The 57,671-nt window shown below is 64.4% G+C and carries 48 protein-coding genes, 1 pseudogene and 1 riboswitch (1 of these 50 running past the window's edge); of the genes and pseudogenes, 16 read left to right on the top strand and 33 right to left on the bottom strand.

The features are described from left to right. The 3 genes from SR3_RS07015 to SR3_RS07005 form a co-directional block, all read right to left on the bottom strand. A protein-coding gene (locus SR3_RS07015) for a hypothetical protein (protein ID WP_068082826.1) crosses the window boundary here: on the bottom strand, positions 1-812 show its 5' portion. The gene continues 625 nt to the left of window position 1, outside the view; 812 of the gene's 1,437 nt are visible here — the first part of the coding sequence; the start codon lies at positions 810-812; its stop codon lies beyond the left edge, outside the window. 11 nt (positions 813-823) lie between these two features. Further along, the gene (locus SR3_RS07010) at positions 824-3,004 is read right to left on the bottom strand and encodes a TonB-dependent receptor (protein ID WP_084455109.1); all 2,181 of its coding nucleotides are present in this window, start codon (positions 3,002-3,004) and stop codon (positions 824-826) included. Between the two features lie 362 nt (positions 3,005-3,366). Next, a riboswitch (cobalamin riboswitch) is annotated at positions 3,367-3,602 on the bottom strand. 94 nt (positions 3,603-3,696) lie between these two features. Beyond that, on the bottom strand, positions 3,697-5,727 hold the full coding sequence (locus SR3_RS07005; RefSeq protein ID WP_068082825.1) for a putative bifunctional diguanylate cyclase/phosphodiesterase: 2,031 nt from the start codon (positions 5,725-5,727) through the stop codon (positions 3,697-3,699). 193 nt (positions 5,728-5,920) lie between these two features. On the opposite strand from SR3_RS07005, the gene SR3_RS31155 reads away from it, so the two are divergent. Next, positions 5,921-6,094 (top strand): hypothetical protein, encoded by a 174-nt coding sequence (locus SR3_RS31155; RefSeq protein WP_157098685.1) that lies wholly within the window; start codon positions 5,921-5,923, stop codon positions 6,092-6,094. A gap of 53 nt (positions 6,095-6,147) precedes the next feature. Here SR3_RS31155 and SR3_RS07000 read toward each other — a convergent pair whose 3' ends face one another. Both SR3_RS07000 and SR3_RS06995 read right to left on the bottom strand, forming a co-directional pair. Then, complete coding sequence (locus SR3_RS07000) at positions 6,148-7,497, bottom strand: hypothetical protein (protein ID WP_068082824.1); 1,350 nt, start codon at positions 7,495-7,497, stop codon at positions 6,148-6,150. Continuing rightward, on the bottom strand, positions 7,494-8,111 hold the full coding sequence (locus SR3_RS06995) for a hypothetical protein (protein WP_068082821.1): 618 nt from the start codon (positions 8,109-8,111) through the stop codon (positions 7,494-7,496). Before SR3_RS06995 ends, SR3_RS07000 begins: the two co-directional genes overlap by 4 nt. A 91-nt stretch (positions 8,112-8,202) precedes the next feature. Between SR3_RS06995 and SR3_RS30465 the strand changes: the two genes are divergently transcribed. Continuing rightward, positions 8,203-8,379 (top strand): DUF1289 domain-containing protein, encoded by a 177-nt coding sequence (locus tag SR3_RS30465; protein WP_084455105.1) that lies wholly within the window; start codon positions 8,203-8,205, stop codon positions 8,377-8,379. Here SR3_RS30465 and SR3_RS06990 read toward each other — a convergent pair. Genes SR3_RS06990 through SR3_RS06975 form a run of 4 tightly spaced genes read right to left on the bottom strand, consistent with a single transcriptional unit; the run spans position 8,327 to position 10,780 of the window. After that, positions 8,327-8,842, bottom strand: coding sequence for a CYTH domain-containing protein (locus SR3_RS06990; RefSeq protein ID WP_068082818.1), 516 nt, complete (start codon positions 8,840-8,842; stop codon positions 8,327-8,329). The genes SR3_RS30465 and SR3_RS06990 overlap by 53 nt on opposite strands. Positions 8,843-8,866: 24 nt before the next feature. After that, the gene (locus tag SR3_RS06985) at positions 8,867-9,418 is read right to left on the bottom strand and encodes an SOS response-associated peptidase family protein (RefSeq protein WP_068082814.1); all 552 of its coding nucleotides are present in this window, start codon (positions 9,416-9,418) and stop codon (positions 8,867-8,869) included. Further along, positions 9,418-9,663 (bottom strand): hypothetical protein, encoded by a 246-nt coding sequence (locus tag SR3_RS31150; RefSeq protein WP_068082809.1) that lies wholly within the window; start codon positions 9,661-9,663, stop codon positions 9,418-9,420. Before SR3_RS31150 ends, SR3_RS06985 begins: the two co-directional genes overlap by 1 nt. A gap of 19 nt (positions 9,664-9,682) precedes the next feature. Then, positions 9,683-10,780 (bottom strand): LacI family DNA-binding transcriptional regulator, encoded by a 1,098-nt coding sequence (locus tag SR3_RS06975; RefSeq protein ID WP_245653808.1) that lies wholly within the window; start codon positions 10,778-10,780, stop codon positions 9,683-9,685. Positions 10,781-10,928: 148 nt separating this feature from the next. On the opposite strand from SR3_RS06975, the gene hisD reads away from it, so the two are divergent. Then, positions 10,929-12,260: a histidinol dehydrogenase gene (gene hisD / locus SR3_RS06970; protein ID WP_068082889.1), complete on the top strand. Its 1,332-nt coding sequence runs from the start codon at positions 10,929-10,931 to the stop codon at positions 12,258-12,260. Beyond that, positions 12,260-13,027, top strand: a complete 768-nt coding sequence (locus tag SR3_RS06965; protein ID WP_068082806.1) for an SDR family NAD(P)-dependent oxidoreductase — start codon at positions 12,260-12,262, stop codon at positions 13,025-13,027. The genes hisD and SR3_RS06965 overlap by 1 nt, the downstream gene beginning before the upstream one ends. A gap of 114 nt (positions 13,028-13,141) precedes the next feature. On the opposite strand, the gene SR3_RS06960 is transcribed toward SR3_RS06965, so the two are convergent. Together SR3_RS06960 and SR3_RS06955 are read right to left on the bottom strand one after the other, a co-directional pair. Continuing rightward, on the bottom strand, positions 13,142-13,672 hold the full coding sequence (locus SR3_RS06960) for a hypothetical protein (protein ID WP_174549134.1): 531 nt from the start codon (positions 13,670-13,672) through the stop codon (positions 13,142-13,144). Positions 13,673-13,883: 211 nt separating this feature from the next. Then, on the bottom strand, positions 13,884-14,096 hold the full coding sequence (locus tag SR3_RS06955; protein WP_068082799.1) for a tautomerase family protein: 213 nt from the start codon (positions 14,094-14,096) through the stop codon (positions 13,884-13,886). 55 nt (positions 14,097-14,151) lie between these two features. Between SR3_RS06955 and SR3_RS32170 the strand changes: the two genes are divergently transcribed. Both SR3_RS32170 and SR3_RS06945 read left to right on the top strand, forming a co-directional pair. Then, positions 14,152-14,436: a hypothetical protein gene (locus SR3_RS32170; RefSeq protein WP_068082796.1), complete on the top strand. Its 285-nt coding sequence runs from the start codon at positions 14,152-14,154 to the stop codon at positions 14,434-14,436. 67 nt (positions 14,437-14,503) lie between these two features. After that, entirely contained in the window at positions 14,504-15,166 is a 663-nt protein-coding gene (locus tag SR3_RS06945) for an HAD family hydrolase (RefSeq protein WP_245653807.1), read from the top strand. Positions 15,167-15,177: 11 nt separating this feature from the next. On the opposite strand, the gene SR3_RS06940 is transcribed toward SR3_RS06945, so the two are convergent. The 4 genes from SR3_RS06940 to SR3_RS32610 all read right to left on the bottom strand — a co-directional run bounded on the left by SR3_RS06940 (position 15,178) and on the right by SR3_RS32610 (position 20,415). Further along, the gene (locus tag SR3_RS06940; protein WP_068082790.1) at positions 15,178-15,936 is read right to left on the bottom strand and encodes a GntR family transcriptional regulator; all 759 of its coding nucleotides are present in this window, start codon (positions 15,934-15,936) and stop codon (positions 15,178-15,180) included. 79 nt (positions 15,937-16,015) lie between these two features. Then, positions 16,016-17,728: an N-acetylglucosamine-specific PTS transporter subunit IIBC gene (gene nagE / locus SR3_RS06935; protein WP_084455100.1), complete on the bottom strand. Its 1,713-nt coding sequence runs from the start codon at positions 17,726-17,728 to the stop codon at positions 16,016-16,018. Further along, complete coding sequence (ptsP, locus tag SR3_RS06930; protein WP_068082788.1) at positions 17,725-20,253, bottom strand: phosphoenolpyruvate--protein phosphotransferase; 2,529 nt, start codon at positions 20,251-20,253, stop codon at positions 17,725-17,727. Before ptsP ends, nagE begins: the two co-directional genes overlap by 4 nt. A gap of 27 nt (positions 20,254-20,280) precedes the next feature. Then, the gene (locus SR3_RS32610; RefSeq protein ID WP_281198710.1) at positions 20,281-20,415 is read right to left on the bottom strand and encodes a hypothetical protein; all 135 of its coding nucleotides are present in this window, start codon (positions 20,413-20,415) and stop codon (positions 20,281-20,283) included. 426 nt (positions 20,416-20,841) lie between these two features. Between SR3_RS32610 and SR3_RS06925 the strand changes: the two genes are divergently transcribed. Together SR3_RS06925 and SR3_RS06920 are read left to right on the top strand one after the other, a co-directional pair. Then, a complete protein-coding gene (locus SR3_RS06925; protein ID WP_068082785.1) occupies positions 20,842-21,531 on the top strand; it encodes an energy transducer TonB in 690 nt (229 codons plus the stop codon). Then, entirely contained in the window at positions 21,528-22,031 is a 504-nt protein-coding gene (locus SR3_RS06920; protein ID WP_068082784.1) for an RNA polymerase sigma factor, read from the top strand. The genes SR3_RS06925 and SR3_RS06920 overlap by 4 nt, the downstream gene beginning before the upstream one ends. Before the next feature lie 36 nt (positions 22,032-22,067). Here the strand turns inward: SR3_RS06920 and SR3_RS06915 are convergent, their stop codons facing one another. From SR3_RS06915 to SR3_RS06875, 9 genes are all read right to left on the bottom strand, one after another. Then, positions 22,068-23,390 (bottom strand): MFS transporter, encoded by a 1,323-nt coding sequence (locus SR3_RS06915; RefSeq protein ID WP_068082783.1) that lies wholly within the window; start codon positions 23,388-23,390, stop codon positions 22,068-22,070. Between the two features lie 107 nt (positions 23,391-23,497). Continuing rightward, on the bottom strand, positions 23,498-24,763 hold the full coding sequence (locus tag SR3_RS06910) for an MFS transporter (RefSeq protein WP_068082782.1): 1,266 nt from the start codon (positions 24,761-24,763) through the stop codon (positions 23,498-23,500). Positions 24,764-24,822: 59 nt separating this feature from the next. Further along, positions 24,823-25,719 (bottom strand): sugar phosphate isomerase/epimerase family protein, encoded by an 897-nt coding sequence (locus SR3_RS06905; RefSeq protein WP_084455098.1) that lies wholly within the window; start codon positions 25,717-25,719, stop codon positions 24,823-24,825. A 602-nt stretch (positions 25,720-26,321) separates the two neighbouring features. Next, entirely contained in the window at positions 26,322-27,296 is a 975-nt protein-coding gene (locus tag SR3_RS06900) for a sugar phosphate isomerase/epimerase family protein (protein WP_068082777.1), read from the bottom strand. 33 nt (positions 27,297-27,329) lie between these two features. Beyond that, positions 27,330-28,286: a D-ribose ABC transporter substrate-binding protein gene (locus tag SR3_RS06895; protein ID WP_068082774.1), complete on the bottom strand. Its 957-nt coding sequence runs from the start codon at positions 28,284-28,286 to the stop codon at positions 27,330-27,332. After that, complete coding sequence (locus SR3_RS06890) at positions 28,283-29,098, bottom strand: DeoR/GlpR family DNA-binding transcription regulator (RefSeq protein ID WP_068082773.1); 816 nt, start codon at positions 29,096-29,098, stop codon at positions 28,283-28,285. Before SR3_RS06890 ends, SR3_RS06895 begins: the two co-directional genes overlap by 4 nt. Then, positions 29,099-30,172: an ABC transporter permease gene (locus SR3_RS06885; RefSeq protein WP_084455096.1), complete on the bottom strand. Its 1,074-nt coding sequence runs from the start codon at positions 30,170-30,172 to the stop codon at positions 29,099-29,101. It lies immediately after the preceding gene. Continuing rightward, positions 30,169-31,677, bottom strand: coding sequence for a sugar ABC transporter ATP-binding protein (locus SR3_RS06880; RefSeq protein ID WP_157098684.1), 1,509 nt, complete (start codon positions 31,675-31,677; stop codon positions 30,169-30,171). Before SR3_RS06880 ends, SR3_RS06885 begins: the two co-directional genes overlap by 4 nt. Continuing rightward, a complete protein-coding gene (locus SR3_RS06875) occupies positions 31,674-32,324 on the bottom strand; it encodes a DUF2291 family protein (protein ID WP_068082769.1) in 651 nt (216 codons plus the stop codon). The genes SR3_RS06880 and SR3_RS06875 overlap by 4 nt, the downstream gene beginning before the upstream one ends. A gap of 182 nt (positions 32,325-32,506) precedes the next feature. Here SR3_RS06875 and SR3_RS06870 point away from each other — a divergent pair, with 182 nt between their 5' ends. From SR3_RS06870 to tpiA, 4 genes are read left to right on the top strand one after another with little or no spacing between them, the layout of a single operon-like run. Further along, positions 32,507-33,370 carry a transketolase gene (locus tag SR3_RS06870; protein ID WP_068082879.1) on the top strand — a complete coding sequence of 288 codons (864 nt, stop codon included), beginning with the start codon at positions 32,507-32,509 and terminating at the stop codon, positions 33,368-33,370. Continuing rightward, positions 33,367-34,317, top strand: a complete 951-nt coding sequence (locus tag SR3_RS06865) for a transketolase family protein (RefSeq protein WP_068082766.1) — start codon at positions 33,367-33,369, stop codon at positions 34,315-34,317. The genes SR3_RS06870 and SR3_RS06865 overlap by 4 nt, the downstream gene beginning before the upstream one ends. A gap of 8 nt (positions 34,318-34,325) precedes the next feature. Beyond that, on the top strand, positions 34,326-35,810 hold the full coding sequence (locus tag SR3_RS06860; protein WP_068082763.1) for an FGGY family carbohydrate kinase: 1,485 nt from the start codon (positions 34,326-34,328) through the stop codon (positions 35,808-35,810). A gap of 23 nt (positions 35,811-35,833) precedes the next feature. Continuing rightward, positions 35,834-36,607 (top strand): triose-phosphate isomerase, encoded by a 774-nt coding sequence (gene tpiA, locus SR3_RS06855; RefSeq protein WP_068082876.1) that lies wholly within the window; start codon positions 35,834-35,836, stop codon positions 36,605-36,607. Positions 36,608-36,742: 135 nt separating this feature from the next. Here tpiA and SR3_RS06850 read toward each other — a convergent pair whose 3' ends face one another. Next, positions 36,743-39,427 carry a TonB-dependent receptor plug domain-containing protein gene (locus tag SR3_RS06850; RefSeq protein WP_068082760.1) on the bottom strand — a complete coding sequence of 895 codons (2,685 nt, stop codon included), beginning with the start codon at positions 39,425-39,427 and terminating at the stop codon, positions 36,743-36,745. Positions 39,428-39,773: 346 nt separating this feature from the next. Here SR3_RS06850 and SR3_RS06845 point away from each other — a divergent pair, with 346 nt between their 5' ends. Both SR3_RS06845 and SR3_RS06840 read left to right on the top strand, forming a co-directional pair. Then, positions 39,774-41,354 carry a carboxylesterase/lipase family protein gene (locus tag SR3_RS06845; protein WP_084455092.1) on the top strand — a complete coding sequence of 527 codons (1,581 nt, stop codon included), beginning with the start codon at positions 39,774-39,776 and terminating at the stop codon, positions 41,352-41,354. A 47-nt stretch (positions 41,355-41,401) separates the two neighbouring features. Next, positions 41,402-43,039: a nucleoside hydrolase-like domain-containing protein gene (locus tag SR3_RS06840; RefSeq protein WP_218018770.1), complete on the top strand. Its 1,638-nt coding sequence runs from the start codon at positions 41,402-41,404 to the stop codon at positions 43,037-43,039. 204 nt (positions 43,040-43,243) lie between these two features. Here SR3_RS06840 and SR3_RS32885 read toward each other — a convergent pair. From SR3_RS32885 to SR3_RS06825, 3 genes and pseudogenes are all read right to left on the bottom strand, one after another. Further along, positions 43,244-43,531: pseudogene (locus SR3_RS32885) on the bottom strand (transposase); the annotation flags it as partial. Beyond that, complete coding sequence (locus tag SR3_RS06830) at positions 43,506-45,623, bottom strand: outer membrane protein assembly factor BamB family protein (protein WP_068082754.1); 2,118 nt, start codon at positions 45,621-45,623, stop codon at positions 43,506-43,508. The pseudogene SR3_RS32885 and the gene SR3_RS06830, both read right to left, overlap by 26 nt. A gap of 108 nt (positions 45,624-45,731) precedes the next feature. Beyond that, entirely contained in the window at positions 45,732-48,014 is a 2,283-nt protein-coding gene (locus SR3_RS06825) for a TonB-dependent receptor (protein WP_068082751.1), read from the bottom strand. A 618-nt stretch (positions 48,015-48,632) separates the two neighbouring features. Here SR3_RS06825 and SR3_RS06820 point away from each other — a divergent pair. After that, positions 48,633-49,649, top strand: coding sequence for a LacI family DNA-binding transcriptional regulator (locus SR3_RS06820; RefSeq protein WP_068082869.1), 1,017 nt, complete (start codon positions 48,633-48,635; stop codon positions 49,647-49,649). Positions 49,650-49,826: 177 nt separating this feature from the next. After that, complete coding sequence (locus tag SR3_RS06815; protein ID WP_068082748.1) at positions 49,827-50,246, top strand: hypothetical protein; 420 nt, start codon at positions 49,827-49,829, stop codon at positions 50,244-50,246. Between the two features lie 31 nt (positions 50,247-50,277). On the opposite strand, the gene SR3_RS31135 is transcribed toward SR3_RS06815, so the two are convergent. From SR3_RS31135 to SR3_RS06790, 5 genes are all read right to left on the bottom strand, one after another. After that, positions 50,278-51,447 (bottom strand): ROK family transcriptional regulator, encoded by a 1,170-nt coding sequence (locus SR3_RS31135; protein ID WP_169805571.1) that lies wholly within the window; start codon positions 51,445-51,447, stop codon positions 50,278-50,280. 11 nt (positions 51,448-51,458) lie between these two features. After that, positions 51,459-52,703 carry an MFS transporter gene (locus SR3_RS06805; protein ID WP_157098682.1) on the bottom strand — a complete coding sequence of 415 codons (1,245 nt, stop codon included), beginning with the start codon at positions 52,701-52,703 and terminating at the stop codon, positions 51,459-51,461. 88 nt (positions 52,704-52,791) lie between these two features. Continuing rightward, positions 52,792-53,583, bottom strand: coding sequence for a DUF1868 domain-containing protein (locus tag SR3_RS06800; RefSeq protein ID WP_157098681.1), 792 nt, complete (start codon positions 53,581-53,583; stop codon positions 52,792-52,794). Further along, positions 53,580-56,195 carry a TonB-dependent receptor gene (locus SR3_RS06795; protein ID WP_084455085.1) on the bottom strand — a complete coding sequence of 872 codons (2,616 nt, stop codon included), beginning with the start codon at positions 56,193-56,195 and terminating at the stop codon, positions 53,580-53,582. The genes SR3_RS06800 and SR3_RS06795 overlap by 4 nt, the downstream gene beginning before the upstream one ends. 156 nt (positions 56,196-56,351) lie before the next feature. Beyond that, positions 56,352-57,560, bottom strand: coding sequence for an MFS transporter (locus SR3_RS06790; protein ID WP_068082738.1), 1,209 nt, complete (start codon positions 57,558-57,560; stop codon positions 56,352-56,354). Positions 57,561-57,671: the final 111 nt, after the last annotated feature.

The raw sequence follows: 57,671 nt of genomic DNA, 5'->3' as shown, positions 1-57,671 counted from the left end.
AAAATCCACGCCAGCAGGAACAGACCGCCACCAAGGCCTGCGACATGATGCCACAGCATCCAGCCGTGATAGGGCGTCATGCGCCCGCCCTTGAAGCGTCGCTTGCCCATGCGGGTGCGCAACAGGCCGACCCAGATGCCCGCCAGCGCTCCGGCGATACAGGGGCCGGAAACCCACAGCACCACCTGTCGCCAGGCCGCATTGTCCTGCCTCAGCACGGTGGGATAGAGCCAGTGCGGCACCGATCCCAGCCAGTTCCAGAAACGGATCCGCTGCGTGGTGGCCTGCACCACCCCGCCGGTGCTGGAGGACACATAAAGCTGCGTGCCCGGAGCATCGGCCAGACTGACCTTCCACAAAGGCCGATGGCAATCGAAGCCTCCCGCCACTGTCCACTGATCGCGGGTCATGTGCTCCACATCGCTCACCGGCGCATGGCCGAAACCCTGCGCGGCCCGCGCCGCGAAAGCCGCATCCACCGGGCGCAAAACGGCTCCACGATGGGCGGACAGAGTGATGGCGGGCGCGTCCCATGGCTCGACCCGCCACACCGGAGCGCCGTCGCGCATCTCCAGCGTCAGGCCTCGCGTGTCGGCGGAAACGGGCGGCGGCACGTCCACCGCACGCCAGTCGATGGCCTGCGCTCCCGCCAGCTTTTGAGCCGGCGAGAGCGAGGGATAGGGCACATAGATCATCACCAGCCCCGAGGCGAACCACATGGCAAACAGCAGGCAGGTGACGATCCCCACCCAGCGATGGGTCAGGTAAAGCCAGCGTTTGGCCTGATGCTGCCCGGTTGCTTTGCGTGCCATGGTTCGGGCCCTCAGAACCTGGTGCGCAGCGAGACGTCCACCGAGCGCGGGCGGCCCAAAATCCACTGCTCATCATTGTAGGTGGTCTGGGCGTAGGCCTTGTCCAGCAGGTTGTAGATGTGGACATCCACCGCCGCATGCCTGTTCACCGCATAGGACAGCCCTGCATCCACCACGGCGTAAGCTGGCACGCGGAACGTGTTGGCCGTATCCGAGTAAGTGTGCCCGACATAACGCAGCCCGGCCTGAGCGCGGATCTGCTTCGTGGCATCCCAGCGCAGCCAAAGATTGGCGGCCTGCTGCGGCACATTGGGCGGCGCCTTGCCGTTGAAGCTGACCCCGCTGGAGAAGAAATCGTCGTAACGCGCCTTCAGCACCGTGCCATTGGCGTCGATCCCGAAGCCTGCGGGCAGGTTGAACGAGAGCGAAGCCTCGATCCCCTTCGACGATTGCTGCCCCACCTGCTGGATCGGGCTGCTGAGCGTCTGCTGATAGAGCAGCCCCTTCTTGACGATCCGATAGGCCGCCAGCGTGGCGGTGCCGCGCCCGCCCCAGAAGCCGCCCTTGGCGCCCACTTCCACCTGATTGCCGGTAGCATTGCTGAACTGGGTCTGGGCGGTGGAATAGGTCGTCAGCGTGCCCAGCGGATCGGTGCCCGTGCTGTATTGCGCATAGAGCGACACGGTGGGGATCGGCTGATAGACGCCGCCCACGCGCCAGGTGGTGTTGTTCAGCCTTTTATCGAAGACGAAGGCATCGACGCCGCCATTGCCGGTGGGGTAGGTGCGGGTCCAGCGCTTGATCTCGTCATTTTCATGGCGGATGCCGGTGATCAGTGAGAGCTTGTCCCCGAACTTCAGGCGATCTTCCGCGAAAAAGGCATATTCGGTGGTCTGGGTGCGATAGCGCGGAGCGATGCCCTGCGTGTCATAGAACAGGCCGGGGTTGAAGCCGGTGGGGGTGACGCTGTCTTCCTGCGTGTCCGATCCGAAATCGTTGGAATAGGTCAGCTGGATGGAGTTGACATCGAAGCCCGCCACCAGATCGGTGCTGATGTTGCCCGACAGTGGAATCTTGAACGTCACGCTGCCCTGATCGCCCCACTGGGTCTGATCATGGCCGATGCCGTAATTGTCTGTGCGATAGATGTTGCCGGGCGTGGCGGGGCTGTAGTTGTAGCCATTGTGGCAATTGCCGCTGGCTCCCACCCAGCAGTAGCTTTCCAGATCGCGCCACTGGCGTTTGCTGGTCAGCACATAGCCCAGATTGGTGAGGCTGATGCTGTCGGACGGCGTCCAGTCGGTTTGCAGCGTGGTGCGGTTGTCGCGGTAGCGGATATGCGCGTCGCCCACATTGTAGTTCTGATGGCGCAGGCCCAGATCCAGCCTGCCGTTCACCAGCGGCGTACCGGTGTATTTCATGGGGTGCTGGTCGCCGTAATCCTCGCGGAGGGTGAAGGTCAGCGTGTCGGTGGTGGCCCAGCGCAGCGTGCCGGACAAAGCCAGACTGTCCGAATGGCCGCGATCGACATAGCCGTCCGAGCGGCGATAGCTGGCATCCACCCGGTAGGACAGGCGATCCCCGATCGGCCCGCCAAGCCCCGCCGCCGCATGGAAGGTGTTCTGCGAACCATAACCGATCTCGCTCTCAAACTCGGTCCGCCCGGTGTTGGGCTTGCGCATGATCACATTGACCGCACCGCCCAGCGAACCCTGCCCATAGAGCACCGAGGCCGGGCCGCTGAGGATATCGATCCGCTCGGCCATCCATGGGTCGGTGGGGAAGGTGATGGTGCCTGCTGCCGGGAAGAGGCGCACGCCGTCGATCAGCTGCAGGATCGAGCCTTGCCCGCTGAACCCACGCGCCGCCAGAGCGGTGCCGCCATTGCCGGGGTTGCCGATGTTGAAGAAGCCGGGCGCGCGGGCTTCGGCCTCGGCGATGGACATGTCGCCGCGCGCGCGGATCGCCTCGCCATCGATGCTGGCGATCGAGGCCGGGGTCTGCAGCGGTGTGAGGTTCAGACGGCTGCCGGTGGCGTCAGGCCGGGTCAGCACCTGCGTCTGCTGGCCGATCACCAGAATGTTATCGGCGTCGTGAACGGTCTGGGCATGAGCGGCCGCGGCGATGGCCAGCGGCGTCAGGCAGGTTGCGCCAAGGCCGAAACGGATGGCCGGGTGAAGCGTGTGGATCACAGAAATGGTCCCCCTGATGGTTTTTGAATGTCGTCCTGGTCGTGGCGCGCGGGGTTGCGAGATGCCGCCGCCGCAGGCCAGTTCTTTACGGTTGGCGAACCGTTACAGCCCGTTGCAGGCGGCGTTACCTGGGCTCGCCCGCCTTGGCCGATCTGTCTGTTTGCTCATCATAATCCCTCCCGCGCCGGATGACGGGCAGGGGGCCTGTATCCGGCGCGCGCCTGTCAGGCGCACGTCGGTCACGCGCTGCAGCGGGCGGGCAGGCGCTGTCCCCCGCACGCTGCGGCGTCCATGGCCCCCGGCCATGCTGTTCGTCGCTCAGACGGAAGTGCAACCGTGCCTTGGCCATCCCCTGGGCCGGGCAAGAGCGACACGCATCGGCAGGTCTCCTGGCTCGCGGGTCGTCATGCGGTACAAACCTTCCCGGGCCTCGCATGATTTTGCGTCCGGCCCAGTGGCTGCATCCCGGCGCTTTGGCAGGATGCCCTTGTATCGCACTCGCCGCTCACAGTTGCAGGGACAGCCCGGTTTCGGATCAGATGATCCTCACCATGTTCCCTATTAAGCCCTTGCGGGCACCGTTACGAGTGGAAGGCAGATGCCTTCGGCGCGTCTATGAACAGAAGTGGAGGGGAGGCGCAAGTTGAAAATGCGTTGCCCGCTGGTGGCGGGAGAAAGCGTGGCATGAAGCTTCAGGCCGCGTTGGAGACCTTGCCCCCGCCGGGCTTTCCTCCGGCATTCCCCGAAGCGCCGGACCGGCTTCCGGCGTCAAACCGGCTGTCCAGCCATTCGACCATGCCCTCTGGCCGGGCGCAGCGCTCAAGCAGTTCGGCCAGCGTAAGGGGCTTGCTGAAAAGATAGCCCTGCGCATGCTCGCAGCCCGCCGCTTGAAGGATACGGCGCTGGTCGTCGGTCTCCACGCCTTCCGCGCAGCAGGACAGGCCGATTGTGTGGCACAGGGTGATCACCGCCGCCGTGATCGTGCCGTCCTTCTCGCTGCCAAGGCCGGTCACGAAGCTGCGGTCGATCTTCACCTTGTCGAGCGGCAGGCGCTGGACATAACCGAGGCTGGAATAGCCCGTGCCGAAATCGTCGAGCGCGATGCGCACGCCCAGATCGCGGAAGGCTTGCAGGCTTTCGGCGGCGGCCTCGGCATTGCGCATCACCGCCGTTTCGGTCACCTCGATCCAGATGCGTTCGGGCGCGATCCCCGCCCGCTGGATCTCGCGCCGCACGAAAGCCAGCGTGGTGGCGGAGGTCAGGTCGCAGGCCGAGATGTTGAAGGAAACAGAAACATCGTCAGGCAGTTGTTGCGCAGCCTTCAGACCTTTTTTGAAGATCGCCCGCGTGATGCTGTGGATCGCTGTTGACCTTTCGGCGATGGCGATGAAATCGGCAGCGGAGACTTCGCCCACCAAGGGACTGGTCCAGCGCGCCAGCACCTCCACCGCGCCCAGCTTTGCGCTGGCCAGTTCGACGATGGGCTGCAGCACGATGGACAGCTCATCCTCCAGCGTGCTGGCCTGAAGCGCCACCTCGATGGCGCGATCGGCCCGCACCGCCGTTTCCAGCGAGGCGGTGAAGACGCAAATGCCCCCGCCATTGACATGCTTGGCGTGGTAAAGCGCGTAATCCGCCCGGTCGAACAGATCGGCGGCCTGCGTGCCTGCTTCGGGATAGCGCGCGATGCCCAGGGATCCACCCACGCTCAGAACGATCTCGCCGATATGCAACGGGGCCTGCACCTGTTGCAGCAGCCGTTCGCAGGTCTGGGCGAAATCGCCGCCGCTGGTGTCGATCAGGCCGAATTCATCGCCGCCAAGGCGATAGACCCGCACGAAAGGCCCGGCGGTTTCGCGCAGACGGGTGCTGATGGCGCTCAGCAGCCGGTCGCCGACCTGATGGCCATAAGTGTCGTTGATCGGCTTGAACCGGTCGAGGTCCAGCACCCCCATGGCGAAAGGCGCGCTGTCCTTGCCCTCGGTCAACTCATCGAGATCGGCGTAAAAGCTGCGGCGATTGGGAAGCGCTGTCAGGCTGTCGGTCAGGGCCAGATTGCGATTTTCCTCGTTCAGGCGCTGCAATTCCTCATGCTGTTCATCCAGCCGGTCCTTGGAAAGCACCTGATTGCGGAAATGTTCGAAGCTGTTGAACAGCACCCGAAGCAGCACGCCCAGCACCAGCGCGACGTTGATGCCGATGGTCACGAAGGTCAGTTCGGCGCGCAGCAGGCAGGCAACGATAAAGGTCGGCAGCACCGTCAGCGCCACGATCAGCGCCGCCTGGGGCAACACCATCAGGCAGAAAATGCAGCCGATCACCGTCGTCGAGATATAGAGCCCGATATGCGCCTGCTCGAAAGGCCCACCATAGGGCGAGAGCATCAGCGACCAGACGATATAGGCAATGGCGATCGGCCCGGCCAGAGCGGTGGTCAAACGCAGCTGGCTTTGTGCCTTTTCGGGACTGGGCGGCCCGGAGCGCGACTCTTTCAACCAGCGGATCATGCGGATCACGGTGATGGTGAACAGCACCGCCGGGGCGCTGATGGTCAGGGCACGGGGAGCATCCTGACGGTGGGTGATCGCCACGGCCAGCGAATTGATCAGCAGCAGCCCATAGAGCAACGGCACCTGCCGCTGGAGGTTGATCGCCTGGGAAACGGCCAGCGCGGGGTCCTTGCCGATGTCTGCATACCATTGGACCAGGCGCGATAGGCGCACGCGTGCTTCCTCTTTTCCAAGCTGGGCGACAGGGCTCCTCCTTAGGCTGCGACTGGTGAAAAGACTGATACCCATGGGCTACATTTCATGCGCAGAATCACGCAGTGTCACAAAGCTGACCTGAACGGGAAACAGAGCTGTGCTATGGAAGATCCCGCGAGTCGCCAAAGGTGACAGCAAGGAGAGGAAAGCCATGTTCGATCAGATCGACGCCGCCTATTATCTGATGCGCGCCGGCGAAGAGCGCGAGAAAGCCGCCATCACGGATTGGGAGGGTACCGACATGCGTGACGCAGACCGGCACCGCAACCGCGCCGCTTTGTTCGAGAAAAAAGCCAGAGTGCTGCTGGGTCAGGCCGCGGCGTAAACTCACCCTTGTGCGCAGCGGGCGGTGGCTGGGGGCCACCACCCGCTGTTTATTTATGGCTGGCGATGATAGCGGCCAGAGCGCAGCATCTCGCCGGGGATCAGATCCCCGCCCTCGATGGTCAGTCGCATGGTGTCGAAGGCTGGCTGGGCCAACTGTCTGACATCCAGCGTGATCGCCGCGATGCCCTTCTCCATCGGGCCATGGCCCGGGGATGCCAGATCGATCCGCTGTTCATGCCCTGCGATGGACAGCACAAGGGCGCTCACCGCGCCGGGCTGGCTGTCATTGGGGAGCGCGGCAAAGCCGCGGCGGTCCGTGGTGAGGGTCACGCGGTGGCCATCGGCCAGCACCATGGCCACATCCACGCCCCGCAGCCCGCGATCTCCGCCATCGCTGAGGAACACCGCCCGGCCGCCGATCCATGTCTTTCCGGGGGCCGCTTCAGGCGGCAGGGTGCAGGCGGCGGGAAGTGTGGGACGGGCGATCTCGGGCTCGGGCAGACCGGCATCGCTGGCCGCCTGAAGCGCCGCGCTGCGCGCCATCATCCAGTCGGAGAGAATGGACTGGATCGTATCGGGCTGCGCGCCCGGCTCAGGCTGAGCCACCACCTGCCGCGCCAGCACCTCCACCTTGCCGCGCGCGGTCAGCGCCTTGGCCAAAGCTTCAGCGGCGCGGGTTTTCAGGACTTCGGGTGAAGGGCGATCCCCGGAATCGGGCAGGGGGGTGGCGGTGGCGACGAAATCATCGGTGAAGAAAGGGCAGCGCTCACGCACTTTGCGCTCTTGCGCATCGCGCCGCTCGGCCAGCAGGCGGGTTTCGGCCTCTTCATTCCATGGCCTGATCTGTTGCAGCGCGAAAAGTGGTCTGTCCTTTTCGGGCTTGTCGGCGGTCAGCACGATGACCTTGCCCTGCCGCGCCCAGTGGCCCGTGGCGCCATTGTCCACCGCGCCATAGGAGAGCATCCACTCGAAACGACCATCGGCACGCAGCAGCAGCTCCGACCCGACCTCATGCACGCCGGAGAGATAATAATGGCCTGTGAAATCGGCATCTCCCACCCCCGCCTCTGACACGGGCCGCAGATGGCAATCCTTGCCCCGTTTCAACCCGGTGATGGCGGAAACGGTCAGCACATTGACGCCCTTTTCCTCCTGATAGCTGCCAATCACCTCGCCATAGAGCGGCGCGTCGGAGGGCTTCGCCTTCAGCAGATCCATCACCGCATGGCGGCCCTTGGCATCGCGCAGCACATAGAGCGTGTTGCCCAGATCGCAGCGCGCCAGCACCACTGCGGGCCGCTCCGCGTTGACGACCAGCGTGCCCATATAGACATCGTTGAGGGGCTCTTCCGTCGCGGTCGGTTCGGCGGTCGCCATGGCCAGCAGCAGAGGCAGGATCATAGCGGCTTCCCATCCTTGTCGGTCGGCTCGATCTGGTAGGAGCAACCATAGAGCGTCTTGCCCGGCGCGGTGCTGACGTTGGAAATCTCATGGGTGATGCGCTTATGCATGCCGAAGCTTTCGCCCGGCGCGGGCGGGGTCTGGCTGTCCACCACCACCTTCTGGCCCATGAATTTGTGGAAGGTGATTTCCTTCTCGATCTGCGCGCGGGTCACCTTGCCCGAGGCGGTCAGGCTCCGGATCAGCGGTTCCGGGTCCATGGCATTCGCGATGCCTTCGGGCTTGGCAATCACCGATGGGTCGGGCTGGTCGAGAAAGCCCACCACGCCGTTGGCGGTGAAGCCAATGTGGCTGGTGGCGTAATGGCCCGCCAGTGTGATGGGTGCGGGCAGTTGGTACTCGATCATATAGGGATTGTCGGTCTTCAGCTTGCGCCAGCCACGTTTCGCATCCGGAGCATCCGCGCCACCACTGGCCAACGCCATGGCGAAACCATTGTAGGCCGGAGCCTCCAGACGGCAGGTCAACGCATCGACAAGATCAACGCTGTCCGCGTTGAAATCCTCGGCAGGATCGGCAGTTACAGCGGCGAGCAACAAGAACAGGGGCTTCATGCGCGTCTGTATAAATGGATCGCGGATGGGTGCAACGCGCCATGATTTGTTATCGATTGTGACGGGCGGAATGATCGGCTAGGCGCGCGCCATGCGCTCCCCCTGTATCGAGAATTGTGTGTTTGATGGCCGCACCGGCTGGTGTCGCGGTTGTGGGCGGACCAAGCCTGAATGCCGCGCATGGAAAAAGGCCCAGCCTCACGAGTTGCGCAAGGTCAGCGCCGATCTGCCGCGGCGGTTGAAGAAACTGGCCGCGAACGGGCGGTGAGCGGCTCCAGCGGCGAGCGAATGGCGATGGCGGCATTGCGATAGGCCGGATCGTCGCTCACCTCACGGCCCGCCCATGGGGGAAGGGACACGGTCTGGTCCGCGTCGGACAGTTCGACTTCCGCCATGATCAGCCCGGCTGCATGGCCCTCGAACACGTCCACCTCCCAGATCAGCGTTTCATACGGCACGCGGTAGCGGGTCTTGGTCACCAAAGGCTGCGGGCACATGCCAAGCATCGCCTCGGCATCGGCGACGGGGATGGCATATTCAAACTCCGGGCGGGAGATGCCGGGGGCGACGCCCTTGACGGTCAACCACGCCCGCTCGCCTGCCAGCCTGATCCGCACGCTGCTCTGTTCCCCTTGCGCCAGATAGCCTTGGCAGAGCCGCTCTCCGGGGCCTGCCGCCATGCGCCAGCTGTCATCGGTGACGAGGAATTTGCGTTCGATCTCAACAGGCATAGCAGGTCTATCTCATGCAATGTGTCAGGAGCAAAGACTGCGCAGCAATTGCGCGGGGAAAGGCGCGACCAGACGTTGCGCCTGTTTCCAGTCCTGATGCAGCCAGGCGCGGTAATCGCGCGGATGCAGGATCACCGGCATGGTGGCGCTGCTGCTCTCCGCCCCGACAGGCATGCGGCCCTCGGTGGTGAGAATGGCGAAGCTGGGCACTTCGGAATCGCGCCAGATGCCGGCGAAGGCGAAGATCGGCATGGATGGCACGGCCAGCCATGCCTTGCCGCTGCCCGCAAAATGGGTGGCGGGCACCAGACAGCGAAATTCCGTATGCCGCAAGGTGCCGATCCAGAAGGGGCTGGCGATGTTGCGCAAATGGGTGACGACATGCTCACCGCGCGGGGGAGGCGGCACGCCCCATTGGCGCGGCACCAGCCTTGCCCCCTCTTTGCGACCGATCACCACGGGAGCGTATCCCGTGGGCGCCACCGTGCCGCCCTGCCAGACATCGCCCCGAGCATCGGCGCCCATGGCCCGGCCAATCGCATCGGCAGGCGCATCGAGGTGGTAGGTCCGGGGCATCAGTCCTGCTCTTCGCGCCTTATGCCTTCGTACCAGTCCTGACGGCCGGTTTCCTCCACCGCCCAGATCCAGGCATCGTTGAAAGCGGCAGCGGAAAAGCTGAATTCCTGACGCGCCAGATCGCGATAGCCATCCTTGCTGTGCAGTTTGGGCTTGCCATCGCGCATATGCGGGATCAGCCAGGCGAGGCATTTTTCCCGGTCTTCGCGGGCGCGGGCGGCGGAGAGGGCACGGTTGGTCTTCATGCCATGCCCTTACTCCGCATCAGCCCTCCATGGTAGGGCCCTTGAACTTGACGGGGCGGGTGCTGCCGCGCACCATCAGCGTGCCGGGGCATTGCACCTCTTCATGGCTTTCGGCCCGGGTGCGCAAGGCATGGATCAGCCTGACGGTCTCATCCACCATCCGGGTTGCGGGTTGTGAATAGCTGGTCAGCCCGAAGGAGGGCCAACTGGCCATCGGCACGTCGTCATAGCCCGCGATGGAAATCTCGCGCCCGACATCCAGCCCGAACTCATGACGCGCCACGGTCAAAGCGGCGAGCGCCATCGTGTCATTGGCGCAGAAGATGGCGTCGGGGCGGTCGGGGCGGACCAGCAGGCGGCGCGTCGCGGCCAGCGAAGCGTCGAAGGAGAAATGGCCTTCCTCACGGATGGGGGCGGGGTGGCCTTGTTCCGCCAGATAGGCGTTGAAGCCCGCCTCGCGCTGGGCGTTGGTGGAGCTTTCCGGCGTGCCCGCAAGGAAGGCGAGGCGTTGGTGGCCGCCCCCCAGCAGATGGGCCGCGATGGTGCGCGCGCCCATGGTGTTGTCGCCCACCACGCAGGAGGCGTCGTGCTGGCCAGTCGTGCGGTTGTAGAGGATGATCGGCACCTGAGCGCGGCGGCATTCCTCGGCCAGTTTCGACGACAGGCTGACCGAGAGCAGCACCAGCGCATCGATGCGGTAATGCAGCACCTCCTGAAGGGAAGGCTCTGCGCCCTGCGAGCCCCCATTCTCTGAACGATGCGCCGGGAACAGCATCAGGCGCAGATTGGCGCTCTCCAGCGCTTGCGAGAGCAATTGCAGCGTTTGCACGAAAAAGGGGTTGGCCAGATCGCCCACCCCCACGCCGATGATGTTCGATTTGCCCCGCAGCAGGGAGCGGGCCAGCGGGTTGGGACGGTATCCCATCTGTGCGGCGATGGCGATGATGCGGTCGCGCTTGTCGGGTGACAGGCTGGAGCCCGGCGTGAAGGCGCGCGACACCGCCGATTGCGAAACACCCGCCGCGCGCGCCACATCGTGGACGGAAACGGCAGGGGCGGAGAGGGTGGGATCGCGGACCATGAAGGGGTGGTAGCGGGTGAAAGGCTTGCAAGGCAATTTGAATATGCATTCATTTATATTTTCCCTGTAAAATAGATGTTGTTATTTTGAAAATGCCGGGTTGGAAAATCTCTATGATTATGTATTCATCGTCACCAACGAGTCGGGACGGGCGTGTGCCCACCACTCGAAGAGGAGGATGACGATGGCCCAGTATCTCAAGCGCGGCGCGGCAGCCGAGGTGAAGGCGGAAGCCGATCGCAAGGTTCGCGATATCGTGGAAGCGGCTCTGGCCGATATCGAGAAGCGCGGCGACGCGGCTCTGCGCGACATGAGCATCAAGTTCGACAAGTGGGACCGCGAGGATTACCGCCTGTCTCAGGCCGAGATCGATGCCGCCGTGGAGAGCCTGACCCCGCAAGAGCGCAAGGACATCGAATTCGCCCAGACGCAGGTGCGCAACTTCGCGCAGATCCAGCGCGACAGCGTCAAGGATGTCGAGGTCGAGACGCTGCCCGGCGTGGTGCTGGGCCACAAGAACCTGCCGGTGAATGCTGCCGGTTGCTATGTGCCGGGCGGGAAGTATCCGCTGCTGGCCTCGGCACATATGTCGGTGATCACCGCCAAGGTGGCGGGCGTGAAGCGCGTCATCACCTGCGCTCCGCCGTTTCAGGGCAAGCCCGCGCGCGCCATCGTGGCGGCTCAGGCGCTGGCTGGCGCTGATGCCATCTATGCGCTGGGCGGCATTCAGGCGATCGGCGCCATGGCCATCGGCACGGAAACGATCGATCCGGTCGACATCCTTGTCGGCCCCGGCAATGCCTTTGTGGCCGAGGCCAAGCGCCAGCTGTTTGGCCGCGTCGGCATCGATCTGTTCGCCGGGCCAACCGAAACGCTGATCATCGCCGACGAAATTGGCTGCGACCCCGAAATGGCCGCCACCGACATTCTGGGTCAGGTCGAGCATGGCCCTGACAGCCCCGGCGTGCTGCTAACCAACAGCGAAGCCTTCGCCCGCGCGACGATGAAGGAAATCGATCGCCTGCTTGAAATTCTCCCCACGGCGGATCATGCTCGCAAGGCATGGGAAACCTATGGCGAGGTGATCGTGGCCGAAAGCTATGAGGAGATGGTGCGCGTGGCCGACGAGATCGCCAGCGAGCATGTGCAGGTGATGACGGCTGACCCCGACTATTTCCTGAAGAACATGACCAATTATGGCGCGCTGTTCCTGGGCAACCGCACCAATGTGTCCTTCGGTGACAAGGTGATCGGCACCAATCACACGTTGCCCACCAGGAAGGCGGCGCGTTACACGGGCGGTCTGTGGGTCGGCAAGTTCCTCAAGACCTGCACCTATCAGCGCGTCACCACCGATGAGGCGAGCGCCCTGATCGGCGAATATTGCAGCCGCCTCTGCGCGCTGGAAGGCTTTGCCGGTCATGGCGAACAGGCCAACATCCGCGTGCGCCGCTTCGGTGGCCGCGACGTGCCCTATGCCGGGCAGGTCGAGCCCAGCGAACTGACGGCTGTCTGATGGAGGCGCTGCCACAGACGCCGGCCTTCCGGCTCGATGGGCAGCGCGCGCTGGTGACGGGGGCGGGGCGAGGCATTGGCCTTGCCGCCGCCGCCGCTCTGGCGCAGGCCGGCGCGCAGGTGACCCTTGCCGCCCGCACCGCGCATGAAATCGAGGAAGGCGCTGCCGCTATCAACGCGGCGGGCGGCCAGGCTCAGGCGGCGGTGCTGGACGTCAGCGATATTGGCGCTGTGGAGCGGTTTTTCGCCGAACGTCCGGCCTTCCACACGCTGGTCAACAATGCGGGCACCAACCGCCCCATGCCCCTGTGGGAGGTCAGCGAGGCGGATTATGACGCCGTGCTCGACCTCAATGTGAAGAGCGCTTTCTTCGTGGCGCAGGGCGCGGTGAAGACGATGATTGCTGAGGGCGTGAAGGGCAGCCTGATCCATATGGGATCGCAGATGGGTCATGTCGGCGGGCCGAAGCGCTCGCTGTACTGCGCTTCCAAATGGGCGATCGAGGGGATGAACAAGGCCTTTGCGCTGGATCTGGCGCCGCATGGCATCCGCTCCAACACCATCGCGCCGACCTTTATCGAAACCCCGATGACCAAGCCTTTCTTCGAGGATGAAGCCTTTCGCGCCAGCGTGCTGGCCAAGATCAAGCTGGGTCGTATCGGCACGGTCGAGGATCTGATGGGTCCGGTGGTGTTTCTGGCCAGTGAGGCTTCGGCGCTGATCACCGGCACCAGCCTGATCGTCGATGGCGGCTGGACGGCGGATTAAATCTGGTGGCTTTCCGGCAGAAAGCCACCAGACCCTCAGCATCGATTGATGGCAATCTTTTTAACATAAGATAGATTATCATAACCGGTCTCCGCAGGAAAAACCTGCCAGGGCCTAGCTCGCCTTGCCCAGAGCCCGTTTGACGGCAGGCGTGATGGTGTAGACCGCTTCGCGCTGCGCCCCGCGATTTTCATGGTCGACGCGATAGCCCTGATAATGGCGGCGCAGAAAACCGGCACGCACCAGATCGGACACGGCACGGCTGACATTGGTGCGCCCCGACTGGCGCAGCCGCCCGCGCACCTCGTCAGCGATCATCTGTTCAGCCAGATGCGGGTCTTCGGGCAACATATGGCGGCTTTCCAGATCGGCGCGGACATGGGCCACCACCGCCCGGCGGCGTGCCTCGCGATGGGTGACCGGGATCATCGCATCGCTGAGCCAGTCGCGCACGGGAATGACCTCTCCCCTCTCCCGCACATAGGGCCCGGCGCTGTCAGACGCCCCTGCCACCCGCGCAATCAGATTGAGCACCATGAACGTATAGCGCGGCCGCGTGGAGACATCGGCAAGGCGCTGCAGCAGAGCCGGAAGATTGAGATCTTCCACGACATCATTGCGGGCAAAGAGGTCCATCTGGCGCATGGACAGCAGTAAGCACATCGGGAACGGAAAGTGAATCCCCTACAAACCGGCGAGTCGCACAAATAACACTGGTGACACTTTACCAACGCAAGCGGGGTAAAGTGTCATGGGGCGGAGGGTGAAGTGTCACAGATGGCAGGCCGGGATCGGCAATGGAAAAGGCCGCCCTCACCAACGTGAGAGCGGCCATCCTGGCCATCGCGGATGCCTGTCAGTCCCTGGCGCGATAGGCCTCGGGAATGATGAAGACCTCATCGGCGCGGGCATAGCCGCCGTCGGGCACCTCCTCGATCAGCACCATGGTGTGGGCTTCGGCGCCCTCGCCGAAATAGTCGGCCAGCATGGCGGTGGTGCGGTGAACCAGCTCTTCCTTCTGAGCCTTGTTCATCGCGGCCTGAGGGAATTTGAAATTGGCAAAAGGCATGGATTTTACTCCTGTGGGTGATTGAACATTACTTGGCAGGGTGAAGAAGGTCGGCATGGTCGATGCGGCGCAGGAATTCAGCGCGAACCCTGTCGATCACCGCGAAGCTCACTTCCGATCCATCGCTGGCCGGGTCGATCACGAGGCGGAACGGGCGCGCGCCATGCTCCATGCCAACTACATCGGTCACCGCCTGCCCGACGCTTGCGGGATCGGCATCAATTTTCCGCCAAGCCCCACGCCGCTTTCCGCGCTCTATCCGCAGAATCGGCAGCTGGCCCACCGTGCGCGGGTGTTTCTCGACTGGATCACGGGACTGTTCCAGACCGCACCGCTGTAATTTCCGCTTTGGATTGTCACACAAAAATGCTCTGGCGTCCCGCGCTGAGGCCTTTATAGCGCCGGATATGGATCACGCAGACACGATGGATCGCGCATCCGGTTTCGACGGCTGGCTGTTCGATATGGATGGCACGCTGCTCACTTCCATCCCCTCGGTCGAGCGGGTGTGGGGCGCATGGGCAGAGCGCAACGGCATCGAGGTCGAGAGCTTTCTCAAGCGTATCCATGGGGTGCAGGCCATTGAGGTGGTGCGCCGCGAAAACCTCCCCGGTCTCGATCCGGAAGTGGAAGTCGCCCACATCGTGCGCGCCGAAATGGAGGATATGGACGGCACCGAAGCCATCCCGGGCGCCGCCGCCTTCCTCTCCAGCCTGCCGCCCGAGCGCTGGGCCATCGTCACTTCGGCCCATCGCCGTCTGGCCATGGCACGGCTTCAGGCGGTGGGCTTGCCCTTGCCCAAAGTGCTGATCTGCGCCGAGGATGTGCCCCGCAGCAAGCCCGCCCCAGACGGTTTCCTGCTTGGCGCGCAGCGGTTGGGCGTCGATCCCGCGCGCTGCGTGGTGTTCGAGGATTCCCCGGCAGGCGTCTGCGCCGGAGAGGCCGCCGGGGCGAGCGTGATCGTCGTCAGCGCCACCCATAGGGATCCATGGCCCGGGGACCATCCGGTGATCCGCGATTACCACGATCCGCGTCTGAAGCCGGGCGGAAAAATCCTTTCGCCCGGCTGACCGCGTCGGCCTCAGCCGTCGCTGAGTTCCGCCACCAGATCATATGCATCGCCGCGATACCAGCTGTGCGTCAGTTCGATGGCGCGGCCATCGGCGAGAAAGGCGCGGCGTTCGATAAACAGGCAGGGATCGTTGGGAGCGATCTTCAGCAGTTCGGCCTGTTCCTCATTGCACCCGATGGCCCGCACCCGCTGCAAGGCTCGCACCGGGCGATAACCCGCCTGCTCCAGCGCGCCATAAAGCGAGGCGTCGACCGCATGGACCGAAGGCAGCCCCCAACCGGGGATCGTTGCCTGCTCCAGCGCCATGGGCTGGCCATCGGCATAACGGATGCGCTGGAAGCGATAGACGCGCGAGCGCGGTGACAGGCCAAGCCCCAGCGCCTCTTCCGGATTGACCGCGCCCTCGGCCCGGTCGAGCCAGGCATTGCCCGGCTTGCGCCCGCGCGAAAGCATATCCTCGGAAAAGGAGGAGAGCATGGAAAAGCTCTTTTCCACCCGCGCCGCGCCCGTCGGCGCCTGTCCGGAAACGAAGGTGCCCGCCCCCTGCCGCCGTTCCAGCAAGCCGTCATCAACCAGACCGTCGATGGCCTTGCGGATGGTCACGCGCGAAAGTTCATAGGTTTCGCAGAGTTCGCGCTCACTGGGCAAGGCTTCCCCCGCCGTCAGTCGCCGGTCATCGATGGCTTGCCGGATCAGCTTTTGCAGGCGCATATAACGCGGACCCGCCACGCCCTCATCCAGAGCGCCAATGTGATGAACAAAGGACATATCTCTCCTTTGCCACGGAAAAATCGGGAAGAAAAGAAAGATGCGAGGGTGCTGCCCGCTCACATCTGCCCTTCTCCCTTCAATGCCAACCAGCAACAACCTCCGGCGCGAACAACAGATGCCACACTGCCCCGCTCCGCACACTGCCGCGCAGGCCCAGCGCCGCCAGCGCGGGGAGATCGGGCGCATCGGCGCTCTCCACCAGCAAACGGCTGTGGCTCGCCGAAACCGAGCGCACCGCGCCCAGAGCCGCCAGCAGATCGGCCGGCAGGCGTGTCAGATCCAGAACCACCGGCGCATCGGGCGCATCGGTGCTCACCGTCACGGAAGCCTCGCCACCGCTGGACGATGCGGCGGTGCGGATCTCGCCCGCAACCGTATCGGCGATGGGGCCCAGCACCACCTGCAAGGCCTGCGCCGAGGGGCGGATGATCCCCTTGGCGCCCAGCGCGCGCAGGCCGGGTTCACTGACCAGCGCCTGATCGGCCACCACCAGCCGCAGCCGTGTGGTGCAGGCGCCGATCTCCCGTAAATTCTTCGCCCCGCCCAGAGCCGCCACGAAAGCCCCGCCGCGCTCATCGGCGGACACGGCGGCGATGGCGGGGGTGTCCTCATCCTCGCGGCCCGGCGTCTTGAGGTTCAGCCTGACGATGGCCACGCGAAACACCCCGTAATAAAGCCCGAACCACAGAAGCCCCACGGGGATCAGCATCAGTGGTCTGGTCGCCTTGGAGAAGTTCAGCACATAGTCGAACAGCCCCGCCGAAAAGCCGAAGCCCAGATGCACCCCCAGCACCGACATCAGCGCCATGGCAGCCCCCGTCAGCAGCGCATGCAGCGCGAAGAGCATGGGCGCGAGGAACATGAAGCTGAACTCGATGGGTTCGGTCACACCGGTCAGGAAGGAGGTGGCAGCAAGGGAGAGCAGCATGCCGCCCGTCGCCTTGCGCCTTTCAGGCTTCGCTGTGTGATACATGGCGAGGCAGGCGGCGGGCAGACCGAACATCATCACCGGAAAGAAGCCGCTCATAAAGCCGCCCGCCGTGGCGTCGCCCGCGAAGAAGCGTCGCAGATCGCCACTGGCGCCGTGATAGTCGCCCAGCACGAACCAGGCGATGTTGTTGAGGATATGATGCAGCCCGGTCACCAGCAGCAGCCGGTTGAGCGCGCCATAAACAAACAGGCCAAAGCCGCCGCTGCCCAGCGCCGCGCGGCTCAGCGCGTCGACGCCGTGGTCGATGGCGCTGAAGCTGGCGCCGACCACGCCCGCGATCACGATGCCGCAGGCTCCGGCAACGATGGGCACAAAGCGCCGTCCACCGAAAAAGGCGAGATATTCAGGCGGTTTGAAACCGGAAAAGCGGTTATAGCCCACACCGCCGACAATGCCGGACAGAATGCCGATGGGCACCGCCAGACGGGCGATCGGCACATCGCGCCACCCGGCCTCGACGACGGCCCAGGCCACTTTGGGCACGCCCTGCGTCACCTCGGGCGGCACGGCGAGCAGCATCTTGGCGCCCTCGCTGGAGACCAGAAAGCACACCACGCCCGCCAGAGCCGCAGCCCCATTGTTGTCACGCGAGAAGCCCGTGGCCACGCCGATGGCAAACAGCAGCCCCAGATGCGAGAACATCGCATTGCCCGCCGCGCTCACAAAGCCGAGGTTCAGCAAGTCTGGCTGCCCCAGTCGCAACAACAGGGCCGCCATCGGCAGCACGGCAATGGGCAGCATCAGCGCCCGCCCCAGATTCTGGGCCTGTTCGCCCAGCGCCTTGCCGATCTGTTTCACTGCCCCGCCCCCTCATTTTTCTGCACGCGCATCAACAGCGCCCCGGCCACAGCGCGCACCTCCCTGGCCGAAGCCGCCGCGCAGACCTCTGCCGCCAGCGCCTTGCAGGCCTCGAGCGTCAGACCGCGCACCAGCGCCTTGATTTCGGGCACCATGGCCGGAGCGGCGGAAAGTTCGCTCACCCCCAGCCCGATCAGGATCGGCACGGCCAGAGGGTCCGAAGCGAGGGCACCGCAAACGCCCACCCATTTGCCGTGACGCGCCGCGCCCGCGCAGGTCAGGCCGATCAGCCGCAGCACGGCAGGGTCCAGCCCGTCGATGCCGCTGGCCACCGCCGGATTGCCCCGGTCCATGGCCAGCGTGTATTGCGTCAGATCATTGGTGCCGATCGACAGGAAATCGCACTGCGCCGCCAGAGCATCGGCCATCACGGCGGCGGCGGGCGTTTCCACCATGACGCCGAGCGGCGGCATGGCGGCGCCCATGGTTTTGGCCTCTGCCTGCAGGGCCGTGCGCACCGCCTGCAATTCTTCCACACGCGCGATCATCGGCGCCATGATGCGCAGATCGCCCGAGGGCGCGGCCCGAAGAATGGCGCGCAGCTGGGCCGAGAGAATATCGCGCCGCGCCAGCGCCACGCGGATGCCGCGCAGGCCCAATGCGGGGTTTTCCTCGGCCGCGATGGGGAGATAAGGCGCGGGCTTGTCGCCGCCGATGTCGAGCAGCCGCACGATCAGCGGACGCCCTTCCAGAGCGGTGGCGATGGCGGCGTAATCCTGCGCCTGTTCGCTTTCCGAAGGCGCCGTGGCGCGCCCCAGGAACAGGAATTCGGTGCGCAGCAGGCCGCAGCCCTCCGCGCCCTGAGCCACCGCCCTGGTTGCATCCCCAAGCGAGCCCAGATTGGCGAAGACCTCGATCCGCTCGCCATCGGCCATGCGGGCTTCCTGATGGGCGCTGGCCAGAGCGGCCGCGCGGCGTGCGGCACGGTTTTCCTTCTCGGCGCGGGCCTGTTCAAGCCGCGGAGCACCGGGGGACACTTCCAGCCTCTCGCCGGCGGCATCCAGCACCAGTGAAGCGCCAGCCTGCAGCGTCAGAAGTCGCTCGCCCAGCGCTACCAGAGCGGGAATGCCCCGGCTGGCGGCGATGATCGCCACATGCGAGGTCGGCCCGCCGCGCGCCGTGGCGATGCCCACCACGCGCGATGCATCGAGCGCCGCCACCTGAGAGGGCAGCAGATCCTCGGCGATCAGAATGGCGTTCTCGGGCGCATCCTGGGCCGGAGGCTCCTGCCCTGCCAGCTGCCATTGCAGGCGCAATTCCAGATCGAGCAGATCGTCGGCCCGCTCGGCAAAGCGCAAGTCGGGGCTGGCGCGGAGGGCCTCAGCCTCAGCCTGCAACGTCTGCCGCCACCCCATCCCGGCGCTCAGGCCCGAGGCGATACGGGCCCGCGTCGCCGCGATCAGTTCGGGGTCTTCAAGGAAGCCCAGATGCGCGGCAAGGATGGCCTGCTGGGCTGGGGCGCCTTCGCTGGCCTCGGCTTCCAGACGCTGGCGCAAAGCCGCCAAAGCCTCATCGAAACGCGCCTGTTCGCTGGCGATGCCGCCGGCCTGTACAAGGATTTCCGGTTCAGGGCGCTCCAGTCGCCACGCCTGACCGACCGCCAGACCGGGCGCCGCCGTCACGCCGGACAGCACATCGCCGGGTTCCAGCGGCAGCACCTTAGGTTCCTTTGCAACCACTTCCGGCGCTTCCTCGGGCAAGGGTGCGCTCTCGCCCATGCCGCCGGCGATCAGTTCGGCCAGAGCGTCCAGCGCTTCTTCGGCCTGATCGCCGCTGGCTAGCAACTCCACCGTATCGCCGTGGCGCACCGCCAGGCGCAGCATGGCGCTGGGACTGGCCAGCGAGGCCTGCTCCGCCCCTCGCGCCACGCGCACTTGCGCCACAAAGCCGCGCAGCACCTGCGCCAGTCGCGCGCAAGGCCGAGCATGCAACCCATGGGCCAGAGGCACGCGCAAGACCCGCCTGGCGGTGGGCGCGAAAGCGGCCGAGGCCTCTCCGGCCTGCGTCGCCCCCACCAACACGCCCAGCGCATCGCCGACACGCACCGGTCCGGCAGCGGCGCGCGGTTCAAAGATCAGCCCCGCGCTTTCGGTTACGATGATCGGCGTCACCAGACTTTTGACGCGCCCGCCGACCAGCGCCAGATCGACACGCAGCAGCGGATCGCCCGCAGCCACGCGCGCGCCCACAGCAACCAGCGGCGCAAAGCCCTGCCCGCCCAACCGCACCGTATCGAGCCCGACATGCATCAGCACATCCACCCCCGGCGCCAGCCGCAGAGTTACGGCATGGCCTGCCTCATGCACCGCCACCACCTCTCCGGCGGCGGGGGCATGAAGCGTATCGCCCAGCGGATCGATGGCCAGACCATCCCCCAGCAGGCGTCCGGCGAAGACCGGATCGGGCACCTCGTCCAGCGCGCAGAGCCAGCCATCGAAAGGCGCGACAAGAGGAATCTGGATCATCGGATCATCCGTCAGAAAGAGAAAGGCTCAGGCAGCGATGCGTTCGGCAGAGACCGGACGCCCGCCGATCCATGTCTGCACGGCATTAAGCGCCGCGTCGAGCCACACGAAATCAGCGCGTTGCCCTGCCACCAGCGCGCCCAACTCATGGCTGAGGCGCAAAAACCTCCGGTGACGGCCAGCGCCTTACGGTTATGGGCGGGGAAACATGCCTCGGCCGCTTCGGGGGCCTCCGTCTGCATCAATGTAGACGGCGCTCCAGATCCCGAGGCATGAGTCATGATTTCTGCGTTCATTGTGGACACCCTGCTCTGCATGAGTGGTATTATCATCCATGTGATAACGCCACAATGGTGTTGTATATGTATCTTCCAATCCGGTGGACCCGCTTCGCGCGTGTCTCGATCAAGCCTTATTGAGGCCTCGTCTTCCGTTACGCAAGGCGCTGGTCCATAAAAATACCAATATAGGTCAACCTGTCCATTGTCATCACGGCGGCGGCGCCCCCGGCGCTTTGAGCCGGAACACCACCTCCCCGGCTTCCCGTCATTATTGCAAATCATTCTCATTTCAGTATGAGGCGGGTCCATGACCGTCTCGCAGCCCCTCGCCACGCCGCATGCCGACAGGATACCGCCTGTGCCGCACCGGCCTGCGCGGGGCATCGAATTGGCGGTGACCTGCGTGGTCCATGTGGCTGCGGTGGCGGTGGGCGCCATGGCGTTCGACTGGCAGGTCTCGGGAACCAACGTCAGATACGCGACGGCCCACCCCTTGATCGTTGCGCTGCATCAGCCGGATCGCTCCACCCCGCGCCCGAAAGCGGGCCTTGCGCGCAACAGGATAAAGCCTGCGCCGCTTTCGCCCCAGCCCAAGCCCCTCTTGAACGCCAAGCCCGACCCCACGCCGCAGCTTTCAGAGCAAGCGCCAAACATCGCCGATCCCTCAGGTTCGCACGCCCCTCCCGCGCTGGACGCCCAAGCCTGGCGCCGCGCCCTGATGGCCCGGCTCGAGGCGCAGCGCACCTATCCCAATGCCGCTCTGCGCCGCGACTGGCAGGGCAGCGGCGCGGTGTTGTTCCGCATCGAGCGCTGCGGGCGCCTGCTGGGCGCGACACTCGCCACCAGCACCGGCCATGACGCGCTGGACAAGGCCGCACTGGCCATGGTGCAGCGCGCCGCGCCCTTCCCCGCCATCCCCGAGAGCCTGCCCGACGAAATGGCGATCACCCTGCCCATCGCCTTTCTGATCGATCATCCTGCGGGCCGGCAGCCATGAGCGACAGGGCCATCGTCGCGCATCATCAGGCCTCGCTCACCGCCTATGTCCGCTCGCTGGTGGAGTCGTCGCCGGTGGCCGCCGATATCGTGCAGGAGACATGGGCGCGCGCCATCCCCTCGCTGCGCAGCGGCAAGGTGGAGAACCCGCGCGCCTTTCTCTACCGCGTGGCGCGCAATCTGGTGAATGACGGCGCGCGCGACCGCAAGAAATGGTCCCCCTGGCTGGGCAGCGCAGAGAGGGCGACGACCATCCCCGATGACACGCCCGACCCCGAGCGCCATGCGCTGGCGCAGGACCGGCTGCGCATCGTGCTGGAGCTGGTCGAGGATCTGCCTCCGCGCTGTCGCGAGATTTTCTCCCTGCGCAAGCTGGACGGTCTGGACCAGAACGAGATCGCGGCGAAGCTGGGGATCACGCGCGGCGCGGTGGAGAAACAGCTGCGCCACGCCCTGCTGGTTCTGGCCGCCCGCATGGGCGAGATCGAAGCGGCCCTGTGATCCGGCGCTCCGTTCCCGCCGCATGCTCAAAGCGCATCAGGGCCGGCGAAGCATGAAGACGGCGCCGGCAGCCAGCAAGGCCGGGATCACGGCGGTCAGGATCAGCTGCTGGCTCGTCCAGCCCAGCGTGAGCAAGGCTCCGCCCGCGACCGGCCCGACAATCGAGCCGATCCGCCCGACGCCCAGCGCCCAGCCCACGCCCGTTGCCCGCACCGCCGTGGGATAGGTGGAGGCGGCCACCGCATTGAGGCCAATCTGCCCGCCCACCACGCCGAAGCCTGCAAGCGCCGCTCCGGCCAGCAACAAAGTGACATTGGCGCCCGCATAGGCCACCAACACGATGAAGATCGCCGATGCCACATAGGCCAGACCAAGGATCAGCGCGGGCTCTCTCCTGTCGATCAGCCGCCCCAGTACGATGGCGCCGATCATCCCGCCAAGATTGAGCATGGCGGTGGAAATGATGGCGATCGAGAGCGGCAAGCCCAGCCCGCGCAACAGGGAGGGCAGCCAGTTCACCAGAAAATACATCACCAGCAGGTTCATGAAAAAAGCCAGCCAGAGCAGCAGCGTGGTCCGCCCACGCCCTTCATGAAACAGTTCGATGACGGGGAAATGCCGCCGCGTCCGGTCTGGCGCCTCGCCGCGCACCTGCCCGATAAAGGCCGAGGGCGTGAGGGCGGGATCGATCCGCCGCAGGATCGGGGCGAGCCGCGCTTCCGCATCCTGCCGCATGGCGAGGAAGCGGGCCGATTCCGGCAGGGCCAGCCACAGCACCGGCAGCAGCAGCACGGGCAACACGCCGCCCAGCGCGAACACTGCCTCCCATCCGAAACGCGCGATCAGCGGCGCACTGATCGCGCCCCCGATGGTGGAGCCCAGAGGAAAGCCGCAGAACATCACTGTCACCAGCGTCGCCTTCAGGCGCGAGGGGGCATATTCATTGGTGATGGCGATCAGATTGGGCATGGCCCCGCCCAGCCCGATGCCCGTCAACAGGCGATAGGCCAGCAATTGCTCCATGTTGGCCGCCCGTGCCGTGAGCAAGGCAAAGAGCCCGAACACGCTCGTGCAGAACAGGATGACCGCCTTGCGCCCGACCCGGTCCGCAATCGGGCTGAGCAGGAAAGCGCCGATGGTCAGGCCCAGCAGGCCAGCACCGAAGATCGGCCCGAAGGCCGCCTTGTCCAGCCCCCAGGCTTCCCCGATGCTGGGGGCGACATAGGCGATCGCCTGCGTATCGAAGCCGTCTAACCCCGCGATCAAGGCGCAAAGGGCGGCAATCCTGAACTGAAAAGGCCCAAATCGCGCCCCATCGATTGCAGAGGCGCGATAGCCTTCCGTCATATCTGCCGCCATCGGGGCTTTCTCCTCACTTGCCGTTTGCAGGGCCATATTTCACCCATGGATATCGTTCCTAGCCTCATCTCGAATTCTTGCGAGAGCAAAGCATGATGGTCCCCCTCTCACCGCACTCTGCGCAGCGGCAAGATCGCAAAAGCGCCCATAAGCGAGCAAACGCCGCCGCCCAGATAGAGCATCGCGTAATTGCCGCCGCCCTCGCTACCGATCGCCAGCACGGCAGGCGCCATCAGGGGAAGGACAAATTGCGGAAATGTATTGGCAATCTGAAACAGCCCCAGATCACGCGCAGCGGTCTTCGGGTCCGGCAGAACAGCCGCCACCAGCGCAAGATCGACCCCGAAATAGAAACCCTTCCCGGCTGCGGCCAAACCCACGCCAAGCACGAAACCATCGACGGAATGACTCGTCGCAATCACGAAAAACCCTGACGCCTCGATGGCTGCGGAGAGGAAGACCAGTGGCTTGCGTCGCCCGATCAGATCGCTGATCCAGCCACCGATCAGCGAGGTCAACACGGTGGCAATCGCCGTCGTCGCGCTGGTCTTGACCATGACGGCAGTGGATGCGGCGCGGGACAGCGCGAGATGATCTGTCAGGAAATAGAGCTGGTAACTCAACAGCACCGCCCAGGAGGTCATGATCAGATAGCGGCTGAGGAAGGTGAAATTAAAATCCCAATCGAGGAAAGGCGCGATCATCCCGCGCAGATCCCGGATCGCCGCACGCGTTTCCCTATGCTGCGTCACCGGCTCTTCGCGGAACAGCACCACGAAAAAGCCGCAGCAGATCAGCGTCAGCACAAAGGGCGCGAGCATCAGTTGCATTGGCCGCGCCAGGGAAAATTGGGAAAGCCATGTTCCGGCGAAAATCGCCGCCGTGGTGGTCACCCCCAGAAAGCCGGAGACCCGACCCTGCTGCGAGAAGGGGACGGCATCGGGCAGAATGGCCATGACCGCGACCTGCATCGCATTGAAGCCCGCCTGACAAAGCACCCAGCCAGCAGCAAGCACCAGCAGATCCTGAGTGCCCCCGCAAATCGCAAGGCCGACAAGCCCCACCATGGCGCCGCCCACGATCCATGGCCGCCGACGCCCCCAGCGCGAGGTGGTGCGATCCGAAAGCATACCCGCCAAGGGTGTGGCGACGACCGACACCGCAGAACCAAGCGCCAGAATTCGCCCAAGCATCAAGGCCTTGTATTCAGGCCCGGCCAGATCCCCGACCCGCAGCGCAATGGTCAGAACCAGCGGCGTGAGCAGCGCGACCCAGACCCCGAATTGCGCAAGAACATAAGCGACGATGAAGAGCCCCGATACCGGCTTGCGGTCGGCACCTCCCTCACCCTCGACGGGCATCATGACGGCCATCCGGCTGCCTCCCTCTCCAGCATCGCTATCAGATGCTCAGCCTGCGCCCAGAGGCGCGCTCATGTCCGCACCTGCGAGGGAGCAGTAAGGCCGAGGCGCGGCGCGGCCCAGTTGAAGGCGGCTTGTGCCATCTTTTCCACGGTATCGACATCGGGGATATCGATTTCAGCGACAATCCAGCCATCGAAGCCGGTCAGCGCTTCCAGCACGCCATCGCAGTCCAGATCGCCACGCCCCGGGGTTGCCCACAGGCCGTTCCAGGTGATTTCACCATAGGAAGCCGAGGCGGCAGTCCCCTCCTGCGCCACGGCTTTGCGCATATCCTTGAGATGCAGGGCCGCGATGCGTGCGCGATGGCGCGCCACAAACGCCACCGGATCGACGCCAGCCCAGGCGAGATGGCCGATGTCCGGGCCCAGCAGAAGCAGGTCGGGCTCAATAGCCGCCAGCGCGGCCTCAATCTCCGCCTCGGTCTCGATCGCGCTGCCGACATGAGGATGCAGGCAAGGCGTCACGCCCTGCGCGGTCATCGCGCGGCAAACCTGACGCAAACCGGTGATAGTGGCCGCCAGCCAGTCGGCAGAGGCTGCCGCGCCCTGGGCCGGCGCGGTGAAGCGAGCTGGATCGGGGAATGCGGCGGCAATGAAGATGCGGTCCAGACCAAGCCGGGCATGGCTTTGGGCGATGGCCTCTGCAGCGGCCATTGACTCTTCCAGCGTGGCCGCATCGGCAAAATCCGCCTGAAAATAGCCCGGAGCGCAGCCAAGCCCGAAGTCTGAGAGCACAGAAAGATAATCAACTTCCGCCATGCCCGCAGGGACTTCGGCAGGCACGCCGGAGAAACCGATTTCCGCAACCTTCCCCAGCAATTCGGGAAGCGGCGGAGCGAGATCGGGGCGCAGGCCTGCGGGCGCGATGCGATAGGGCAACAGGCTGAAAGCCAATCTGACCGGCATGATGCCAACTCCCGAATAACGAGGCGAGTCCGCCCGGAAAAGCGCGCGCGAAGGGTTAAACCAACAACAGTGCGCCAACGGCAGCGATCATGTGTCGATGATTGAGGCCCGCCATGCCCATCCTTCCCTCATTTTTATCGAGCCACAGCCACTGACGATTCCGATCGAACCGACACGCGCCCGCCCCTCCGATGCACCCCCTAGGGACGAAGACCAGACGCCCCTCCCTTCACGAGAAGGTGTTATCCTTAGTAACCGATTACATCAAGGGCAAGACCCCTGCCTTTCCGACTGATGGCGCATCGACAGGGAAACTACGGGCCACCCTCACGCAACATTGCGTAGTGGATTATCAGGCGACACCATGCGAGCCATATCCACAATCAAAGATGTCGCAGCCCATGCTTGAAACAGGAAGCCGGATGTTTGGCTTCCTTCCGGATCTTCTGCGCGGAGGCACAAGGGAGACACTTCGGTCACTCTGCCCCACTCCATTGAGGAACGGGAAAGCGACAGGGGTATGTCCGGTATGCGGGGTCAGGCCCTGCCAAGCCAGAGTTGAACGAAAGGGCGGCAGGCCTGAACCTGCCGCCCCCTTTGCATCAGAAACCGAACAGCGCCTGCCGGGCGATCTTCTGGGCCCCCATGGCATCCTGCCTGTCCTGCGCGGCCTGCAGCGCATCCCAGTCAAGCCGGTCCAGCGCGCCATCGATATGTTTCAGGAAATCGATGGCCATATCGGCGGCCTCCAGGCAGTTTTCGCGGAACGGGAACTGGTCAAGTTGCCACACGCCTTCCCACTTGTTCTTGCGCAGCGTGTAGAAGAATTCGAACAGTTCGATGGGGTGGACGGTGCCCGCCACCATATCATCGTCCCAGCTGCGCAGATTGTCGTTCACATCCATACCGAAGAGGCGGCCATGGTCGATGGCCAGCTGCGCGGAATCCGCCGGGCTCTCGCCCCCGAACAGCGCATGGCCGAAGTCCAGCAGAATGCCCACGTTCGGCAGCCCCATCGCCTCGATCCCCAGCAGCGTGCGCGCGACGGAGGAATAGCTCATATGGACGCGCGGCTCGCGCGGCTTGTATTCGATGACGAATTTCAGATCCGGGTTTTGGCTGGCCAGCTCGCCGATGCCCTCGACCGAATAGCGCCAGATCTGCTTGTAATCGGCCTGAAAGGGATAGTCCCAGCCATCCTGCCCCGGCCACAGCTTCACGTAAGACGCGCCGAAACGGCGGACCAGATCGGCGGCCTGATTGCACATCTCATTGGCGCGGCGGCGCACCCCGGCATCGGGGTTGGTGAAAGCGCCCTTGGAAAACTCGCGCGTGTAAATCTCCGGCGTGATGCCGATCACCGAGAGGTTGTTGCGCTTCAACGCCACCTCGACCTCATCGACCGAAATGTCCGGGCTCCACGGCGCATTGATGTCCACCACGGAGAGATCGCGCACCTGCCCGGCCAGATCGATCATCTCGATCAGCGTCTTGGCCGGCCCGTAGCCATCGGTGGCATAGCGGTCGAGATAGGTGGCAAAGTGCCAGATACCGGCACCGAAGGTCAGCTTGCTCATGACAATCCTCTCACAGATTGGGGGGAATAGGGCTCAGTGCCCGAGGGCAAAATTGTTCAGCCGCGCGGCATTGGCGCGGGTGATCAGCAAGCAGTCCATGATCAGCTTCTCGTTCTGCCCGGTGCTGCCGGTCTTGAGAAAGCGATCCGCCAGCTCGACGGCAAATTGCGCCTGACGCCAGGCCGGCTGCAGCACCGTGGCGACCGCCTTGCCCTGCTGGATGGCATCGCGCACATCGTTCGACCCGTCGAAGCCGACCACCACCACATCCTGCCGCCCGGCGCCCTGCAGCGCGGCAATCGCGCCCATCGCCATCGTGTCATTCCCGGCGATCACGCCCTTGATCTCGGGATGGGCCTGAAGGATCGACTGCACCTTGGTGAAGGCTTCGGACTGGCTCCAGTTGGCCGATTGCCGCGCGGTCAGATGCAGCGCGGGATATTGATCCAGCACCTGATGGAAGCCTTTCGAGCGGATCGCCGCATTGGTGTCGGACTCCTTGCCGACCAGCTCGACGTAATCGCCCTTCTCGCCCAGCCCTTGCGCAAAGGCCTGCGCCCCCTGCATCGCGCCCTGATAATTGTTCGAGACGATCTGCACCTTCGCCAGCCCGCGCGCCGCGATCTCGCGGTCGATCAGAAAGACCGGGATTCCGGCATTCTTCGCCTTGCGCACCGAGGCAACACTGGCCTCCGCCCCGGCGTTGTCGAGGATGATCGCGGCGGCATTGCGGGCGATGGCCGTATCGATCAGCTCGCTCTGCCTGAAGGCATCGTCACCATGCGAGAATTTCAGCGTCTGATAACCCAGTTCGGAAGCCCGGGCCTGAGCGCCCAGAGCCTCCTGCCCGAAAAAAGGATTGTCCAGCGAGGGCGTGATGATCACGATCAGATGGGATGCCTTGTGTGCCGCCTGCCCCCAAAGGGCCAGCGCACCCAGCGCCAGCGCGCCCAAAGCCAGTCCGCCAATCGTGCCACGCCCAAGCTTCATGCAACAATGACCTCTATTCCCGCATCCTCGAACCGCGCCCTGTCGGCGTCCGAGATGCCGCTGTCGGTGATCAGGCCATGGATCATGCTGACCGGCCCGATGGCTGAAAAAGAACGACGCCCGATCTTGCTGGAATCGACCACCAGCCAGACCTTTTCCGCGCTGGCGATCATCGCCCGCTTGATCGGCAGATCACCCAGCGAGGGAATGGTGATCCCCTCCTCGATGGAAACCGCCGCCGCCGCCAGAAACAGGCTCTTCACGAAAAGCCCGTTGAAATACTCCGCCGATCCCTCGCCGCTGACCGAGAGGGTCGGCGCCTTGAACTGCCCGCCCGGCATCAGCACGGTGATCGAGGGTTGCGCCCCCAGCATCAGCGCAATGTTGAGCCCATTGGTGATCACCGTCAGATCGCGCCGCTCCAGCAAGCCCGCCGCCACTTCCGATGTGGTCGAGCCGCTATCCAGCGTGATCGTCTCGCCGTCGCTCACCATCGCGGCGGCGGCGCGGCCGATGCGCTGCTTGGCGTCCATATTCTCATGGTGCTGCAAGGCCATCGAACGCACCTGATGCGGCACCGATTTGAGATAGGCCCCACCATGCACGCGCTCGATCTGGCCATCGGCCTCCAGCCGCTCCAGATCCTGACGGATGGTCACCTCCGAGACGTTGAAGGCCTTGGAAAGGTCGCGCACCCGCGCGCTGCCTTCCTCGCGCATCCATTCCATGATCTCGGCCCGGCGGCCTTCGGCGAAGCGCGCGCCGCTGCCTTCCGAGCGACGATGGTCGTCCTCATGCTTCTCTTGCGCCATTCAACCCAGCCTTTCCTGCAAACGATCAAGAACCACAGCGGTGACGATCACCGCGCCCTTGATAACCATTTGCCAGAATTCACTGATCCCGACCATCACCATACCATCGCCCAGCACGCCAATGACGCAGGCGCCCGTCAGCGTGCCCGCGATGGTGCCCCGCCCGCCGGTGAGAGATGCCCCGCCAAGCACCACGGCGGCAATGCTGCTGAGCTCGAAACTTTCGCCGGATGCCGGATGCGCGGCTTCCAGATCGGAGGCGACCAGCATGCCGACCACCGCCGCCAGCCCGCCCGAAATGGCGTAGACGGCATATTTGATGCGATCCACCCGCACGCCCGAAAGCAGCGCGGCCCGCTCACTGCCACCCACGGCGTAGACGCGGCGGCCAAAGGTGGTGCGCGCGGCAACAAAACCCGCGCCCAGAGCGATGATCGCCAAAATCCACACCGGCACCGGAATGCCCAACACCATCCCCGCGCCCAGCCATGAGAAACCCTCATTGCCCAGCGCCGGATTGCCGACCAGATTGGGAAAGGTTGCGCCGTTGGACATCAGCATCGCCGCGCCGCGCGCCATATAGAGCATGCCCAAGGTGGCGATAAAGGGCGCCACCTGAAAGCGGTTGACCATCAGGCCGTTGAACAGGCCCAAAGCCGCGCCCAGCACCACCACCATCGCCACCATCAACGGCACCGAAGGATAGATCACCACGCCCAGCGCGCTCAGCCGCAGCCCGTCGAGCAGCAACGCCCCGGCCACCATCCCGGCCAGCCCGGCAATCGAGCCCACCGAGAGATCGATGCCCCCGGTCAGGATCACGAAGGTCATGCCGATGGCCAGGATCGCCACGATGGCGATGTGTTTCAGCATGATCAGCGCATTGCCCAGCGACAGGAAATTGGGCGCCAGCACCGCGAAGATCGCCACCACCACCACCAGCGCCAGCACCGTGCGGAATTTCAGCAGCAGCGCCATAGCCTGCGCCTTCCCCTGAGGTTCGGCGGTTTGCGGTTCAATGCTGGTGGCCAAGGCCTTGCCCTTTTCGCTGATGGATTTCGCCAGAGTGTTCATATGGCCACCGCCCTTTCGGCGTTGGCCGCGCCGATCAGCATCGCCTCGCTGGCCTGATCGGCCGCCACATCCAGCGTGATCCGCCCCTTGGCGATCACCACGATGCGGTCGGCAATCGCCAAAGCTTCCAGCACGTCACTGGTGGTAAAGACCACCGCCAGCCCGTCCTGCGCCAGTTGGCGGATGCGGGAAAAGACTTCGGCCCGCGCGCCGACATCGACCCCGCGCGTCGGCTCGTCGAGTAGCAGCGCGGCGGGCCCCGGCATCAGCGCCCGCCCGATCAGTGCCTTCTGCTGATTGCCGCCCGACAGCGCGGTGATCGCCACCTGAGGCGTGGCCGCCTTCACGCCCAGCCGCGCGATCATCTGGCCGATGGCGCTGACCTCTTTCTCGGGTTGCACTACGCCTGCGCGGGCAAAGCGCGCCAGATCGCTGAGCGCCATATTGCGCCCCACATCCAGATTGGGAAACAGCCCCTGCGCCTTGCGGTCCTCGGAAACGAAAAGCAGGCCCTTCTCCACCCGCTGGGCGATGGAAAGCCCGGTGATATCCTGCCCGCAGAGCGTGACCGTGCCTTGTTCAGCCTTGCGCGCGCCGAAAGCAACCTCCAGCATTTCTGTGCGCCCCGATCCCAACAGGCCATAGATGGCGAGGATCGACCCCGCGCGCGCCTGCAGATCGACATCCTCCAGCGCCGCCCCGCCCCGGTCCCGCCCGCGCGACACGCCCGAGAGCGTCAGCACCGGCGTGCCTTCCGCGCAGGGCTCGCGGCCCTCGCGTTGCAGCTTGCCGTTCTCGCCCAGCATCTGCTCGATGATCCAGCCGACGCTGGCCTGAGCCGCAGGCCGATTGGCCACGATCCGCCCGTCGCGCATGATGGTGATGGCATCGCCCACGCGCAGCAGTTCTTCCAGCCGGTGCGAGATATAAACCAGCCCGACCCCGGCGCGCTTCAGATCGCCGATCACCTCGAAGAGCACCTCGACCTCGGCCTCACTCAGCGCCGAGGTGGGCTCATCGAGGATCAGCATGCGGCATTCCTCGGCCAGCGCCTTGGCGATCTCGACGATCTGCTGCTCGCCGATGCTCAGCGTGTCGACGCGGCGATCGGGATCGATGGTCTGGCGCAGGCGGGCCAGCAGCCCGCGAGCGGCGTCACGCTCGCCATCCTTGTCCAGCAGCGTGCTACCCGAACCCAGCAGGAAGATGTTTTCGGCAACGGTCAGATTGGGGCACAGGTTCAGCTCCTGATGCACCATGCCGATGCCCCGCTTCGCGGCATCGCGCACGCCATTCAGCTGCACCAAAGCGCCATCGATGGCGAGGCTGCCTTCGGTGGGGGTCTCAATCCCGGCCAGAATCTTCATCAGCGTCGATTTGCCCGCGCCATTCTCGCCGATCAGAACATGCACCTGCCCCGCCTGCACGGCGAAATCCACGCCATGCAGCGCGGTGATCCCGCCATAGCGCTTCACCACGCCGCTTGCGGAAAGCAGCACTGTCATGCGCCCGTTACTCGCAGCGGCATCACCTGCCATGGTTCGCCATCGGCCGGCGCCTGCGTCGCGCCGATAAAATCGACCTGCGCTCCGGGCGTCAGATGCGCCGCCACCGGTACCACCGCGCGCAAGGCGTGATCGTTGAGCGCCCCGGCCACCGCGCCATAAGCCAGCTGATCGGGCAGATCGTTGAAGGACAGAAACTTCAGCGAATCGCGCAAGCCCGTGGAGAGCACCACCGGCCCCAGCGCCACCGACACCGGCCCCACCCCCGCAACATCCACCACCATCACCCCGGCGCGCGACTGGCGATCGATGGACACCACTTTGCCCCGCGCGCTGACCATAAAGACCCACGGCGCCTCGCTTGAAGCACGGCGCCCATGCTGCGCGCCATAGGCATCGAGAACCCCCGCCTTCACCTGCCCCGCCAGAGGCGCCAACGGCACGGCAGCCTGCGTCAAAGCCGGCACCACCTTGCCCTGCCACATGCCATCCACCAGCGTGGAGGCATCGAATCCACCCTGCGCGGCCGCGCGCATCTGGCGATCCTGCTCCAGCGTCAGCACCTTGCAGCCGCCCAACGCCGCCACAAGGGCGGCAGCGGCGCCAAAACGCAGCAAAAGCGTGGTGTTCAGTCCCTTGGGGGCCACGACTATCCTCTCTTTGCAATCTTTTGTGATCGCCTTCGTTGGAGGCAAGCTAACCTGACTATCACGCGCTGACAAGCACGCTTACGCAAAAAACATAAGGAAACGAAAAAATCGAAAGGCAATCACTTGCCAATAACTTTCGATTGCGATAGCCAGATCCTCGATAAGGAGAGCCGATGTCCATGCCCCAACCCCTGTCGCAATCCGGCGCAGACACAGCCCAACGCGTCGCCCATGTGCGCGATATGGCCCGCTGGATCCGCCAGCGCGCGCTGCGCATGGCCTTCGAGGCCGGGCAGGGCCATCCCGGCGGAGACCTTTCGGTCACCGACATTCTGGCCACGCTTTATTTCGATGCGATGCGTTACGATCCCGCCAACCCGCGCTGGGCTGGGCGTGACCGCTTCATCCTCTCCAAGGGCCATGCCACCGGCGCGCTCTACAGCACACTGGCCAAGGCCGGCTTCTTCCCCGAAGATGAGCTGACCACCTATATGCAGCCCCTCTCGCGCCTCAACGGCCACCCCAACCGGGTCAAGATCCCCGGCGTGGAGACCAACACCGGCCCGCTAGGCCATGGCATGCCGATCGCGGTGGGCATCGCCATCGCCGGGCAGATCGACGCTGGTCAGAATGGCAGGGCGGATTACCGCGTCTTCGTCACCACCGGCGACGGCGAGCTTCAGGAAGGCAGCAATTGGGAAGCGGCCATGACCGCGGGCCACCGCAAGCTTTCGAACCTCACGCTGATCGTCGACCGCAACCGCCTGCAGCAGGGCGCCCCGACCGAGGAGACCGTCACGCTGGAACCCCTGGCCGACAAATGGCGCGCCTTCGGCTGGGATGTCGAGGAGATCGACGGCCATGATATCGCGGCGCTGCTGCCGCTGCTCGACGGTTCGCTTGCGCGTGCCAAGCCGCTGTGCATCATCGCCAACACGGTGAAGGGCAAAGGCGTGTCCTTCATGGAAAACAAGGCGGCCTGGCATCACGGCATCCCCAATGCCGAACAATTCGCCCAGGCCATGCAGGAGCTGGAAGCATGAGCGCCGCCGCACCCCAGACCGGGCTTTTCGACTGCCGCGACGCCTATGTCGCCACGCTGGAAGCGCTCGGCGCCCAGAACAGTAGCATCGTCGCCGTGGTGAATGACAGCGTGGGCTCCAGCAAGCTGGGCAAATTCCGCGAAAAATTCCCCGAGCGCCTGATCAATGTCGGCATTGCCGAGCAGAATATGATCGGCGTCGGCGCGGGTCTGGCCAATGGCGGCAAGGTCGCCTTTGTCAGCGGCGCCTCCTGCTTTCTGACGGGCCGTTCGCTGGAGCAGGTGAAGGCCGATGTCGCCTATTCGCAGGCCAATGTGAAGCTTTGCGGCATTTCCAGCGGCGTCGCTTATGGCGAGTTGGGGCCGACGCATCACTCGATCGAGGATGTCGCCTGGCTGCGCACCATGGGCAACATCGACATCATCGTCCCCGCCGACCCGTGGGAGACCGAGCAGGCGATCCGCCATGCCGCCGCCACGGAAGGCCCGGTCTTTATCCGCATCAGCCGCATGGGCGTGCCCGCGCTGGAGCGCCCTACCGATGCACAATTCCAGATCGGTAAAGCCGAGGTGCTGCATGCGGGAGACGACGCCGCCATCCTCGCCAATGGCACCGTGGTGTGCCGCGCGCTGGAGGCCGCCAAAACCCTCGCCGCAGAGGGCATTCAAGCCCGCGTGGTCAATATGAGCAGCATGTCGCCCATCGATGAGGCGGCGATCCTCTCCGCCGCGCAGACCGGCGCCATCGTCACCGCGGAGGAGCATTCGGTGCGCGGCGGCCTTGGTGGCGCCGTGGCCGAGATCATCGCGCAGCACACGCCCTGCCGCCTGAAAATCCTGGGCTTCGCGGGCTTCCAGCCCACCGGCTCGGCGGAGTTCCTGATGGAGCAGGCCGGGCTGACCGCCGATCATATCGCGGCCAGCGTCCGCAAGCTGCTCGACCGGTAAGCGCCGCCATGGGGGAGCGCGCGATCCTGGCGATCGACCAGGGCACCACCAACACCAAGGCGCTGCTGGTGGCGCAGGATGGCCGCATTCTGGCCAGCGGCTCATCGCCCACGCAGGTGGAGCATCCTCACCCCGGCTGGGCCCAGCAGGATGCAGACAGCATCCGCCGCAGCGTCGCCAAGGCGGTGGAGCAAGCTGTCAGCGCCGCCGGGCCGGTCGAGATCGCCGCTATCGGCATCTCGAACCAGCGGGAATCGGTGGTGATGTGGGATGCCGTCAACGGCGATCCTCTGGCCCCCTGCGTGATCTGGCAGTGCCGCCGCTCCGCAGAAATCTGCGCGAAGCTGCGCGCTCAGGGCCATGAAGGCACGATCCGCACCCGCAGCGGGCTTCAGCTCAACCCGATGTTCTCGGCGGGCAAATTACGCTGGCTGCTCGATCATGAACCGGCGGTCGGCGAAGCCTGCGCCAAGGGCAACCTGCGCGCCGGCACGGTCGACAGCTGGCTACTCTGGACACTGACCGGTGGGCAGACCCATGCCTGCGATACCGGCAATGCCGCGCGCACCCAGTTGCTGGGGCTGGATCAGGCGGCGTGGGACGAGGAACTGCTCGCCCTGTTCTGCATCGACAAGGCCATTCTGCCACGCATCCTGCCCTCCGACGCGGACTTCGGCGTCACGGCGGGCGGCTTTGCGGGCCTGCCCGATGGCATTCCCATCCGCGCGATGATGGGCGATTCCCATGCCGCGCTCTTCGGCCATGGCATCCGCGCGCCGGGGCAGGCCAAAGTCACGCTGGGCACCGGCTCTTCGCTGATGACGCTGACGCAGCAGCGCCCCCATTCCACCACCGGTCTTTCGGAAACCATCGCATGGTCGCAAGGCGGTGCGCCCGCCTATGCGCTGGAAGGCAACATCACCGTCTCCACCCATGCCGCCGCCTTTGCCAGCGAGATGCTCGGCCTCGACGGGCCCGAGGCGCTGACCGCTCTGGCCGCCAGCGTGGTTGACAGCGATGGCGTGAGCTTCGTCCCCGCTCTGGCGGGCCTTGGCGCGCCGCATTGGCAGGAGGAAGCGCGCGGCATCTTCAGCGGCCTCAGCCTGCGCACCAGCCGCGCCCATCTGGCCCGCGCCGCGCTGGAAGGCATCGCCCATCAGATCTGCGATCTGGTCGAGGCGATGCAAGCCGATTTGCCTCAACCCATCGCGACGCTCTGCGTCGATGGCGGCGGGGCGCGCAACGATCTGCTGCTGCAGATGTTGGCCAACCTCTCGGGCTGCCGCGTCAGCCGCCCCGCGCAAACCGAGCTGAGCGCCTGGGGCGCCGCCGCCATGGCCGCCGAGGCCATCGGCCAACCCCTGCCCACACCAGATCATGCCGCGCCGATCATCCCGGCCATGGATGCCGCGAACCGCGAAAGCCTGCGCCGCCAATGGCGCGACGCCCTGGCCATGCTGGCGCCGTCCATGCTGGCGCCCCGGCCCGCCTGATCCCCTTTCTTCGGGAAAGCATCATGAGCAAGACTGCGAAACGGCCCTATGTCGTGGGCAACTGGAAGATGCACGGGCTGCTCTCCAGCCTGCCCGCCATTCTCGATATCGACCGCGCGGCGGCCTGCTATATCGGCGTGGATGTCGCGCTGGCATTGCCCTTCACGCTGATCAATCCCGCCGCCATCACGGTCGAGCATACCGCCATTGGCGGGCAGAATTGCCATGCCGCCCATGAGGGCGCCTTCACCGGCGATATCTCGGGCCGGATGCTGGCCGATTGCGGCGCGCACTTCGTGCTGCTCGGTCATTCGGAGCGCCGTCTGGGCTGCGGCGAGGACAGCGCCACCGTGCGTGCCAAGATGCAGGCCACGCTGGACGATGGCCTGTCCGCCATTCTCTGCGTGGGTGAAAGCACCGAGCAGCGCGCAGCCGGCCTGGCCGAAACCAGCGTGCAGGAGCAGCTGCTGGCCTCTCTGCCGGACGGTCTGACCTCCATCGGCAGCATCACCATCGCCTATGAGCCGATCTGGGCCATCGGCACAGGCCGCATCCCGCAGCCTGCCGAGATTGCCGCCATGCATGGCGCCTTGCGCCAGACTTTGCGCGACAGGTTGGGCCCGCAGGCTGCCGCCATCCGTCTGCTCTATGGCGGATCGGTGAATGACGACAATGCCGAAGCGCTGCTTGCGATCCCTGATGTCGATGGCCTGCTGGTGGGCAATGCCAGTCTCGATCCGCGCCGCTTCCGCGCCGTGGTCCGCGCGGCGCAGCAGGCCAGCCTGCAAGCTTCGTAAATTCCTCGAAGCGAGGATAGAAAAGGCCCGCCGGAGCGATCCGGCGGGCCCTTCGTTGCCCGCTGAAGGGATGAAGCGCGTCAATCAACCTGACAGAAAGCGGGCTACGCAATGAACGCAGCCCGCCCCTTAGGCTTACAGCTTGGCGCGGATGCCCACCGACACCAACCGCCCCAGCGTCGAGCCATTGGCATAGCCATTGCCCGCGTTGCGATAGGGCGGATAGGCGTTGGCGATGTTGTTGATGTTAAGCGTCAGCGTGGCCTGATGGCCGCCCGCCATCTTCAGATCATAGGCCAGATAGAGATCGATCGGATTGAAGGAGGCCACGCGGCTTTGCGTGGCATCGCCGATGATGGGATAACCGCCGCTATGCGTCAGCGTGACACGCCCGGTCAGCCCCTTCACCTGTGTCCCCAGGCTGGCGATGAAGTTGAGATGGGTGTAGCCATTCTTCAACTGATCGACCACCGGCGAAGTCGGCAGCGTCTTGCTGTTGCGGTCCAGCGTGTAGGTGCCGGCAAAGCTGGCGGTGATCGCCCCGAAGCTGGTGCGCTGGTTGATGTTGGCGGCGAAGTCGATGCCGTCCTGCGAGAGCTGCCCCAGATTGTAGCGCCGCAGATCGAGGATGGCATAGGGATTGTTGGCAGCGAAGAAGCCCGCCAGCGAGGTGAAATTATCCGCCCGCGCCCCGCGTGAGAAGGCGGTGGCCTGCGCCAGCGTGGGGTTCCGAATGTAATAGGGCGTGTTGCTGGGATCGGCCCAATAGGCCGCGCCTTGCGAGAAATAGCCCGAGTTCACGCTGATCGCATTGCGGAAATCGACGTTGTAATAGGTCGCGCTCAGGGTCAGCGCATCCCAGATCGGCGGTTTGATGTCGGTGCCCAGCGACCAGGTATGCGCGGTTTCCGGCTTCAGATTGGGGTTGCCGCCCGAAATATACAGCACGGGGCGGAAAGCGTCCGAGGCCACGCTGCCCGGGGCCAGATTGGTCGCCACCGGGATCGAGGTGACGCGCTCGTCCACCGCGCCGCTGGTGTCGGCAAGGCTGGGGGCGTGGAACGATGTGCCCCAGTTGCCGCGCACCGTCATCCAGCGCACCGGGCGGTAGCTGAAGCCGATCTTGGGGTTGGTGGTGCCGCCCACATCGTCATAGCTGTCGTAACGCACCGACCCGGTCAGATCCAGACCGGCGAGGCCCGGCATGGCATTGCTGTTGCCGAACACCGGCACGAAGACCTCGCCATAGACCGATTTGACGTTGCGGGTGGCGGCCACGGCGTTCTGCTTGGGGGTGGCGGTGGGGCCGAAAGCGATGCGCGATTCGATGCCCTCATGGTGATATTCCGCGCCCACGGCCAGACGCGCATCGCCGCCCGGCAGGCTGACGACCGGGCCATCGGCGACCAGCCGCACCTCGCCCAGATCCTGCTTGGCCTGCGAATAGTTCTGATAGTCGCGGATCGCGGCCAGCACGGTGGGGTTGGTCAGCGAGAGGTTATAGGGATCGAGCGCGGTCGCCGTCGACGTGCTGGCCAGCGCGGCATTGGCGGCATCGTTGTTGATCGCCCGTTCGGTGGTGGAGTTGAAGCTGTGGCCATAATTGCCCATGGCCCGCAGGTTCCAGTTGTGGCCCAGCTTCCATTCGAAGGTGGGCGTCAGCCCCCAGGATTCGAATCGCGCCGGGTTGCTCAAACCCTGAGCGCCGAACACCGAGGTGTAGTTGAACAGCACCGATTGCGTGGTGGCGGTGCCGATCGGCTGGAAAAAGGGATTGGCCGAGGTGATCGTGCCATTGGTGGCCAGCGGCGCGGTCAGCGTGGTGGTATCACGCCGCGAATAATAGGCCGACATGTTGAAATGGAGATTGTCGGTCAGATCCTGATCGAGCGCGGCGTAGACCGAATGGCGCGTTTCGCGCGGATAAATATCAGCATATTGGCTGGTGTCGCATTTGTTGACGGTGCCGGGCGTCAGATTGGGCTCGGCATAGGTCACGCCATTGGCGATGACATTGGTGAGCGCGCAGGTCGAGACGCGGCGGTCGCCGCCGCCCCGCGCCGTGTTGTTCTGCGAGACATAGGGCTGGCTGCCGCCCTGGATGTTGTTGTGCCAGGCAAAGCTGTAGGACAGCATCAGCGAGCCGCCGGTCCATTCCTTACCCGCAAAAAGGCTGCCGTCCACCGTGCGATAGCCGCCCGAGAAACCGAACTTCGCATCGGCCTCGATGCCCGAGGCATGCTTGCGGGTGATGAAATTGATGACGCCGCCAATAGCGTCCGAACCATAGATCGAGGAGCCGCCATCGGGGATGACTTCCACACGCTCGATCATGTTGGGCGGGATCACGGTGGGATCGGGATAGGTCTGCAGGATGCCCGAGCCAACCAGGCGGTGGCCATTGACCAGCAGCAGCGTGGTGGTGCCGCCCGAAGCGCCAAGGCCGCGCAGATTGGTCTGGGCGATGGGCTGGCCGAAACCGGCCGACGGCGCCTGATAGGCGTTGAAGCTGCTGATCTGGGGGATGGTGGACATCAGATCGTTGGTCGATGCCACGCCCTTGGCGGCGATGTCCTTGGTCGTCACCCCGATCACATTGGTGCCCACCGGCGCGATCCCGCGGATCAGCGTGCCGGTGACGACGATCTCGCGGTCCTTTTCGGCGGTGCTGTCGGCTGCGGCCTGTGGTGCTGCGGCATCGGCCTGTTGCGCATGGGCGGCAGGCGCCATGGCCAGCAGCATCGCCAGCGCGCTGGTCGAGCCCAGAGCTGCTCTGCGCATGAACGGCAGGCGGATTTCGAGTGTGGTGTTCCCAGTCAACGGCAGTCCCTCCCTTTAGCGCCACTATCCCGGTGCCGATTGGCATGTTGTGCGGGATGCGGTGTCGTTTGCTGTCGGATGATTATCGTCTATTCTTTCGTATAGCAATTATTTGTTTTCGTTTTCCGTCGATTTTTAGCGGACTGTATCATGACTGAAAACATGAACGCTTTTCAGAGATTTAGCGGTAAATTCGCGACACTGGCATGATATGTCTGGTAATTTTTACATAAGTCGGCGCAATTTTCGTGAATGCTACCTTGAATGATTCGAAGGTGAGTGAAACAAATCTGGACAGAGCGCGCATTGCATGCCTACCTCTCAAAAAAAGGAGAGGGACTTCACCATGCGACACATTCGATTCGCTTCGATAATTTTCGCATTATCCTGCAGCGCCCCCGCGCTGGCCGATACGCCCGACAATTTGAACGTCACCGCCCCCGCCGGAGCGGTGCATGGCATGGCCATCGCAGGCGTGCACAGCTTCCGTGGCATTCCCTTTGCCCAGCCCCCGGTCGGCACGCTGCGCTGGCGTGAGCCCCAGCCGCTGGCCCCATGGACCGGCGTGCGCGAAGCGACACAATGGTCCCCCCGCTGCAAACAGACCTCCGCCTTTGCCGATATGCGCTTCCGCTCCTCGGGCGACAGCGAGGATTGCCTCTACCTCAACATCTGGACCCCGGCGAATGCCAAGCCGGGCGACAGGCTGCCGGTGCTGTTCTATGCCTATGGCGGCGGCTTTGTGGCCGGGGCTGCGGATGAATCCCGCTATGACGGCGCGGCCATGGCCAAAAAGGGCATCGTCGTGGTCGTCGCCAATTACCGCGTGGGCAGCTTCGGCTTTTTCGCTCATCCCGAACTGACCGCCGAAAGCCCGCATCACGCCTCGGGCAATCAGGGCCTGCTCGATCAGGTCGCGGCGCTGCAATGGACCCGCGCCAACATCGCTTCCTTCGGCGGCAATCCGCAGCACATCATCATCAACGGTGAATCGGCGGGCTCCTTCTCGATGAGCGTGCTGACCGTCTCGCCGCTCTCACGCGATCTGATCGTTGGCGTGATCGCCGAAAGCGGCGCGGCGGTGGAAGGGCGCATGGGCCCGGCCACGCTTCAGGCCGCCGAAGCCCGGGGCACCGATCTGGGCCAGAAGCTGGGCGCCACCTCGCTTGCCGCCTTGCGCGCCCTGCCCGCCGACACGATCCTCGCCAGTCGCCCCACCAGCGGCAGTGGGCTGGGGCTGAGCATCGATGGCTATCTGCTACCCCTAAGCCTCGACGCCACCTATGCAGCGCATCAGGCGGCGCATGTGCCCGCGATGATCGGCTCCAACTCGCAGGACACCTTCGGCAATCTGGTGCTGGGCAGCGAGACGCCGACCGTCGCCCATTACCGCGAGGGGGTGACGAAGCTGTTCGGCGCCAATGCCGAGACGGTGATGAAGCTCTACCCCGCCGCCAGCGATGCGCAGGTGCTGGCCGCCTCGACCGAACTCTCCAGCGACCATTTCCTTGGCCAGCCGACATGGAAATGGTTCGACCTGCACCGCCAGAGCGGAGAGCCGACCTATTACTTCCGCTACAACCATATCCGCCCGCCCGCCAACGGGCTGCCGCCCCCGGCCATGCCGGTGATCGGCGCGGTCCACAGCGCGGAGATCGAATATGCGCTGGGCAATCTGGATGTGGCCGGGGTGAGCCCGCTCTACAACTGGACACCTGCGGACCGGCAGATGTCGACGCTGCTGCAAGGCTATTTCGTCAACTTCATCAAGACCGGCAACCCCAATGGCGCCGGCCTGCCCGCATGGAAACCGGCGGGCAACACCTCGCCCCTGTGGCGGCAGGAGGTGGAGCTGCCCACAAAGAGCAAACCCTTCACCGATGAGGCCCGTTACCGCGCGATGGATCGCATTGCGGCCCAGCCATAGGGCCCTCGCCTCTTTACGCCTGACACCCCAGATCACAGGACGCCCCGATGACCCTCGCACGCACCATGACACGCCTTTTGCTGGCCAGCGCTCTGGCCTCCGCCCTTCCCGCCAGCACTTTTGCCGCGACCGAACCGACCCGCGACACCGCCGTGCCCGGCATCACCTATCTGGAAACCCCGCCGGGGCAGAAGCCGCGCGTGGTCATCACCGCCGACCCCGAGCTGGACGACAACAATTCGATGATCCGCTATCTGCTGCGCAGTTCGGACTTTCGCACCGAGGGGTTGATCTATGCCAGCAGCCAGTTCCACTGGAAGGGCGATGGCAAGGGCACCACGCAATCGGTGCCGGGCCGCGAATATACGCGCTTTGGCCTGCATCTGTGCCCCTGCACCTCCTATCGCTGGGGGCCGAACGAGCGCTTCATCGACGATGAGGTCGAAGCCTATGCCAAGGCCTATCCCAATCTGAAGGTGCATGACCACGATTATCCCACGCCCGAACTTCTCAAGTCGAAGATACGCTGGGGCAATGTCGATTTCGATGGCGAGATGGATCATGACACGCCCGGATCCGATCTCATCAAGAGCCTGCTTCTGGATGACGAACAGTCGCCGGTCTATCTTCATGCCTGGGGTGGCGGCAGCACCATCGCCCGCGCGCTGAAATCCATCGAGGACCAGTATAGCAATACCCCGCAATGGGCCGCCATTCGCGCCAGGGTGATCGCCAAGGCGGTGATCCATCCCTCGGGCGATCAGGACGATACCTACGCCAAATACATCAAGCCGCACTGGCCCGAGATCCGCTATCGCCATCAGGAAGGCGGCGTGCCGCTGGGCTATGCCACGCAGTCGACCGCCAGCCCCTCCGATGCCGCCTATTTCACCGCAGCCTGGATGCAGGCCCATGTCTCCAGCAAAGGTCCGCTGGGCGCCAATGAGCGCGTGTGGGGCGATGGCAAGCAGATGGTGAAGGGCGATATCTTCGACTTCTTCGGTCTGCCCAACCAAAGCGCCAAGGAATTGAAACAGAAAGGCTATATCGTCTGGGCGCCCCCCTTGCCCAAGGGCGAGTTCCTGGGCGAAGGCGACACGCCCACCTTCCTCAACCTGATCGATAACGGCCTGCGCGGCTATCGCGGTGACAGCTTCGGCGGCTGGGGCGGCACATGGAAGGTAGTGGATCCCAACGCCCCGACCAAATCCTTCGGCGCGGATATGATGGCCCAGATCGAGCGACAGGTGAAGGATACGAACTATATGCCCCCGCCCCGCCCGCGCCAGCCGACCAACCCCTTTCTGGCGCCGGTGATGAACGATCTGGCGGCGCGGCTGGCCTGGGCCACCACGCCCACCTATGCCGGGGCCAACCATTATCCGCACATCAAGCTGGAAGGCCCGGACTACATTGCCGCCAAACCCGGCCAGTTGATCCAGCTGAAGGCAACGACCAGCGATCCGGATGGCAACCGCGTGACGCTACGCTGGTGGCCGTGGGACAAGGCGGGCACCTATGCCGGAACCATCACGCTCGACAAGAGCGAAGGCGAAAGCACCAGCTTCCATGTGCCGGCGGACGCAAAGCCGGGCGACCAGCTGCAGATCGTGGCCGAGGCCACCGATGACGGCAAAGTGCCCCTCACCCGTTACGAGAAAGTGGTGGTGAACGTTACGGCGTGATAAGATCGGGCAGCCGGTTTCCGGAGCTTTTCCTGAACCGTTTCAGGTGAAAGTTTCGGGAGCGGGATATTTCAAACGTCGCCGCCGAACAGTCTTCATGGCCATGCAGATCGACTTTGCCGGCGCTTCCCGCGCCCGCAGCGCCGCCGCATGATTGGACAGCAATGTCGCGACCACGCCTGATCGGGGGCGGTCGCTCACAGGCCAGCGGTCGGTCAGCCCGAGATCGACCAGCACGGGCAGCAGCCGATCCCATGTGCCCTTCTCACCCCAACGGCGAAAGCGGACATAGACCGAATTCCACTTCCCATAACGGCCATCCATCTCGCGCCAGCCACATCCCCGCCTGAGCACATGAAGCATGCCGTTCAGGATGCGCCGCTGGTCCGCCGCGCCTTTGGGGCAAGGATGCCCCCGCGCCATGATGACACACGCGACGGCATCCCATTCTTCATCGCTCAGATCGTCATTTGGGCAAGGCAAAGACGACATAGGCCGATCCCTGAGGGCCCTTCACATCACGCTGGCCGCTGGTGGCGATCGCGACATATTGGCGCCCATCGACCATATAGGTGATGGGCGTCGCCGTTCCGGCGAAAGGCAGCTCTCCTTCCCACAGCAAGGCCCCGCTGCGGCTGTCGAAGGCGCGGAACTTGCGGTCGAAGATGGTCGCGCCGATGAAGAGCAGCCCGCTGCCGGTCACCACCGGGCCACCGTAATTCTCCGAACCCGTATGGCGCATGCCCGCGGCCACCAGCGCGGGATATTCCCCCAGCGGCACTTTCCAGAGATACTGCCCGGTGTTGAGATCCACCGCGTTGAGCGTGCCCCATGGCGGCACGACCGCCGGATAGCCATCGACATCACGGAATTTGTTGTAGCCCGTCATCATATAGGCGGGCCGTTTGGTGGGCGTACCGGTGGACATCACCTCGCGCGAGGCAGCGGGCGGGGTGCTTTTGCCGGTCTGGAGAAATTCGATCAGCGCCGTGCGATCAGCCGCCGTCAGTTGCGGGAAACCGGGCATGCGCCCCTTCCCGCCAGCGATGGTTGCGGCAATGACGTCAGGCGTCAGGCGGCTGCCGACATCGGTCAGGCTGGGAATATCAGGCGGCGAGCCCTGCCGGGCCGGACCATGGCAGACAGCGCATTGATCCTGATAGATCGTCGCCCCCTTGCCCGCATCGCCCGGGGGAGCGCTCTTGGCCATCTGCGTGTACCAAGGGACATCATTGGCGTTGACGAAAAGGATGCCGCGCGCCGGATCCACCGCCGAACCACCCCATTCGGCGCCGCCATCGAAGCCGGGGAAGACCACCGTGGGCCGGTCAGTGCCGATGGGCGTGAACTGCCCGCCGCTGCGCATGCCACGAAATTGCGCCAGAGCAGCATCATGGGCCTGCGGCGTGCGGCGGGTGATGAGATCCTCGGTCAACTCCTGCCGGGCAAAGGGCGCGGGGAGCAAGGGAAAGGGCTGCGTGGGTGAAGAGCGCTCGCCCGGCACGTCGCTGCCCGGCACGGGGCGCTCCTCGATGGGGAAGACCGGCTTGCCGGTGGCGCGATCGAAGACGAAGATAAAGCCCTGCTTCGTGGTCTGCGCCACGACGTCGATCCTCCTTCCGTCGCGGTTGATCGTGAGCAGCACCGGGGGCGAGGGAAAATCACGGTCCCACAGATCGTGATGCACCGCCTGAAAATGCCAGACCCTCTTGCCGGTCCGCGCATCGAGCGCGATCAGGCTGTTGGCATAGAGATTGTTGCCAAGCCGGTCCGCGCCGTAGAAATCGGGCACGGCCGAGCCGGTCGGCACGAAGACCAGACCGCGTTTCTCATCGGCCACCATGCCGGCCCAGTTGTTGGCCGCACCGGCGGTCTTCCAGGCGCCGGCGGGCCAGCTTTCCGCACCGGCCTCGCCATCATGGGGGATGGTGTTGAAGCGCCAGACCAGCCGGCCGGTCTTCACATCATAAGCGCGGATCGTGCCGGGAGCGGCAGGCGGCGTCTCCCCGGTGCGGAAGCCGACGATCAACAGCCCTTTGCACAGCACCGGAGGCGTGGTGGAAAAGACCGCATAGTCGTGGCCGTCGCCCCCCAGATCCTTGCTCAGATCGATCCGGCCATTCTCGCCGAAGGTGGGAATGGGTTTTCCGGTGGCCGGATCGAGCGCGTAAAGCGAACTGACATTGGACGCGATCAGCCGTTCCTGCGTGCCCTCCTGCCAATGCACCAACCCTCTGACGGGCTGACCGCTACCGCTGCCCGGGCTGAAGCGCCAGAGCAGCTTGCCCGTCACCGCATCCAGCGCGATGGCATCCTGGTTCGAAGTGTAGGCAAACAGGCGGTGGCCGATCACCAGCGGCGTCGTCTGCAGACCGCCCGGTCCGGTGTCGAAGCGCCATGCCTCGCGCAGCTGCGCGACATTGGCGCGGTCGATCTGGGTCAGCGGGGAGAAATGCTGCCCTTCCGCATTGCCACCATAAGCCGCCCAACCGGCATCCTCTCCGGCCTTGAGCATGCTCGCCGCAAGGGTGGAGCCCAGCGTGGACAAAGCCAGCGCGCCGATCAACACGGTCTTGCGCCTCACCGGGCATCTCCCTGCTGGATGGACATGGCGTTCAAGGCTGGCTCTCCCCTTTGTGAAATTGTATTCTTGACGTTGATGTCCGGGGCCTGATCTCGACCCCGGACGGGATCAGAAAGCGACCGTACCGCGCACCCCGAAATAGCGGAAGCTGTCCCGCGCATAACGCACGCTCAGCACCGTGCCGCTGCCGGTGGGATAGGTGAAGCGGTTCGAATTGTCGTTGACGGTGGTGTAGAAGGTCTTGTCGAAGAGGTTGTTGGCAAAAGCCTCCAGCGTCCATTTGCGTTCGGCGCTGTCGGGAGCGGCCAGACCGAGGCGCAGATTGAACACGCTGTAACCGCCTTGCGTGGTCAGCGGATTGCCCAGCATGTCGTAATGCACCTGGCTCTGATAGCGCCATTGCAGCGAGGAGGTGAGATCGACCTTGCCGGAGAGCGGGCGGCGATAGTTGAGATTGCCGTTCAGCTTCCAGCGCGGCGCATTGGGCAGGCTCAGCCCCGCCAGATTGGCCTGCGCGCCATTGACGCAGCCCTGAGCCAAAGTCTGGTTGAGGTAACAGCCCGCGCCGGGGTAATCACGGATCACGGATTCGGTGTAGGCGCCCGCCAGCCCCGCCGAAAGGGCGGATGTCACCTTGAGCGTGGCCTGCGCCTCGACACCGCGCGTGCGCACCGCGCCGATGGCCAGCAGACGGATGACCGGGGCCTGCGTCGGGTCGCTCGAGTCGATCGATTGCACCTGATAATTGCTGTAATCGGCCCAGAAGCCGGTCAGATTGAGCATCAGGCGGCGGTCAAGAAAGCGCCCCTTCACGCCGATCTCGTAATTGCTGACCTTCTCGCTGGCCAGCGGCTTGAGCGTGCCCACCGCCGCCGCCGCATTGTTCTCCACGTCATAGGCCTGCCCGGTCTCGGTGCGCGAATAGGTGGCATAGACCGAGACATCGCGGTTGAATTCATGCCTCAGGCTGATTTCCCCCGAACCGAAATCATAGGGCGAGCCGCCCTGCGAATGAGCCGTGACGGCATCGGTGGCGACATTGCGGAAATCCCACGCATAGCCCTGCCTGTCATGCTGATAACGCAGGCCCGCGGTGATGAAATCGGCGGAGGTCAGCTGATAGGTGGCGCGGCCGAACAGGGCGATGCTCTGCTGATGCGACCAGCGCAGCCAGTTCACCGGGAAGACCTGACGGCGGATATAGGGCTCATACAGATCGGCATTGGTGTAGAACACACCCAGCGTGTAGTTCAGCCGCCCCGATGATGGCGAGACCAGGCGCACTTCCTGCGTGGTGTATTTGGTCTGCACATCGGTATAGGCGTAATAATTGGCCGGTGCGCTCGGATAGCCGAAGAACACGTCGGCACGCGGCTGGGCGCTGTAACTGTAGGAGGTCAGCGAGGTGAGCGAGCCCAGCTTGCCCACATCGAGATCGATCCGCAGCGAGCCCCCCACATCCTTGTTCGAAAAGGTCGCGGTCTGGTTCGAGGTGTAGGTGCGATTGTTGCCGGAGATCCCATAGCCATAGGAGGACAGCGGCGTCTTGTTGGCATCGAGCGTGACATAGGATGCGCCTGAAGAGGCATAGATCATCGGCCCACCCGCAAGCAGCGGAGGCTGCGTGCCGTCAGTGGAGATATAGTACCCCGTCAACGTAAGCTTGAGCGCATTGGTTGCCTGCCACAGCAGTTTCGCGCGGGCACCTTCGGTCTTATAGCCGCCGAAATGCCCGGGAATAAGGCTGTTGGTGTAGGGGCCCGACCAATGGTTGAGCACGCCGGAGACATTGAACGCCACCGTATCGCTGATCGGCAGGTTGAGATTGGCGGTGACGCGGGTCTGGCGATCGCTGGTCTGCTCGACGCTGACATCGGCGGAACGCGTGAATTTGGGCGCGCGCGTCACGATGTTGATCAGGCCTGCCGCCGAATTGCGGCCCGACAGGGTCGATTGCGGACCGGCGAAGACCTCGACCCGCTCGACATCGGCCAGATCGTTGGCCAGCGTCGAATAGGTGGGCAGCGGCACGTCATCGACGACGATGCCGGTCTGCGCCTGAACACCAACCGAGTTGGCGACCGAAACGATGCCGCGCACGCCCGGCGGGCGCGAATTCTGAGTCTGATCCGAACCGGTCAGCGTGGGCGAGATATTCTGCAGATCGACCAGCTTGGTGACACCGGCAGAGGCGATTTCCTTACCGCTGAGCACCTCGATCAGCTTGGGAACCTTCTGGACATTCTCGCTGCGTTTCTGCGCGGTGACCACGATATCACCCGTATCCGGCGCCGAGGCTACCGGGGCTGCAGGGGCCGCCGCGCTCTGTGCCGATGCCGGGCTGGCCAGCGCCAGCGAGGCCAATGCGGTGCAGCCGAGCAACGTGGCCATACGCAACGTTCGGCGATCTTGCAGCCATGGCGCCGTATAAACTGCCTTCATTAAACTCCCTCCCCGTTTCAAAATTATCTCGAATGCCGATTTTCCGGCCAGACGAATGACTTTTCGCCACGATGCCTATCGTGGGCGGCATGTTGTAATTGATTACATTCAAAGCCATCGGCACACCTGATCGCGCCGACCCCCGACATGTGATAATTGTCGCCACCTCTCCATAGTGCGGTATAGCTAGAATCTTTGTTGTAAGGCGATCATCTGCCTGATTCGCGCCATGAAGTAAAGCATTACAATATGGCTGTACCACGCCACCTCAGGGATAGACGAAGCCTCTCGCGCCTGCCATCACACATTCAGCGCGACCTTCCGATCAAAATAGGAATTATATTTATCTGAAATAACAAGAATATTATCCTTCACCACCCACTGGGGACCTGAAGCAATTGATCGCGCCATACGCCATGAACGAACCTCAAACACACCTCTGATTTGAAATGGATTACATATTCATCGGATCACGCTCATACCGCAAACATCCGCACTTCCGCTTTCCGCCGTCGTGACGCGGCACTGCCCTTGCGCAAGCTGCTCGCGCGTCACACAATGCAGTTCATGACCACCATCAAAGACGTTGCCGCCCGCGCCGGCGTTTCCACGGCAACCGTATCGCGCATCCTGGCAAATCAGAACGCCTCCAATCCCGTGATGCGGATGAAGGTCATGGCGGCTGTCAACGAGCTGGGCTACGCGCCGAATTTTGCCGCCAAAAGCTTGAGAACGCTCAAAAGCTGCAAGATCATCGTCACGGTTCCCGATATTTCCAATCCATATTTCAGCATGGTCCTGCGCGGCATTCAGGATGCGGCGCAGCCAGCCGGCTATTCGGTCCTGCTCGGCGACACCCGCATGGACCCCGCGATTGAGGAGGCTTACGCCTCGATGTTGCTGCGCCGCGAAGCCGATGGCCTGATTTTCCTGGGCCACAAGGCGCCGCCCACCCTGTATCGGATGGCCGAGGACATGGGTGGACGCGCGCCCATCATCAACGGTGGGGAATTTGATTGCCCGCTCGATATCTCCAGCGTCCATATCGACAATGCCCAGGCCACATCGGACATGATCGAGCATCTTTATGAGCTTGGCCATCGCGACATCGCGGCCATCGGCGGCCCGTCGACCAGCCCCACGGCGCGGGAACGCATGAGCGGGATCAGGCGCGCCGCCCATCGGCTGAGAATCTCCGAAACCCTGTCGATGATCCATACCGACTTCTCCATCGAAGCCGGTGAGCGAGCAGCCCGAGACCTGCTCGCTCAGGCCCCCGCAACCACAGCCATCTGCTGTTCCAGCGATGAACAGGCGTTTGGCGCCCTTTCCGCCCTGCGGCATCATGGCTTGCGATGCCCCGAGGACATATCGGTGACCGGCTTTGACGATACGCGCTACGCCAGCGTCAGCAATCCGCCGCTCACCACCATCCATCAACCCATGGTTGAAATGGGCCGTCAGATGGTGACCTTGTTGCTGGGGATTCTGAACGGCACGATCTCTGAAGCGCAGTCCGTTTCTCTGCATCACAACATCGTGGCACGCTCAAGCACCCAACCGCCGCGCCAGCCGGTCGCATAGGCGGCAACCGGCCTGGCGCGATCATGGCGCGTGCCCGAAGCGGCCATTAGGCTCTGGCCATGGCGCCATGGAAGGCCTAGAAGGCAAGCGACAAAGTTTTGATATCACAGGTCTGCTGACACGTCGGAGGCAGGCGCAACGCCGCTTCGGCCTGCATTCACCGCCAGAGGACATGCCATGACACTGCCCGCTCATGAGATCTATCAGAACGCCAATGATCCCCTGCAGTTTCGCGTGGTGGTGGCCGAGGCCGACATCCATGAGGACGCCGAACTCAATGCCGCCTACGCCAAGCTCTACGAGACCTTCATTGATGAGGTGACGGACAACATGCTGCCGGTCACGCATCTTGTCGGCCATATCGACGAGCTGGCCGGACTGGTGAGCGATCACCTCGCTCATGCCTTCCAGAACGATCCCAAGTTCAAACTGATCACAGATGAGGCCGCATGGCCCGAAAGCATCTGGGATCTCGACGTTGCCGAGGATGGCGACGAGTTCTGGGTTTTCGACATTGCACTGCCCGACAATGCCCAGGGGAAGAAGGCAGCCACGGACTTCAAGGCAGCCCATCAGGTCGAAACAACCGGATGGTGATCATCAGAGCCTGACCGCCGGGCGGCCTGCGCTACAGCAGATAGCGCTGAAAGCACATCATCCCGGCGCCAAAAGCCGCGGTGTCATCGCGTGACAGGGACGCGGTGATCCGCGGGAAAGGGCGGTCCTTGGTCCGCACCGGCACCGTGTAACAAGCCACGCGGTCCGCCAGCCGCCGCGCCAGCGCGGGCGGGATGCGTCCCCCAATCACCACCTCCTGCGGATCGAGGAGGGCAGCGGCGGCGGAAAACACGGCATTGGTGACCGGCGTCACCGTATCAAGCCAGCGATCGAGTGTCGGCCAGCTCTCGTCGAACTGATCGAGCATGGCGGCAATGGTCGGGACGATCAAGCCGTCCTCTTCCAGCATGCGCCGCAACAGTTCCAGCGTGGGACGCAGGGGACGGGTTTCGGGCGGCAGCATGCCGGTGAATTCACCCGCATTGCCATGCGCGCCGCGCATCAACCGCCCGTCCACCACCATGCCGCCGCCCAGCCCGCGATCCACATAGAGGCAGGCCATGCTGGAAGGCGCCTCCGCGCCACGCTGGTCATGCTCGCCGATGGCGGCAGCATTGCCGTCGTTCTCGATCACCACCGGCACGCCCATCCGGGTGCGCATCAGGCTTTCCAGCCGGTCTATGGCCCAGTCTTCCATGCCCAGCGGGGCGTTGATCTGCTCCTGCCCTTCAAGGAAAAAGCCCGAGAGCGCGATCCCCATGCCGCACAGGCGCGGCGCGGCGCCATGCGCGTCCAGCAGGCCGGTGGCCAGATCGACGATCCGACGCTCGACCGCCTCGCGCGCGGGATCGGCAAGAGACTCGCGCAGCTGCGCGCGCACCGCGCCGGAGAGGTGGCTCAGCGTCACCACCAGGCTGTCGGGCCGCACCGCCACGCCGATGGCGAAGGCGGCATCGGGAGCCAGCACCAGCGGCAGGCTGGGTTGGCCCATGCGGCCCATCATCACCTTTTCCTCCGCCGCGATCAGGCCATCGTTCAGCAGCGCTTCGGCGATGCGGCTGATCGAGGGAATGGTCAGCCCGCAGCGTCGCGCCAGCTCCGCACGGGAGATCGGCGCATGCCGGCGGATCAGGCCCAGCACCATGCGCTCATTGGCGGAAAGGGCGCGAAAGGGTTCGGCAGGAAGCGGAGAAGGACGCAGCGGCATGGATGGGTGGAAGCTCGATGGTTGGTTGGGCATTGCCGGTTTAGTCAGGCTTGGCGGGTTCTGGCAATGAGGATGGAGAGCGCCACCAGCGCAAGCGCCCCCGCCATCATCTGGCCCAGCGTCGCGATGGGAGCGTCGATCTGCAGCATGGCGCAGCCCAGCCCGATGCTGAGCGCCTGCCCAAGCTTGGCGCTGGCCGAAAACGTGCTGATCCGCCCGATGGCCTGATGCGGCAGGCAATCGAGCGCGGCCATCCACAGCAGCAGCGTCACCCCGCCCGCCGCCAGGCCATAGGACAGGCCAGCAGCCAGCGCCCATCCCAGCCCATAGGCGCCGGTGAGCAGCATCAGCCCCGCGCAGGCCAGACAGGAAGCGATCACACTGCCGCGCGTCCAGCGCCGATGGCGGCCCAGCGCCAGCAAGCGCCAGAGCGGCTGGCTGCCCACCATGCCCACCGCGCCCGCAGTAAGAAAGGTGGCGGCGGCATGGCGGTCCAGCGCTCTGGCGGCAAAGAAGGGTTCCAGTTGCTGGAACAGCGTCATGCCCAGCGAGGCCAGCGCCATGGCCAGCGTGAGCGGGCCGAGGCGCGGTCTTTCTTCCGCTGACGCCGGGATTGCGGGAGGAGCGGCCGATGGCGTCACGCCCTGCGCCAGCCGCAAACGCAACAAGGCGGCGGCGATGCTCGCCATCACGCCGATCACCAGCGCCATGGCCAGAAAATTCAGCGCCTGATCCTGACGCAGACGATGCATCAACAGGGGGACAAAAGCCGCGCTCAGCGCGATCCGCGCGAGGCCGCCCGATATGTTCCGCCACATGCCATAGGCTGCTCTTTCGCATTTGCTGGTGGCGATCAGGGCGGGCAGAGCGTTTTGCGTGATGTCCAGCCCGGCATAGGTCAGGCGGAAGAGGATCAGCCCCGCGATCATCGCCAGCGCCAGCCCCTCGGGCCGCACAAGGCCCAGTATGGCGAAACCCAGCAGCGCGGCCCCGGTGGCGAGGCAGGCCAAAAACTGCGTCCGGGCGGCCATGGCCGCATCGGTGATCCGCGCGCCCAGCCAGCGGCCGCCGGTATAATCCGCCACCGCCGCGATCAGGATCGACAGGCCAATGCCCAGCCCCGCCCAGCCTGCCGCCACCCCGCCCACGGTGATGACCATCCATGTGAAATAGAGGTCGCTGACGGTCCAGAACAACGTCTTGCCCGCATGGGCGAGCGCATAGACCATTAGTGTCGAGGCCGGGAACAGGCGCAGCGGCATCGACAAAGGTGGCAGCAGGGGCCGCATCCTTATTGATCGTCCGTCCACGGCCTGTCCTTCCTGCTAGAGGCTGTCGCCTGCTGTGTGAAGGTGACAGAATGATGACTCCGGGGCGCTACTCCAGATAGAATTGCCGCTTGAAGGCGAACATATCCGCCAGCAGGCAATATTCCGGCGGCCCCAGCGTGATGACGGGCGCGCGGGCGATGATCTGCTGCTTCCATTGCGCCAGATCCGCGCGCCAGGCGGCATCCTCGGCGCTGGTCAGCGCCGCGAACTGATAGGCCAGCGTGATGTGGAAACCATAGGTATCATGGCCCGCATCCTCAATGCCCAGCACAGCGGCCAGACGATTGCGCAGGCGTCTGAGCTTGCGTTCTTCGGCCTCATCGAAGGGCAGCAGGCGCATGGTCAGCGGGCCTTCCTTGGCGGAAGGGGCCTCAGGGTTCACCCGCATGCGGTAGGGGCCAGCCTCTGCGCCCAGACGGAAGGCGCGCAGCCTTTCGCCCAGAATGCGGTCACACTCGGCCATGGGCATATCCAGAGGCAGGTCGGCGGGCCAGAGGGGGTGGCGGCGCTCCTTGTCATTGGCGCCGCCGATGATCGTCATGTGATAGCTGGAGGGGGGCAGCACCGCCACCTTGCGCGCCCAGCTCCGCGCGGGCAGGGCGCGATAGATGTCGAGCAAGGCGTCGAAAGGCGCGCTGTCCGGCCCTTGCTGTGGCAGGTGGCAGATGATGGTGTTGCCCGCGAAAGGCATCACCTGCCCGTCGGCGAAAAACTTCCGGCCAACATCGGGGGGCGTGCCCTGTTCCGGCAATGTGGCGCGCGCCACGGTGCTTAGCCCCGCGAGCAGCGCCGATCCTGCGGCGAGAAAGCTGCGGCGCCCGGTGATGGAGTCTTTCACAGCTTCACCTTGGCGCCGAAGAGGATTTGCGTCGGCAGCTTGAGGGCCGATTGCAGCAGCTCCTGATTGGTGCCGTAGCGATAGCTCATGCCCTGCGCCGTCAGGTTCTGCGCATCGAAGCTGACGGTGAAGCGGCGCGTCACATCGTAGGAGAGCTGCAGATCCAGATTGTTGGTCGGCTGCTGGATGCGGTTGGCGTAGAAACCGCTGGGCGTGAGGTTGGGATAGCGGTCGTCCCAGAGGCGGCCCAGATGGTTCCACGCCAGTCGGCCATGCACGCGGCCCTTGTCGTAATAAATCGAGGCGTTGATGATGCGCCCGGGTTGCTCGGCCAGATTGTTCATCACCCGCACCGAACCGTCGCTCAGCGTGATGGGCACATGGGCGCGCGAGAAGGTGGCATTGGCGCTGACCCCGAAGCCGTCGAAGGGCGCGGGCAGGAAGCTGAGATCATGCGAGGCGCTCACCTCCAGCCCATAGGCGCGGGTCAGGCCGGTGGCGTTGCGGGCCTGCGTCACCAGCACGGGTGTCGAAACGCCCGCGATGGTCTGATAGGCGCCATAGGAATAGATCTCATTGTTGATCCATTTGTAGAAACCAGAGACGGCGAAAAGCCCCTTGCCGTGGTCGAAATAGAACTCTTGCGCAATGTCCAGATTGCGGGCGCGGCGGGGCGCCAGATCCGGGTTCCCGGTGCTGAGCGTGGGCGTGGACGAGGTGGTGTTCAGCACGCCGCCATGCAGCGCCGCCGCGCTATAGGCCGGGCGGGCGACGCTCATGCTGGCGCCGAGGCGCAGCTTGCTGTTTTCGGTGGTGTTGAGGATGACATTCACCGAGGGCAGCGCATCGAAATAGCTCTTGCCGGCGCCGACGGGCGCGTAGACGCCATTGGTTGCCTGCGTGCTGCTTGAGGCGAAGCGGGTCTGCTCAAGGCGCACGCCGCCCACCACCAGCAGGCGGTCGCTGCGCCACTGGCCCTGCAGGTAACCGGCCCAGATGTCCTCCGTGACCTTATAGGTGCCGCCCGCATTCGACGCCGTGTTGACCGTGGCCGTGGCGCTTCCGGCATATTGGGCGAACAGGCTGTCGGCAGCCGGGCCGCTGATCATCGGGATCGGCGTATCGCACTGATAGCCGCAGATGCCCGTGCCATTGGTCACGCCGGCCAGCGTGTAGCCAAGGTTCGACCATGTCGTGCCGTTATAGCCCACGCCCTGCTGCGTGCCACTGAAGCGAGCCCCCGCCTTGATGCCGAAACCGCGATCCCTGGCCTCGACATTGCGGGCGACGTTGGCCTGTACATCATAGCGGTTGGAGGAGAGCGAATAGGTCTCCATCGTGCGCGAGGTGGTCTTGTAGAGGCTGGCATTCACCGCATTGGCGGCGTTCACCGCCGTGAAGGTGGGGGCGATGCCGCTGGTGTCATAGTTGAAGGCCATGTTGCTCTGGGCGAAGGAATCCGCGATCTGCGGATTGTTCACCGAACTGTGCGACCAACTGGCGCCGAGATCCGCCTTCCAGCCGCCGCCCAGTTCCATATCGCCGCGCCCATAGAGCCCATAGACCTGCCGCTTCCACAGATAGCGGCCCAGTTGCTCGGTTTGGGTGACATTGCTCAGCGTGCCGCTGGTGGCCGTCTGGTTGCTGTCCGTGGCGGTGGCGGCGACGGCGGCATTGGTGGTGTAGCGCGCGGAATTCTCTCGCTGGTTGAAATAGTAGGAGGCGATGTAGGCCTTGGCGCTCTCGCCATGCCAGTCGAGCCGGCCCTGAAAGCCGAAGCGCTCGCGCTTGTTGCGATAGTTGTAATAGATGCGGTTGGCGGGCACGGCATAGCCGTTGCCGCCATAGGGTGTGGTGACGGTGCCTGCGGCGGTGTACCAGTTGCGCGTGCTGCCGGTTTCCTCCTGCGCCACATTGATGTCGCGCCGCCAATAGGTGCCCGACAGGTAGAGGCCGAACTGCTGGTCGCTGCCGAAACGGGCTGCGCCCGCGACCTCGGCCTGACCGCCAAAGTGATTGCCGCCATTGGCCTTGCTGTCCAGCGCCTCGCCGCCTTTCACCGAGAGCGACAGGGTGGGTTTGGCGAAATCGAAGGCGCTGGGGGTGACGAAATTGACCAGACCGCCAATGAAATTGCCCTCGGTTTCGGGTGTGGCCGATTTGATCACGTCGATGTGCGAAGCGAGGTTGGCGGGCAGCACCTCCATCGAGAGCTGGCGGCCATTGGTGGTGGTCATGCCCATGTTGATGTCGGTGGCGGCCAAGCTGAAGCCATCGACCAGCAGATCATTATAGCCCTGATTGAAACCGCGCACGATCACGAAGCGCGGCTCGCCCTGATAGGTCAGCGTGTTGACGCCGGTGACGCGGCGCAGCGCATCGCCCGCATTGAAATCGGGCAGCTGACCGATCTCGCTGGCCGAAACGGTGTCGATGATCTGGGTGGCGGCGCGCTTGATCTGCGTCGCTTTTGCCATCGAGGCCCGGGTGCCTGTGACGACGATATCGCTCTGGGCGGTCGCGGTCTGGGGTTCAGACGTCCGGGCTTGGGCGGCCAAGGGCACCAGCGACAGGGCGGATGCGGACAAAAGGGCGGTACGGAAACAAAGCATGAGGGAGCCTCCCGGCGGATCTAACTAACGCATGTTTAGTTAGTAACCTTTGCACTTTTATGGCAGCGCCCGCATGGGAGGATAAGATAGGGTGTTCCGGTCGGCATGCCTTCCGCACATTCATGAAAAACGTCAGGCGCTGGTTATGCGCCTCCTTTACCGATGGCGCAGCATCAGCCAGAGAATCCCCGCGCCCAGCCAATCGAGCCCGGCCAGCGCCGCAAAGAGCGGATCGTAACCGAAGCGGTCAGCGCTTTGGCCGATGAGCGCCGTGAACAGAAAGCCCCCGATCCACGCCGAAGAGCCAGCCAGCCCCGCCACGCGCCCCACCGCATGGCCGGGATAGACATCGGCCGCCAGCGTCAGCAGTGCGCCTGACAGCATCTGATGGGCAAAGCCGCCGATGCAGAACAGCGCAATCGCCATCTGCGCGCTATGCACCAGCCCGATGCTCGCGGGCCCCACCATCAACAGCGCGCCCAGCGTGACCACCACCTTGCGCGAGTTGATGACGGACAATCCCAGCCCGCCGATCAGCCAGGCCGCGACATAGCCGCCCAGCACCGATCCCAGATCCGCCGCAACGAAAGGAAGCCAGGCCCACATCGCCACATGCACAAGATCGAGATGCCAGACCGAGGTGAGATAGAGCGGGATGAAGAAGTTGAAGGTCTGCCACGCCGGTTCAGCCAGAAAGCGCGGCAAGGCGATGCTCCAGAACCGGCGTTCCGCAACGATGCCGCGCCATGTCATGGCATCGGCCCGGTCGGCCTGCGCGTGCGCCTGCGCGCCCTCGGGCTTGCGATACAGCGCAAACCACGCCGCGGCCCAGACGATGCTCATGGCTCCGGTGATCAGAAAGGACGAGCGCCACCCCCAGGTCAGGATGCAAAAGGCGACCAGCGGCGGCGCCAGCATATTGCCGATCGAGGTGCCCATATTGAACCAGCCGGTGGCGACCGACCGCTCACGCGGGGGGAACCATTCGGCCACCACTTTGAGGCCGCCTGGCATGGCCGACGCTTCAGCCCCGCCCAACAACCCACGAAACAACGCCAGACTCGGCCAACCCGTGGCCAGCGCATGGGCCATATTGGCCAGCCCCCAGCAGGCGGCGAAGAGGCCGATGCCGATCTTGCTGCCCAGCACATCCAGCACCAGCCCGGCCAGTGGCTGGGCCACCGTATAGGCCGCCTGAAAGGCCATGACGACATAGCTGTACTGCTCGGTGCTCATGGCGAACACTTGCTTGAGCGTAGGCGCCACGGTCGAAAGCGTGGACCGGGCCAGATAGTTCAGCACCGTCCCCAGCGACACCAGAGCGATGATCCACCATCGGGCGTGGCGCGATGAAAAAACCGACATGCGGCGCCCTCTCTCCATGATGTTGTCCTTATGGGGCTCGCTTGAGCCATTTTTGGTTAGGCCAATCTTTCGCCTATTCCGCCGCCTCTCCCGGTCGGCGTGCAAGGGGCG

It is taken from the genome of Novosphingobium rosa NBRC 15208 (assembly GCF_001598555.1).
GTDB lineage: Bacteria > Pseudomonadota > Alphaproteobacteria > Sphingomonadales > Sphingomonadaceae > Novosphingobium > Novosphingobium rosa.
Note: the sequence above shows the minus strand (reverse complement) of the source record. Positions and strands in the feature narration are given on the sequence as shown.

Coding starts and splice junctions, on each gene's coding strand:
- SR3_RS31155 (WP_157098685.1), top strand. CDS start 5,921: ATGTTCGATCAGATCGACGCCGCCTATTATCTGATGCGCGCCGGCGAA.
- SR3_RS07000 (WP_068082824.1), bottom strand. CDS start 7,497: ATGATCCTGCCTCTGCTGCTGGCCATGGCGACCGCCGAACCGACCGCG.
- SR3_RS06995 (WP_068082821.1), bottom strand. CDS start 8,111: ATGAAGCCCCTGTTCTTGTTGCTCGCCGCTGTAACTGCCGATCCTGCC.
- SR3_RS30465 (WP_084455105.1), top strand. CDS start 8,203: ATGCGCTCCCCCTGTATCGAGAATTGTGTGTTTGATGGCCGCACCGGC.
- SR3_RS06990 (WP_068082818.1), bottom strand. CDS start 8,842: ATGCCTGTTGAGATCGAACGCAAATTCCTCGTCACCGATGACAGCTGG.
- SR3_RS06985 (WP_068082814.1), bottom strand. CDS start 9,418: ATGCCCCGGACCTACCACCTCGATGCGCCTGCCGATGCGATTGGCCGG.
- SR3_RS31150 (WP_068082809.1), bottom strand. CDS start 9,663: ATGAAGACCAACCGTGCCCTCTCCGCCGCCCGCGCCCGCGAAGACCGG.
- hisD (WP_068082889.1), top strand. CDS start 10,929: ATGGCCCAGTATCTCAAGCGCGGCGCGGCAGCCGAGGTGAAGGCGGAA.
- SR3_RS06965 (WP_068082806.1), top strand. CDS start 12,260: ATGGAGGCGCTGCCACAGACGCCGGCCTTCCGGCTCGATGGGCAGCGC.
- SR3_RS06960 (WP_174549134.1), bottom strand. CDS start 13,672: ATGCGCCAGATGGACCTCTTTGCCCGCAATGATGTCGTGGAAGATCTC.
- SR3_RS06955 (WP_068082799.1), bottom strand. CDS start 14,096: ATGCCTTTTGCCAATTTCAAATTCCCTCAGGCCGCGATGAACAAGGCT.
- SR3_RS32170 (WP_068082796.1), top strand. CDS start 14,152: ATGGTCGATGCGGCGCAGGAATTCAGCGCGAACCCTGTCGATCACCGC.
- SR3_RS06945 (WP_245653807.1), top strand. CDS start 14,504: ATGGATCACGCAGACACGATGGATCGCGCATCCGGTTTCGACGGCTGG.
- SR3_RS06940 (WP_068082790.1), bottom strand. CDS start 15,936: ATGTCCTTTGTTCATCACATTGGCGCTCTGGATGAGGGCGTGGCGGGT.
- ptsP (WP_068082788.1), bottom strand. CDS start 20,253: ATGATCCAGATTCCTCTTGTCGCGCCTTTCGATGGCTGGCTCTGCGCG.
- SR3_RS06925 (WP_068082785.1), top strand. CDS start 20,842: ATGACCGTCTCGCAGCCCCTCGCCACGCCGCATGCCGACAGGATACCG.
- SR3_RS06920 (WP_068082784.1), top strand. CDS start 21,528: ATGAGCGACAGGGCCATCGTCGCGCATCATCAGGCCTCGCTCACCGCC.
- SR3_RS06915 (WP_068082783.1), bottom strand. CDS start 23,390: ATGGCGGCAGATATGACGGAAGGCTATCGCGCCTCTGCAATCGATGGG.
- SR3_RS06910 (WP_068082782.1), bottom strand. CDS start 24,763: ATGGCCGTCATGATGCCCGTCGAGGGTGAGGGAGGTGCCGACCGCAAG.
- SR3_RS06905 (WP_084455098.1), bottom strand. CDS start 25,719: ATGCCGGTCAGATTGGCTTTCAGCCTGTTGCCCTATCGCATCGCGCCC.
- SR3_RS06900 (WP_068082777.1), bottom strand. CDS start 27,296: ATGAGCAAGCTGACCTTCGGTGCCGGTATCTGGCACTTTGCCACCTAT.
- SR3_RS06895 (WP_068082774.1), bottom strand. CDS start 28,286: ATGAAGCTTGGGCGTGGCACGATTGGCGGACTGGCTTTGGGCGCGCTG.
- SR3_RS06890 (WP_068082773.1), bottom strand. CDS start 29,098: ATGGCGCAAGAGAAGCATGAGGACGACCATCGTCGCTCGGAAGGCAGC.
- SR3_RS06885 (WP_084455096.1), bottom strand. CDS start 30,172: ATGAACACTCTGGCGAAATCCATCAGCGAAAAGGGCAAGGCCTTGGCC.
- SR3_RS06880 (WP_157098684.1), bottom strand. CDS start 31,677: ATGACAGTGCTGCTTTCCGCAAGCGGCGTGGTGAAGCGCTATGGCGGG.
- SR3_RS06870 (WP_068082879.1), top strand. CDS start 32,507: ATGCCCCAACCCCTGTCGCAATCCGGCGCAGACACAGCCCAACGCGTC.
- SR3_RS06865 (WP_068082766.1), top strand. CDS start 33,367: ATGAGCGCCGCCGCACCCCAGACCGGGCTTTTCGACTGCCGCGACGCC.
- SR3_RS06860 (WP_068082763.1), top strand. CDS start 34,326: ATGGGGGAGCGCGCGATCCTGGCGATCGACCAGGGCACCACCAACACC.
- tpiA (WP_068082876.1), top strand. CDS start 35,834: ATGAGCAAGACTGCGAAACGGCCCTATGTCGTGGGCAACTGGAAGATG.
- SR3_RS06845 (WP_084455092.1), top strand. CDS start 39,774: ATGCGACACATTCGATTCGCTTCGATAATTTTCGCATTATCCTGCAGC.
- SR3_RS06840 (WP_218018770.1), top strand. CDS start 41,402: ATGACCCTCGCACGCACCATGACACGCCTTTTGCTGGCCAGCGCTCTG.
- SR3_RS06825 (WP_068082751.1), bottom strand. CDS start 48,014: ATGGCCACGTTGCTCGGCTGCACCGCATTGGCCTCGCTGGCGCTGGCC.
- SR3_RS06820 (WP_068082869.1), top strand. CDS start 48,633: ATGACCACCATCAAAGACGTTGCCGCCCGCGCCGGCGTTTCCACGGCA.
- SR3_RS06815 (WP_068082748.1), top strand. CDS start 49,827: ATGACACTGCCCGCTCATGAGATCTATCAGAACGCCAATGATCCCCTG.
- SR3_RS31135 (WP_169805571.1), bottom strand. CDS start 51,447: ATGCCCAACCAACCATCGAGCTTCCACCCATCCATGCCGCTGCGTCCT.
- SR3_RS06805 (WP_157098682.1), bottom strand. CDS start 52,703: ATGCGGCCCCTGCTGCCACCTTTGTCGATGCCGCTGCGCCTGTTCCCG.
- SR3_RS06795 (WP_084455085.1), bottom strand. CDS start 56,195: ATGCTTTGTTTCCGTACCGCCCTTTTGTCCGCATCCGCCCTGTCGCTG.
- SR3_RS06790 (WP_068082738.1), bottom strand. CDS start 57,560: ATGTCGGTTTTTTCATCGCGCCACGCCCGATGGTGGATCATCGCTCTG.